Below are 57,671 nucleotides of genomic sequence, written 5' to 3' on the forward strand. Positions count from 1 at the left end.
CCAGTTCATCCAGATCAAGTTCAAGGCCAGCCTTAATTTCAACTAAAGTTACCACATCAAATCATCCGGAATTTGATAAGCGGCGTATGGATCATCTTCCGCCTGTACTTCGGCGCTTTGTCCTGTGTTATGCAGTACTATGATAGTTTCAGCTAAACGTTGCTGGATTTTTTCTGCCACTTTCACTGGGATTACATAATACTGTTCCGCAAGTTTCGCTATGGCCGCTTGGCCTTTTGTTAATTCCGCATGAATACGATTACTGACATATAAACGTTTTACAATACTGCCATCTGTGAAGTTAAAGGCGGTTTCACCTTTATGTGTGATTGTATTGAGCTCTATCAGCTGTTTAACCTGCGCCGCTAGTGCTTTCTTATCCTGTTCAGCCTTACGCTGACGATTTAATTCCTGATCACGTTGCAGTTGTTGCTGCCGGCTTTGCTCGGCGAGCACAGACGCTTCATTGACGACTGTGCCGTTTTTTCCTGCTTGCACACGTTCTTTATGTTTTTCTTTCTTAATGGCTTTTAATTTTTTCTCGTTGCCTAAACCGGCTTTGAGCAATTGTTCCTGCAGTGATTTACTCATAAAAAAGTCCTGTCGATCAGATAACGCTATTGTTTCATGTTAAAGCCACGCTGCAAAGAGCAGAAGGTCAGACTAACTGCCTTGGCTAAAAATGCGCTATGATAAGGCACTTTTATTGAATTTGTCCGGGACCTTATCTTGTTATTTCACGATCTTGCGTTAGACCCTCGTTTAGTCCGTTCTATCCAGCATCTTGGCTTTGCGAAACCAACGCCAATTCAGCAGGAGGCTGTGCCTGCCGCTATGACGGGCAAAGACTTAATGGTTTCTTCGCAAACCGGTTCAGGAAAAACTCTGGCGTATTTACTGCCAATGATGCAGCGCTTATTGCGCAGCAGACCTTTATCCAAACAAGATGCCCGGGCTTTAATTCTGGTACCCACCCGTGAGCTTGCACATCAGGTCTATGCCAAATTACGTTTATTTGTGGCCAATACACCATTAACCAGCGCTTTAATTGTCGGTGGCGAAAACTTTAATGAGCAGGAAAAAATCCTGAAACGCCAGCCCACTATCATAGTGGCGACTCCTGGACGTTTTATTGATCACCTGCAGCATAAAACATTTTTTATCCAGGGTTTGGAAATGCTGATTTTAGATGAAGCAGACCGGATGCTGGATTTGGGCTTTATGCCACAACTGAACGAAATTAATAGAGCTGCTGATCATCGTTTACGTCAAACTCTAATGTTTTCAGCCACTTTAGACCACGCTGAAGTGAATGAACTGGCGATGTCTTTGTTAAAGTCGCCACACAGAGTTTCAGTGGGTGCTTCCTATCAACAGCATGAAGATATCGAACAGCGTTGTTATTTTGCTGATCATTTGTCGCACAAAGAGGCCTTATTGGCTTATTTGTTAAAACAGGAACAAATCAGTCAGCTGATTATATTTACTGCGACCCGCGAAGACACCGATCGTCTGGCAAAACTATGTGACTCATTGGGTTATCCGGCTGTAGGTTTAAGTGGCAAGTTAACTCAGGGCCAGCGCAATACGGTCATGCAGGGCTTTTCTGCCAATAAACATCAGGTGCTTGTCACCACAGATGTCGCATCCCGAGGTCTGGATTTATTGCAGGTCAGTCATGTGGTGAACTTTGATTTACCTAAACATGCGGAAGAGTATGTGCATCGTATAGGGAGAACAGGCAGAGCGGGGGCTAAGGGGACAGCGATATCTTTAGTAGGTCCAAAAGACTGGGCCGCGTTTTGTGCCATTGAAAGCTTTTTACGCCGTCCTTTGCCTATGGAAAAAGTAGAATCTTTACCTGCTAAATTCAAAGGCGTAGATCTGCATGCACCGGTAAAAGCTGAGAAGAAAACCAAGCCTGTGGTCAGAAAAACAAAACCAAAATCAGCCGGTACCAGCACCAAGGCTAAGCCTGTCGCTAAACCTAATTTTTATCAGGCAGGCGATGATGGCATGACCCCAGTGAAGAAAAAGCTCAAATAATTTGCGGCAGTATGTTTTTTATTCGAAAAATAGTGCTACACTCGAATCGTTACTTTGTAGATTTGTTCGACAGTTTTTATTGCAAGCAATTGTTTTGGCTGAAGAATTATTTAGAGTAACTGGAACGGCCAAAACCAGAAAAACTATTTTTCTGTCGGATCAGTAATAGCTATTGACCACTTTGTCAGGTTCACTGATAATGGGGTCGTAATATGTACTAGCTCGAACACGGCCGGTAATATTTAAGTCGCCAAACAATTGGCAAATTTAGTTAAAGTAAGAGAATGTTATGTCACAATTAATTTCCGGTACCGTTAAGTGGTTCAACGAAGATAAAGGTTTTGGTTTCATCGAGCGTGAAGGCGGCAAAGACGTATTCGTACATTTCCGCGCTATCAATGGCACAGGCCGCAGAACTTTAGTTGAAGGTCAACGCGTAACTTTCGAAGTTACTGAAGGCCAAAAAGGTCCTCAGGCTGAGAACGTAACTGTTACCGGTTAATAGTTTTCTGAAAAAGAGCCAACTTTTAGTTGGCTTTTTTTATGCCTGAAATTCAGTAGCGTTGAATATATTTTATTGTTTTTATTATTTTTTTGATTCGATGCTTTGTTTTGGCCTGATTTAGAGTTCCAATGACAGCTGAGCCTGAGCTTCCAGCGCTTTTAATCCAACATGAATACCCACCAACCTCACTTTTTTACCGTGGCCTCTGTGCCAGGCTTGCTCTAATAACTGCTTTAAGCTGGCCATATCCAATTCGGGTTGTTGTTTCTCTACTGTGGTTTGCTGAAAATCAGCAAATTTTAGTTTAATACCAATTTTCTGAATATGAGCACTCGCTTCACAGCGTTCAATGCGGCGCCGAAGTTTAGGTAAAAGCTCTGACAGACTTTGTTGGCCTGCATCCAGATCGGGTAAATCTTCCGTATAAGTATGCTCAACAGCGACAGACTTTCGCGGGTAGTCGTTTTGTACATCACGGTTGTCGCGGCCAAAACTGCGTTCTATCAAGGTTTCCGCAAAACTGCCAAAGTGTTTCACCAGTGTATGCAAAGGTGCATTTTGAACATCGATGCACTTATAAAAACCCAAGGTTGCTAGTCGCTCAGCAGTTTTTTTGCCTACCCCCGGGATTTTATGCAAGGGCAGGAATTTAACGAAATCGCTGACTTTGTCTGGTGGTAAGACAAATAAGCCATCAGGCTTATTTTCATCACTGGCTATTTTGGCGAGAAATTTATTCGGAGCTACACCGGCAGAGGCTGTTAAACCTGTTTCAGCCAAAATGACCCGACGAATATCTTCAGCAATACGTGTTGCGCTGCCAGAAAATAAGGTACTGTCGCTGACATCTAAGTAGGCTTCATCCAAGGATAAAGGCTCTACTTTGTCGGTGTATCGATGAAAAATAGCCTGGATTTGTAAGCTGGCTGCTTGGTATTTTTCCATATTGCCAGGTATTAACAACAGATGAGGGCAGAGTTTTAAAGCCTGGCCAGTAGGCATGGCTGAGCGCACGCCATACACACGGGCTGGGTAGTTACAGGTGCTGATCACCCCACGTTCGGTGCGACTGCCACCTATAGCTAAAGGAATGTTGCGCCAATCTGGCCTGTCCCGCATTTCTACGGCAGCGAAAAAACAGTCCATGTCGATATGAATGATTTTTTTCATTTACAAAGCACTGTTGGTTTATACAGTTGTATAATTGACCAGTTTTCACTTTTTGTAAAGCCTGATACCGCTTATCTTTACAGTTAATCATGTTACTCCACCGACCACTCGTTAGAAAATCATCTTTAGATGTTTAGATGGCTACTTAATAGCTGCATCTTTGACAGATTCCATGTAGAATGCGCGCAGTTTTTTTGTAAATAGCCTGGCCCTTTTGGCCACCTGGGAGCAAGCATGTTAAAGCGCGAAATGAACATTGCCGATTTTGATCCGGAATTATGGCAATCCATTACCAACGAAACCCAACGTCAGGAAGATCACATTGAGCTGATCGCTTCTGAAAACTATGCCAGCCCACGTGTACTGCAGGCTCAGGGTTCTCAGTTAACCAACAAATACGCTGAAGGTTACCCGCATAAACGTTATTACGGTGGTTGTGAGTACGTGGACGTGGCTGAAGATTTAGCTATCGCCCGTGCTAAAGAATTGTTTGGTGCCGATTACGCAAACGTGCAACCGCACTCAGGCTCTCAGGCTAACTCAGCGGTATTTTTAGCTTTATTAAATGCTGGCGATACCATTTTAGGTATGAGTCTGGCACATGGTGGGCACTTAACGCACGGTGCTACAGTCAGCTCTTCTGGCAAGCTTTACAAAGCTGTGCAATATGGTCTGCACCCTGAAACAGGTGTGATTGATTACGCCCAGGCTGAAGCTTTAGCATTGGAACACAAACCTAAACTGATCATTGCTGGTTTCTCTGCCTATTCAGGCATTATCGACTGGCAGAAATTCCGTGAAATCGCTGACAAAGTGGGTGCTTACCTGATGGTAGATATGGCTCACGTTGCTGGTTTAGTGGCTGCTGGTTTGTATCCAAACCCAGTGCCAATTGCTGATGTGGTAACGACCACTACTCACAAAACTTTAGCTGGTCCTCGTGGTGGTTTAATTCTGGCCCGCAAAAACGAAGAGCTGGAAAAGAAATTCAACTCTGCCGTTTTCCCAGGTGGTCAGGGTGGTCCTTTGATGCATGTCATTGCAGCAAAAGCTGTTGCATTTAAAGAAGCGCTGCAACCAGAATTTAAAGTCTACCAGCAACAAGTGCTGAAAAACGCTGTCGCTATGTGTGATGAAATGATCAACCGCGGCTACAAAATTGTATCTGGTGGTACGCAGAACCATTTATTCCTGATGGATTTAATCGACAAAAACATCACGGGTAAAGAAGCAGATGCTTGGTTAGGTCTGGCTCATATCACAGTGAATAAAAACTCTGTTCCTAACGATCCACGTTCTCCATTTGTAACCAGTGGTTTACGCATAGGTACTCCTGCTATTACTCGTCGTGGTTTTAAAGAAGCTGAAGCCCGTTTGGTTGCAAGCCTGATCTGTGATGTGCTGGATAGCCGCGGTGACGCTGCTGTGATCGACAAAGTACGTGCCCAGGTGTCTGAAGTCTGTGGCCGTCTGCCAGTTTATGCCTGATTGCTTGCTATGACTGAACAAAGATAGAGTGTTATGATGGCCGCTTAATGCGGCCATTTTTTTCGGAGAAATTCCGTGTTTTGTCCTTTTTGTCGTGCCGACGATACCAAAGTTATAGACTCCCGCTTAGTGGCGGAAGGGTCTCAAGTAAAAAGACGACGTGAATGTGGCGCCTGCCATGAACGTTTTACCACTTTTGAAGCTGCTGAACTGGTGATGCCCCGTATTGTAAAACGCGATGGTTCTCGTGAGCCTTATAACGAGGCCAAGTTGCGCAGCGGTGTAATGCGTTCATTGGAAAAACGTCCTGTACCGACTGAGCAGATTGAATCTTTGATCAGCAAAGTGGAAAGCTTGTTACGTGCCACAGGCGAGCGCGAAGTGCCAAGCCAAATGCTGGGTACTTTGATTATGGATGAGCTGGTGAAACTGGATAAAGTGGCTTACGTGCGTTTTGCATCTGTTTACCGCTCCTTTAAAGATATCCGCGAGTTTGGCGAAGAAATTGCCCGGCTTGGAGACAATTAGGTGAGCTTTACTGAACTCGATCATCATTATATGGCGCGCGCTATAGAACTTGCTTTTGAAGGCCGCTTTACCACTGCACCTAATCCAAATGTCGGCTCCGTGATAGTGCGCGACGGCGAAGTTGTGGGCGAGGGTTATCATCGTCAGGCTGGTGGCCCGCATGCTGAGGTATTTGCCTTGCGCCAGGCTAAGCAGCTTGCTTTAGGTGCAAGCTGTTATGTCACTTTAGAGCCTTGCAGTCATTATGGCCGCACAGGTCCTTGTGCTTTGGCGCTGGTCAATGCCGGTGTAAAAAAAGTGATAGTGGCTATGCTAGACCCTAATCCTTTAGTGGCTGGTCGTGGTATTCAGATACTAAAAGACGCTGGCATTGAAGTACAGGTTGGTTTGCTTGAGGAGCAAGCCCGAGCATTAAATCCTGGTTTTTTAAGCAGGATGGAGCGGCAAAAACCTTATATCCGGCTTAAACTTGCCACCAGTCTGGATGGGCGTATCGCGCTTGCCAACGGCAAAAGCCAGTGGATAAGCTCGGCGCAGTCCCGTTCTGATGTGCAGCTAATGCGAGCACAAGCTCATGCCATTTTGTCGACTGCTACTACTGTACTTGCGGACAATGCCCGTTTAACTGTGCGCGCTGAAGGTCTTGCTATCACGACTTTGGACTGTGGCTCTGTGCGTCAACCCATTAGGGTTATTTTAGACCGCAGTCTTAAATTAACAGGCCAGGAGCTTTTGTTTTCACAAAATGGCCCCATAGTGCTGGTGCATGACAAGCAATTCAGGCCTGTATTTGAGCACCCGCAAGTACGTTTTGTAGCGCTTGATGCTGGTGAGTCAGGACTGAACTTAAACGAATTAATGCCTTTGCTAGTGGCGGAAAATATCAACGACCTGTGGGTTGAAGCTGGCGCTGTGCTGGCCGGTTCTTTGTGGCAGGCGGGCTTAGTGGATGAACTCATCGTTTATCAGGCGCCTGTACTTTTAGGTGATAAAGCCAAAGCCATGTTGCAGTTACCTGACTATAGTGAGCTGTCACAAGCTCAGCATTTTGTATGGACTTCAGTTGAGACACTGGGGCCTGATTTAAAATTAACAGCAAGGTTAAAACCATGTTTACCGGAATAATCGAAGCAACGGGTCGGGTGAGCGCTATTAAAGCGTCAGGTTTGGATTTAAAACTGACTATTGAATCCGACAGCCTGGACTTTGCTGATGTCAAACTGGGCGACAGTATTGCCAGTAATGGGGTTTGTCTGACTGTAACAGCTCTGCATGGCAACAGTTTTAATGCTGATGTTTCGGGCGAAACTGTAAAGCGTACTTTGTTTAGTCACTACAAAGTAGGGCAATTAGTGAACCTGGAAAAAGCTTTGTTAGCGACAGGGCGCTTAGGCGGTCATCTGGTCAGCGGCCATGTCGACGGCATCAGCACTGTTGAAAAAATTGAGAAGTTTGGCGAAGCCTGGCAAATCTGGATAAAAATGCCAAAAGACTTAGCGCATTACATTGCTGAAAAAGGCTCAATTACGGTAGATGGCATCAGCCTGACGGTCAATGAATTAAGTTCTAGCGCTTTTCGTTTAACCATAGTGCCTCATACGGCACGGGAAACCACTTTGATGAGCCTAAAAACTGGCAGTCAGGTGCATCTGGAAGTGGATTTAATAGCGCGTTATTTAGAACGTTTGCTGCAAGGCCGCGAAGGCGCTGGCAGTAAAGGCGTGACTATGGATTTATTGCAACAACGTGGTTTTTTATAACGCAGTAAGGCCCGGGGCCTGAGGTGAAGTATGCAACTGAATACACCAGCAGAAATTATTGAAGATATTCGTCAGGGTAAAATGGTTATTCTGATGGATGACGAAGACCGTGAAAACGAAGGCGATCTAGTGATGGCGGCCGAATACGTCACCCCTGATGCTGTTAATTTTATGGCCACCCATGGCCGTGGTTTAATTTGTTTGACGCTGACGAAAAAACGCTGTGAGCAGTTAAAGCTACCCCTGATGGTAGACAAAAACTTATCGCCATTCTCTACCGCTTTTACTTTATCTATTGAAGCAGCCGAAGGTGTGACTACGGGTATCTCTGCAGCCGATCGTGCCCGCACAGTCAAAGCGGCGGTAGCTCGTGATGCCAAGCCGACGGATATTGTTTATCCAGGCCATATTTTCCCGTTAATGGCGCAGGACGGTGGTGTATTAGTACGTGCGGGTCACACAGAGGCAGGGTGCGACTTAGCTCGGATGGCAGGTTTAGAGCCAGCAGCTGTGATTGTAGAAATTTTAAATGAAGATGGCACCATGGCGCGTCGTCCGGATTTAGAGGTTTTTGCTAAAAAACACGGCATTAAAATAGGCACCATCGCCGATCTAATTGAATACCGTAACTTGCATGAGACCACCATAGAGCAAGTGGCGAGCTGCCAGTTACCTACTGAATTTGGTGAGTTTAATCTGGTCACTTTCCGTGACACCATCGACAATCAAATTCATTTTGCCTTGGTTAAAGGTGTGGTTGAAGCAGAGCAACCGACTTTAGTCCGTGTGCATTTACACAACACCTTCAGTGATTTGTTGTTATCTGGCCGCGGCGCTAATCGCAGTTTTTCTTTGCACTGTGCTATGAAGCGTATTGCCGATGAAGGGGGCGTGTTGGTACTTTTAGGTAAAAACGAAAGTAGCGAAGAGTTGATGCAAATGGTGCAGAACTTTGAGGCTGAGGACAAGGGCGAAAAAGCCAAAACTGAGCTGTGGAAAGGTACATCCCGTAACGTTGGGGTTGGATCACAAATTCTGGCTAGTTTAGGCGTGAAAAAAATGCGTTTGCTCAGTGCACCGAAAAAATATCACGCACTTTCAGGTTTTGGCTTAGAAGTCGTCGATTACGTTTCTGAATAGGCTATGTCCTTCGTACTTGAAGCAGCAGTGTTGTTGAATTCGTGTTGTTATTGCTGAACTACAGTGAACACGAGACGGGCAGGCTAAACCCAGCCCCTACAGCATCGCCCAGCTGCGACATCACTTACTTTGGGTACTATATTGTAACGACATCACAGATCAATATTTACTAGCCGTGAAATGGCAATCTTGTGTTATCATGGCGCCCATTTTTTTGAATTCTGGTTTTTTAAAACCATTTTTTGCAGCGAAATTGCAATAAGGATCTCCAATGCAGGTGATTGAAGCCGGTTTAACCGCTAAAGGTAAGAAGTTTGCCATTGTTGTGGCCAGATTCAACAGCTTTATTGTCGAAAGTTTATTAGACGGTGCTGTAGATACTTTGAAGCGTGTTGGTGACATTGCTGATCAGGATATCACCGTGGTTCGCATTCCAGGTGCTTTTGAAATGCCATTAGCCGTACAAAAAATAGCGGCCAGCGGTAAATACGATGCGATCATTGCCTTAGGTGCGGTGATCCGTGGTGGTACACCTCATTTTGAGTATGTAGCCGGCGAATGTACCAAAGGCTTGGCTCAGGTGATGATGCAGCACAGTATTCCAGTTGCTTTTGGCGTATTGACTGTTGACAGTATAGAGCAGGCTGTTGAGCGTGCTGGTACAAAAATGGGCAATAAAGGCGCAGAAGCAGCGATGTCCTCGCTGGAAATGGTTAACGTTCTCTCTCAGTTGTAGGATTTTTGATGAAACCTAATGCACGTCGTTTGGCTCGCTCCTTGGCCGTTCAGGGAGTTTACAGCTGGCAGGTCAGTAAGAACCCTATTGGTGATATCGAACAGCAGTTATTGCTGGAACAAAATACAAAACATCTGGACGTGGGCTATTTCCAGGATATTTTGCGTGGTGTGGCGGTGAACCATCCAGTACTGGATGAAGCGGTAAAGCCGTTTCTGGATCGGCCATTTGAAGAAATAGATCTGGTTGAAAAAGCCATATTGAGAGTTTCAGCTTATGAGTTGAAATATCGTCTGGATGTGCCTTACAAGGTAGTGATTAACGAAGCCATCGAACTGGCGAAAGCCTTTGCGGCTGATGACAGCCACAAGTTTGTTAACGGCATCCTCGATAAAGCCGTCAAACGCCTGCGAACCGAATAAAAAATGGAGAGCCGGCGTAAGTCGGCTTTTTTATGGGTGAATTTGAGTTAATTCAACGTTGTTTTGCTGAGGCAGGCCGTAAACGTACGGACGTGGCCATAGGTATTGGTGACGACGGTGCTGTGTTGCAGGTGCGAGAAGGTTGTGATTTGGTGATCACCACCGACAGCATGGTCGAAGGTATCCATTTTTTCCCGGATGTCGATCCGCGTTCACTCGGCCACAAGTTAGTGGCGGTGAATGTCAGCGATTTAGCCGCTATGGGGGCAGAGCCATGCTGGTTGTCTTTAGCTTTAACTTTACCTAAAGTGGATGAAGACTGGCTGACTGCGTTTGCAGAGGGGTTGAGTGAGACTGCAGACTACTATAACTGTCAGTTAATAGGCGGAGATACCACCCGTGGTCCGTTAAGCTTAACCATGATTGCCAAAGGTTTGGTGCCTAAAGGTAAAGCAATTACCAGAGCCGGCGCCCAAAACGGCGATTATTTGTATGTCACCGGAACTCTGGGGGACGCGGCTTTGGGTTTACAGCTGGTGCAAAATAAGGTTGAGATCAGTAAAAAGCACCGTGCTCATATACTGCAACGTTTTCATTATCCAACTGCTCGTGTGGCTTTAGGTCAGGCGCTACGTAACATAGCCAGTGCAGCAATGGACATATCAGATGGACTGGCTGGTGATTTACCTCATATTTTGCGGCGTTCGAAGGTTGGTGCCGTAGTTGATGTAAGTAAACTGCCTATGTCGCAAGCTCTAAAAGATAGCTGTAGCCCAGAACAGGCAGTGCAGTACGCCTTGTCGGGTGGTGAAGACTACGAGTTGCTGTTTACAGTACCCGAAAACCGTCGTGGCTCGCTTGAAGTATTACTCTCTCCTTATGGTGTCCCCGTGACTTGCATTGGTCGTATTACCGGCGCTGTGGGTAAGCTTGACTTTAAGCAGGGCGATGCTCCTTTTTTATACCAGCATTATGGCTTTGAGCATTTCTAATGGCCTTAACACATAACACTAAGCCTAAATTTGAACTAAGAAAGTGGACTCACTTTCTCGCTTTAGGTTTTGGCTCTGGCTTGGCACCGAAAGCGCCTGGTACCTTTGGTACTTTAGCAGCGCTACCTTTTATTTATCTGCAGTCTCTGCTCAGTCCTCAGTTTGCGCTACTTTGGCTGTTGTTTGCGTTTGTACTGGGCTGCTATGTTTGTGGGCAGACGGCACGAGATATAGGCGAGCATGATCATGGCGCCATTGTTTGGGATGAAGTTGCAGGCTTCAGTCTGGCTATGTGGTGCATTCCGTTTCAATGGCACTATCTGCTGGTTGGTTTCTTACTCTTTCGCTTTTTTGATATAGTCAAACCCTGGCCGATACGTCTGCTGGATAAAAAAGTTCATGGTGGCTTTGGTATAATGATTGACGATATCTTAGCTGGATTCTTTAGCTGGCTCATTCTCTTCACGCTGGTGCAGTGGCAAGCTTTTAGTTAATATAAATTTTTCCCTGCAAAGCGGTGATCTCTGTGCGTTTCTCGCTGTTGGTTTTTTTTGCCTTTTTTTCTATAGCCTGCTTTGGTCGGGTGTCTCCAGTTTCTGTTTACGATTTTGATATCAAGCACTGGAATAGTGCAGATGGTTTATCATCGAACTCGGTACGTGCAATAAGCCAGGACTCATTTGGCTATGTATGGGTGGGGACCCTGTATGGCTTAAATCGTTTTGATGGCCATCATTTCACCCAGTTCAGTACCAAAACCAGTCGCCAGCTAGCGAGTAACTCGATTAATAAGCTGCTGCTAGACCAGCAAGGTTATATGTGGGTTGGAACTAAGGCTGGTTTATCAGGTTTTAATCCGCAAACCTTACAGTTTGATCGTTACCCTATATTGGCGGAAGTCACATCCATAGTGCAGGTGGCTCCAGAGGAAATATGGGTGGCAGCAGAAAACTTATTCAAGGTTAAGCAAGGTAAAGTAAGCCGTATTCATAGCATAAAAGAAGCTGTGATGCAGATGGAGGTGGCAGGGGATTCTGTATTCATCAGTACCAGCAAAGCTTTGTTTAAACTTAGTTTACAGGGTGAAATTGAACAAATCGCTTTGCCTGAAGAATTGCAGCAACACCCATTGTATGATTTGAGCTGGTTCAATAATACCTTGCATTTCGCCAGCGAGTCTGGCTATTTCCATCTGGATGAAAATCAGCAGGTGGCTCGCTGTGATATTCATGGTGTGGATAATTCAGCTGTTTATAAAATGTTCAAAGATAGCTCGGGGAATGACTGGATCTCTGGTTATAACAAATTGTATCACCGCCATGCCGGACAAGAGTGGCAACATATTAGTGCGGAAGAGTTGGGAAGTTCACCTTGGTTCAGCGATATCTTTGAGGACAAAGATCATAATATTTGGCTAGCCAGTTTCAGCGAGGGTCTATATCGGGCCTCACCAGGTAAAATGCGCCGTGTGGTAGGAAAGGGTCAGCAAGATATGGTGGTGCGCAGTGTGCGTTACTCAGCCAGATTAGATAGTCTTCTGGTGGCAACTCAGACCAATGTAGGGTTGTTAAAGGCTGATCAGCATTTTCTTGAGTTGGTCGATCATCAGTCGCTCGGCCAAAGTACAGTTTATGATTTTTATGACAGCAGCAACCTGTTATGGCTGGGAACTGACACCGGGTTGTTGCTATACAATTTTGACGATGGTCAAATCAGTCGGCCCTTCGAAGAGTTAATAGGAACCTCCATTCGTGTGGTTCAACCTCACTCTGAAACAGGTTTGTGGTTTGGTGGTGCCAGTGGCTTGTATCACTATAATGGCGAAGTGCTTAAAGCCGCCCCTTTTAACGCTGACCTTGAATCCGCCTTTGTTACAGTGATAGAAGATCAGGGTCAGGAGCTGTTGGTGGGCACCACCAGCGGTTTGTATGCTTATCAGCATGAAAAACTAAATAGGGTTGGTTTAGGAACACCTCTATTCGGGGCTTATATAACCAGTGTTTTGTCTCTTTCGGATCAACAACTTCTCGTTGCCACGCTGGACGATGGCTTGTTTATTAAAAGTCCAGAAGGACAATGGCAACAATACGACAGCAGCAATGGTTTACCCTTAGATCCAGTGGTCAGTTTATGGTACGACAAAGACTCAGATTATTTATGGGCCAGCAGCTTAAAGGGGCTATTCAGGTTCAGACCTCCTGCTGAGCATGATGGTGGCAAAATAGTGAACTTTGAGTTGATCTTATCACCCTATGATAGACAATTAGGTACAGCTCCGGGGCGTTGTTGCAATGGAGCTGGCCATAGTAAAGTGGCTAAATGGCAAGATCAGCTGTGGTATCCCAGTTTAAAAGGTCTGGTTGCAGTGCCTATATCTTTAACTCTGGCGTCTAACAGATCGCTTCAGCCTTTATTGCAGGAGATTAGTGGGCAAAAGTCATACAGGCTATTACCTGAGCAACATCAAGTGGTGCTCGAAACCTCGGACCGTAATATCAGTATTCGATACAGTGCACTGGAATTTATTAAAGCGAATTCGGTCGAGTTCCGCTATCAACTTCTTGGTTTTGATCAGGAATGGCAGCAGGTAGGACAGCGGCGTGAGGCTATTTATACCAACTTACCCCCTGGTAGTTACCAGTTTGTGGTTCAGGCTCGTTATGCCAGCCAAAATTGGACAGAGCAACAGCAATTAACGGTTGAGTTGGTTGTCCCCCGACTATTTACTGAAACTATAGTCTACAAAGGATTATGGGCACTATTGGTGATTCTTGCTTTGTATGGCCTGGCGTGGCTGTGGCGCCGTAACGCCATCATGCAACAACAGGAATTGACTAAGTTGGTCCGTTTACGTACCGCCGAACTGGAAAATAGTAACTCTCGTTTGAGTGAGCTGAATGAGCAGCTGTCTCAACTGACTCACAAAGATACGTTAACTGGCCTTCGAAACCGCCGCTTTATGTTCGAGCAGTTACCTAAGGACGTGGAACAGTACCAGCACAACAGAGACGCTATGCTGCAACAAGGCAAATGTATAGCGCTATTGCAACTGGACATGGATAATTTCAAAGCTATTAATGATGCCTATGGCAACAGTGCTGGAGATACTGTGCTACAACAAATCAGTGGCTTGTTATTGCGTGAAAGTCGGGGGGCCGACTATGTGGTGCGTTATGCTGGTGAGCAGTTTGTTCTGGTGTTAAGAGATGTTGAATATGCCTCAGTACGTGATTTTGCCTTACAGTTGAACCAACTGGTTGCACAGGCGAACTTTCAAATCCCGGATGGAAGAACAGTGTCTTTGACCTGTTCTATTGGTTATAGCTGTTTCCCACTTGAGCTGTTGGGAGGACAACTTATTTCTTGGGAAATCTCTTTGCAATTAGCTGAAATTGCGTTAAACAAGGTAAAAGAATCAGGTCGCAACGGCTGTGCCACTCTGGATTTTGATCCGCAAGTAGATGCTTTTGAATTTGAAGATTCGGGACATATTGATATGCAAATTGAAAAGCTGCTTGCTGATGGGCTGGCCTGGTTTGAGTTAAAAAGCTACCGCCCTTAGCCGTCGTCCTTGAAGTCGCAGCTTTGTTGTCTGCGCGCCTCGCCCCAGTCACATAGGATACTATGCTCCTGGGGTCTCAATCGCTTGTCGCCTCGCTGCAACATCAATGACTTAGGCTAAAAGCCATCGATCTTGAAGCCGCAGCTTTGTTGTCTGCGCGCCTCGCCCCAGTCACATAGGATACTATGCTCCTGGGGTCTCATTCGCTTGTCGCCTCGCTGCAACATCAATGAGTTAGGCTAATAGCCGTCGTCCTTGAAGCCGCAGCTTTGTTGCCTGCACTTTCGAGTCAATTGGAATGTGAGACGGGCGGGTACAAGACCCGCCCCTACAGCAGAAAAGAATTAGCGGCTAAGAAAAGCTTCTACTTTGGCCTCAATGCCAACACAGTCTAAACCCAGTTCAGCGTAGATCTGCTCCTGAGTACCGTGCTTGATAAAAATATCAGGCAAACCGATATTCAGCAGCTTTACAGGCAACTGTTCTGCGATACAGAATTCATTTACCGCAGAACCTGCACCACCCATCAATGCATTATCTTCGATAGTCACAAAATGGCTATGAGTCTGGCTCAGCCTTGTCAGCAGCTCTTGATCCAAAGGTTTCACAAAACGCATATCCACCAAAGTGGCGTTTAATTGTTCTGCTACTGTATGGCAAGCTTGTAACAAAGGGCCAAAAGCCAATAAGGCCACTTTTTCACCCTGACGACGAACTAAAGCTTTACCCAAAGCTAACTCAGTCATCGACGACTCTGGTGCTTGACCATTGCCGCTGCCACGGGGATAACGCACTGCTGCAGGTCCTTTGTGCTGATAGCCTGTGTACAACATCTGGCGGCATTCGTTTTCATCTGAAGGCACCATAATCAACATATTTGGAATACAGCGCATAAAGCTTAAATCGAATGATCCCTGGTGAGTTGGGCCATCAGCGCCTACAACACCAGCGCGGTCTATGGCAAACAATACATCCAGGTTCTGGATGGCAATGTCGTGAATAAGCTGATCGTAACCACGTTGCAGGAAGCTGGAGTAAATAGCTACCACAGGCTTTAAGCCTTCAATTGCCATACCTGCGGCCAAAGTGACCGCATGCTGTTCAGCAATAGCCACGTCAAAATAACGGTCAGGATAGCTTTTTGAAAATTGAACTAAATCTGAGCCTTCGCGCATGGCAGGCGTGATGCCTTGCAGCTTTGGATCAACGGCTGCCATATCGCAAATCCATTGACCAAAAATATTGGAGAACGTGGCTTTTCCGGCTTTTTTCGCAGGCTGAGATTGAGCTGCAGGGTCAAATTTACTGACCGCATGATAACCAATAGGGTCTTGCTCTGCAGGTAAATAGCCTTTGCCTTTTTTGGTCACTACATGCAGTAACTGCGGACCTTTGAGGTTGCGCATATTTCGAATAGTATCAGCCAACCCTGTCACATCATGGCCATCAATAGGCCCTATGTAGTTAAAGCCCAGTTCTTCAAAAAATGTACCAGGAGTCACCATGCCTTTAAAATGCTCTTCGGCGCGGCTGGCCAATTGGTGTAGGGGCGGAACACCACTTAAAATCTTTTTACCGCCTTCACGCAGGCTGGTGTAAAAGTTACCGGATAAGATACGGGCGAAATAACGATTCAAGGCGCCGACATTCTCAGAAATCGACATTTCATTATCGTTTAAAATCACCAGCATGTCAGGTTTGACTTCGCCTGCATGATTCAAGGCTTCAAAGGCCATGCCCGCGGTGATAGCGCCATCGCCAATCACAGCTACTACTTTGCGATTCTTCTGTTCAGCACGTGCAGCGATCGCCATACCTAATGCGGCGCTGATCGAGGTACTGGAATGCCCAACACTGAGGGTGTCATATTCACTTTCTTCCCGCCAAGGAAAAGGGTGCAAACCGTCTTTCTGGCGGATACTGTGCATTTGGTCACGCCGCCCCGTCAGGATCTTATGCGGATAGGCTTGATGGCCCACATCCCAAATCAGCCGATCAAAAGGCGTGTTGTAGACATAATGCAAAGCAACAGTCAGCTCAATAGTGCCGAGGCCTGAGGCGAAATGGCCGCTACTTTGGCTGACTGTTTTTAATAAAAAGGCTCTGAGTTCATTGCTCAGAGCGGGCAACTGATCCTGAGGTAACTGGCGTAATTCTGCAGGCCAGTTGGCTTTTTGAAGTAGAGGGAAATCGTGACTAGCTAATGTCATGAGAATGCCTGTATTAAAACTGTCGGGCAATAACGTACCGGGCCAAGGCCACTAGTTCGTCCGTTGCATAAGGAAGTTCACGCAAAGCGGCTAAAGCCTCTTCGACCAACAATTGTGCTTTGTGTTTGGCTTGTTCCAGACCAAGCAGCGCAGGATAAGTGACCTTATTCGCTTTCTGATCCGAGCCAGCGGTTTTACCCAGTAATTGGGTATCGCCTTCCACATCAAGAATGTCGTCCTGAACCTGAAAAGCTAAACCTATGGCCCTGCTATAGCGCACTAAAGCATCTAAATGTGTTGCATTATCTACTGGACTGGCCAGATAAGCAAAACGCACTGAGCATTCGATTAAAGCGCCGGTTTTCAGCTGATGCATCTGCTCTAAGGCGTCGAGCTGCATTTTTTGGTTGGTATGAGCTAAATCTATTGCTTGACCGCCGCACATACCACTGTAACCTGAGTGCAAAGCTAATTGTTGCACCATCGCCAAAATACGCTGTGGTGGAACCTGCTGATAGTTATGGCTGCTTATCAGTTCAAACGCAAAGGTCTGAAGTGCATCCCCGGCCAGAATAGCCGTAGCTTCATCAAAAGCTTTGTGGCAGGTCGCTTTACCACGGCGTAAATCATCGTTGTCCATGGCGGGCAAATCATCATGGATCAGAGAATAGCTGTGCAAGGCTTCAATAGCGCTTGCCGGGCCATCTAAATCAGCCAGAGAGGCGCCAAGCATCAGGCCGCAGCTGTAAACTAGATAAGGTCGCATCCGTTTGCCGCCGAGCAGCAAACTGTAGCCCATTGCTTGGTGCAGCCGTGGGTCGGTCAGAGTTTTTTTATCTAATTGGTGTTGCAGTACCTGTTCCAGCCGTTGCTGGTACGAGGTTAAAGAAGCTAACGTCAAATCATTCACCTTCACTTGTCACAAAAGGTTCCAGCTGGTCCTGACCTGCATTCTGGACTAACAACTGAACTTTCTGATGCGCAGTCTGTAATTGCTGCTGACTGGTACGGGAGAGTTCGATACCACGTTCAAATTGCTGCAAGGCCTGATCTAGACTTAAATCACCTTGTTCCAGCTGTTGTACTATCAGCTCCAGCTCGGCAATACTTTGCTCAAAGTGGCTGAAGTCTGTTTTCTTTTTTGTCATATTCTCGCCTGATAATAGATGTCTGACCAAGCCCGGCGCGCTATTATGAGCAATCAGAACCGCGTTGGGAAAGTATAAATTTGTTTAAGGCCTGAATTTGTAGTTAACTATCCCATACTTTTGCCGATAACTCACTATAAGCTAAGATAAAACCAGCTTAATGCTGGTACAAAACCAAATGTTTGCATTCAGTTTTCCGGGAGATACGCAGTGGATTTAGCAACCGTCATAGGATTAGTCGCCGTCATGGGCATGATGGGCTGGGCAATGTGGCTTAGTTCGAGTGGCAGCATGGGGATGTTTTATGATTTTGTCTCCATAGTTATTGTGTTTGGTGGCAGTCTTACTGCGGTGGTTATTAAATTCACTTTTACTCAGTTGGCTGATGCGATGAAAGCTATCAGTAAAGCCTTTATGTTTAAAATTGAGTCGGCAGAGGAGCTGATTGAAAAAGCAGTACAATTGGCTGATGCGGCTCGTAAAGGTGGTTTTCTGGCGTTAGAAGAAGCGGAGATCCCCAATGCCTTTATGCAAAAAGGCATCAATATGCTGGTCGACGGGCATGACGCGGATGTGGTGCGGGGAACACTGGAAAAAGATATTGAGTTAACCTACAACCGGCACAACACGGCTATTGGTGTATTTAAGCAACTAGGCGATTTAGGCCCAGCTATGGGCATGATAGGAACACTGATTGGCTTAGTAGCCATGTTATCCAACATGTCAGATCCAAAGGCCATAGGCCCAGCTATGGCAGTTGCATTGTTAACTACCATGTACGGAGCTATTCAGGCTAACTGTATTTTCTTACCCTTAGCAGAAAAAATGGCGGTACGTAATGAAGAAGAGAAAACTAATAATGAGTTGATCCTCGACGCCATTATGGGTATTCAGGATGGTCAAAACCCCAAGGTAATCGAAGGTATTTTGCGGAATTACCTGGCGTCTAAAAAACGTGAGCCAGCTGCGGCGGCGGAGTAGGGGTTGGTATGGCCAAGTGTCCTAAGTGTCCACCACCAGGTTTACCCGCTTATATGGGAACCTTTGCTGATCTGATGGCGCTTTTGATGTGCTTCTTTGTCCTCTTGTTGTCCTTCTCTGAAATGGACGTACTGAAATTTAAGCAAATAGCAGGTTCAATGCAGTTTGCATTTGGCGTGCAAAATAAAATTGAAGTCAAAGACATCCCAAAAGGCACCAGCGTGATCGCAATGGAATTTCGTCCAGGTCGTCCTGATCCAACCCCCATTGATACTATTCAACAGCAAACGGTTGAAATGACTCAGCAAATGCTTAATTTTCAGGCGGGTAAAGAGGATGAGGCGGGCGGCAGACAGGAGCAACGGGAAGATAAAACCGGTGGACAGTCTACCAGTACCGAAGAGCAACCTATGGATACGATCGCAGCCGCCGCTGAGCTACAGGAACAGACCAATGAGCTGTTGAAAAAAATTGCTGAACAACTGGAAAAGCAGATAATGGACGGTGCTATTGAACTGGAGTCTTTAGGCCAACAAATTATTATCCGTATCCGTGAGAACGGTTCTTTTCCATCTGGGTCTTCGTTTTTACAGCCCCGATTTAAACCTATCATTCAGAACATAGGCGCTTTGCTAAAAGAAGTACCAGGTGAAATTACAGTGTCGGGTCACACTGATGCTGAGCAGGTTTCAGATGAATTACACAGCAATAACTGGGACTTGTCGGCGCAGCGTGCTGTTTCAGTCGCGTCTGAAATGATTAAAGCCCCGGGTTTTGATAAAAACCGCCTGGTGGTGATGGGGCATGCTGAAACCCGTCCTTTGGTGCCTAATGATACAGAAAGCAATAGAAGACGAAACCGCAGAGTAGAGATTTCTATTATGCAGGGTAAGCCAAAGGAGTCTGAACCTATCAGTCTTGAGCCCGCAGCGCAGGGCACAGCCAATCAGTAAACCTGGTTGGTACGACCAAGGTTAACTCACTTGAACAGCTCGGGATAAACAGCGCCTTGTGTTCAGCAAAAGCCGGAGGTCAGCACGAGCAACAACGTTGCAGCTTCAGGTAAGAAGGGTATAATTCGCGCCTTTAGTTTTTAGTGAGCCTCATGTGATGGAATTTTTAGTCAAACTGCACCCGGAAATATCGATTAAAAGTAAATCGGTCCGGAAACGTCAGACCATGCTTTTGGAGCAGAATCTGAAAACTATCTTGTTGCGGTTAGACCCGGCTGTGGCTATCAAAAACAATTATGACCATTTGCTGGTGCAGGTGGAGTCCAACAGCCTTAAATTACGTCAGCAAATCATAGACCACTTGGCTTGTATTCCCGGCATAGTTCAGTTTATGCAAATGCAGTCTGGTAGTTACAGTTCACTGCACGATATTTTTGAGCAAGTCAAAGCCGTGTTTGCGTCAAAGCTTGTGGGCAAGAGTTTTTGTGTGCGAGTCAAACGCACGGGCGATCATGAATTTAGTTCGCTTGAAGCCGAGCGCTACATAGGCGGTGGGTTAAATCAGCATATCCCTTCTGCCAGAGTGCAACTAAAAAATCCTGAAGAAATAGTTCGGGTTGAGATTAAACGTGACCAACTGATTATTGTCAGTCAGGTATTTGAAGGCATGGGCGGCTTTCCATTGCCAAGCCAGACCGATGTGTTGTCGCTTATCTCAGGTGGATTTGATTCCGCAGTCGCCAGCTATTTGATGATCCGTAAGGGGCTACGTACTCATTATTTGTTTTTTAATTTGGGCGGCGCAGCCCATGAAACCGGTGTACGCCAAATGGCGTTTTATTTATGGCAAAAGTTCAGTTTGTCGCACAAGGTGAAGTTTATCAGTGTGGATTTTGCGCCAGTAGTAGAGGAAATTCTGGAGAAAGTGGACAACGGCCTGATGGGCGTTGTGCTTAAACGCCAAATGATGCGCGCCGCAGCTATAGTTGCCGAACGTATAGGTGTTCAGGCGATAGTGACGGGAGAAAGTGTAGGGCAGGTTGCCAGCCAAACCATAGCGAATTTGAGTGTGATAGATAAAGCCACTGATACGCTGGTGCTGCGACCGCTGATTTATCAGGACAAGCAAGAGATAATTGATTTAGCACGCAAAATTGGTGCTGAAGATATGGCCAAAACTATGCCTGAATACTGTGGCGTTATTTCCAACAAACCTACAATTCATGCAGAGTTGAATAAAGTTATGCTTGCTGAGCAACACCTCGATTTAGCCGCGCTTGAACAGCTGGCTTTAACTGCTCATGTACTGGATATCCGTACTGTAGAGTACCAGGCAGAACAGCAAATTAGTACAGTACTGCATGAGAACGCTATGGAGAGTAACGCCATTATTGTGGATATTCGGGCTCCGGATGAAGCTGAGTTAAAGCCTTTAAGCGGAGTGAGTCATCAGGTTCTGCACCTGCCATTTTACAAACTTGCCAGCCAGTTTAGTCAGTTGGATCAAAGTATGCAGTATTACTTATACTGTGAACGAGGCGTGATGAGCCGGCTACAAGCCTTATTGCTGGCAGAGCAAGGGCTGTCGAATGTTGGTGTTTATCGGGGCGACTTTTGAAGCAAAAGTTGATAAATCGCTTGATGGGCTGGTAGGTCTAGCCCATGTTGTTTTGCTTGCCTGAGTAAAAATCCAGTAATGTAGTTAAGCTCGGTCTGCCTGTTTTTGGCAAAATCTTGTTGCATTGATGAATAGTTGTCTGAGGTTTGCTCAATAACCAGAGCTACTCTTTGTGCTACGGCCTCTATGCTGAACTTTTGACCTGATGCCTTTGCCAGCATTACAAATTCCTCAATTAATACCCGGATAGCTGCAGCATGCTTTAGCCCGCTCAGCTCTCCATTTTTGCACTGATGCAAGCTGGTAAGAGGATTGATGACTGAGTTCACCGCTAGTTTTAGCCATAACGCTGGCCAAATATCCGCGACAACAGTAACAGGCCCTAGAGCAGCGTGCATAGCTCGCTCAACAGCTGACTGTTGTGTCATCGCTGCCTGATTTAGCGGACCCAGCACTGACTGTCCTCTGCCGCTGTGGACCACTGTGGTAGGTTCAGGTTTGTAAGCGCCATGGCTGGTGGTTAAAAACCACAATCCCTGTTTTGGTTTTAGTAAGGACTGCACCTGCTCTATAGTACCCATTCCATTGTGAGACAAGACCAACTGAGCATCATCACTCAGTACAGATACCAACTGCTGAACGGCTTCATGCACTGCATAAGCCTTTACGGGCAACAGAACATGAGTATAGGGAAGCTTTCTGGGGGCAGATAAAACAATAGGTTGAGAATTAGTACCGGACTGAAAATCGAACTGAAAAGGACCTTCTGTACGGCGATGCAACTGGACTGGATAACCGGCGTTGGTAAGATAAGCCGCCGAAAGAAGGCCTATTGCACCTTCTCCCACAACAGTCCAGAGCGGGAGATTTATTGTTTGCTGCTGCGCCATTTCTTCACGGCAAAATAGCAAAGATAAAACACTGCAACCCCAACCAGATCGGCAACCCAGTCGAGCAGCTCAGCCTGACGAAAACTGGTGAGGTAGTTTTGTAATAATTCTATAGCTACACCGTATCCAGCCATAATAATGACGGCTTGCCATAATTTTGGTTTGTAGCTCCATTGCAGCAGCGCAGTAAGGCAAAAAAACACTAAAAAGTGCAAATGTTTGTCATAACTGTTTAACTTCAAACCGCTGCTTTTAATTTCGGTCAAAAAGCCAAAGGTGGCTGCAATAAACACCAGTAAACAGATTGCATGGTAAAGATGACGCTTCACAAGATACTCTTCTTTAAAAGACCTATGAGGATTGTATCAGTTATAAGGACCTAATCTCCAGCCTGAAACAATGCTCTGCATCATATCCGTATCCTGCAATGCGACAAACGGATTCACAAGACGCATAGAACAAGGAATAGGACTCAGAGTCGCAAGCAGAGACGAGCGTTTGCATGACGGAGAGCTATGGTTTAACAAACAAAGAAGTCGAGAAGATGACAGAGATTAAATTTCTTCAAAACAGCGGCGCATAGTGACAGCCAAACCTTCGTAGTATCTATGGCTGAGCGCTGCACCATTGGAGGAACTGCCGTATATCTGTTGCGGCGAGTTCCACCCAGGTGCTTAGCGCTCCGAAACTCAGAATTAATCTCTGAAGTTCTTAAACTGGAAGGGTTGACCCAGGTTACTTGTTCTGATCAACTGCATTACCTCTTGCAGGTCATCACGCTTTTTACCTGTAACACGCAGCTCTTCTCCCTGAATGGCAACCTGTACTTTAATACTGCTGTCCTTGATCAGTTTAACTACCTTTTTGGCCATCTCTTTATCAATACCCTGCTTGATAGTGACATGGCGAGTGATGTATTTACCATGACGGTCTTCTTTTTCAATTTTGAAGCTGCTGACATCTAACTGCAGTTTGCTGGCTTTTGTGGCAAAAATGTCAAACAGCTGCATGACTTGTTGATCGGCTTCAGCTGTCAGTTCAATGTGCTCTTTGTTCAGCTCAATTTTGGCATCAACACCACGAAAATCAAAACGGGTTTCAAGTTCGCGTTTAGCGTTTTCAACCGCATTCTTTGCTTGATTCAGATCAATTTCAGAAACAATATCAAATGAAGGCATAGTTCTCTCTTTTTTCCATTGAAGATTATGTGGCTATTATAAGCTAAACAAAGCAAGGAGCGAACCTCATCTTTGTCCTATTGCAGGTTGATTAATGAGCATCTGACCTTGGGAATATCAGCTTCGCTGACAGGACTGACAAGGATTTTGTTTGTGGAGCTTTGTCAAATCCTTGTTTACTCTGCGCTGCGGTTATGGCCCAAGGCTTGCGTCTGCGGCCTTGAACCGCAATTTTACTTTTTCAATAACTGCGGATGTCTGGATTTCTATTGACTTTAAGATGGCCGCCGCTACACTGACCGCGCGTTTTTCAGGTGCCCAGAGAGTGTAAACGACATTTGAGGGTGAAACGGGAATCTGGTGAAAATCCAGAGCTGCCCCCGCAACGGTAACACAACAGAGAGCTTAGCTCTGGCTTTAATCAAACCACTGTCTTTGGATGGGAAGGGATTAAAATTACTACTAAAAATAGTCTGCTGTCAGCCCGGAGACCGGCCTGAAAAGTTTATTCACTATTCGGGACGCGGTGGGCGTCTTTGGGAGACATCATGTTTAAGAAATCTATGCTGGCGACAGTAGTCGTTGGCCTGCCTGCTTTTGTATTCGCCGATAGCTCGGATGATCCGCTGGAACATATCAGTGTGTACGCCACCCGCCAGGCTCAACCTGTGCACCAGATTTTATCTTCAGTGACCGTCATAGATCGTGAGCAAATTGAGCAAGCTCAGGTGTCTGATCTGCCTGCGTTATTGCGTCAGGTCGCTGGTGTACAAATCAGTCGCTCTGGCGGTAAAGGCCAGACCAACACTGTATTTATACGGGGTGGTGCTGCTGGTCACACCTTAGTGATGATTGACGGTGTTCGCGCTGGTTCTGCCACTTTAGGTTACGCTTCTTTAGCTGAATTATCTTTACAGCAGATTGAACAAATTGAAGTCATTAAGGGGCCTAAAGCTGCTTTATATGGCTCCGACGCTTTAGCTGGTGTGATAGCGATCACAACCCGTAAAGCAGACTATACCTCGGTACAGATGAAAACAGGTCGTTACCAAAGTCATGAAGCTGATATCGCCAGTAGCAAGCAGTTTGGTGCCTTAAAAGTCCGGGGTAATCTGGGCTGGTCAGATACTCAAGGTTTTGATGTTCGCCCTGGCACTCAGGCTGATAAAGACGGCTTTGATCAGCGTTATGGCAAGTTAGGCGCTGAATACAGCTCAGCTTTTGGTCTATGGTCAGCGGATCACAATGTGCTTAAAAGTACAGGTCAGTATGATTTTGATCCAACCTGGGGTCCTGGTGCTGATCAGGTGGAAACTAAAACCAATCAAAGCCGTTTAGGCTGGACCTTAGATGGCGAAAAATCCAGTCAGAAACTGAACCTGTCAACCAATAAAACTGAAGACTTAAATTGGGGCGACGAAAGTGCAGCAACTTTGTATGAAACCAAGCGACATGAGCTGGATTACCAATACAGTCGTCAGTTAACCAGCGAGTTTACTGCCTTAACTGGTGTAAACTGGTACCAGGAAGATGTGTCAGGCAGCGATTTAGGTTATGAAGTCGATTCCCGCGTTAACAGAGCTGTTTTTGCAGCTGTAAGCTATCTGTCAGGTTCCTGGTTGGCTGATGTGACAGGTCGTCATGACACACAAAGCCAGTATGGACATTACAACACCTACGAACTGGGATTAGGTTATCAGTTGACAAAGGAATTACTGGTTCGCGTTAGTCGCGGTAGCGCTTTTAAAGCGCCAAGCTTTAACGACCTGTATTATCCCTTCAGTGGCAACACAGCGTTAACTCCTGAAACTGCAACTTCTGATGAGCTCGGATTAAAATACAGTGCTGGTGAGCTACAGATTGAAAGTTCCATTTACCAGCAAAGTGTCAGTAACCTGATCCAGTGGGCGCCTATGGCTGATGGCAACTGGGTGCCACAAAACGTGGGTGAAGCGAAAATCAAAGGTGCAGAATTCAGCCTCAGCCAGAGCTGGCAACAATGGCAGCAGCAACTGGCTTATAGCTATACAGATGCGAAAGATCAGACCACAGATACGCCTCTGATCAAACGCTCTAAGCATACAGTGCATTGGCAGGGCGCTTATCAATGGCAGGACTGGCGTGTATTTGTCACCTCTGATTATCAGAGCGATTTCCATACAGGCGATTTTATGACGCCACAACTTGGCGGTTACACTTTGTGGGGCGCTGGTTTAAGTTACGACTTGAGTCCGCAGCTGCAGATTGCTGCTAAAGCTGACAACCTGACCAATAAAGATTATTTATATGTGCCGGGCTATGCCGCTGCAGGTGCTGAATGGTCGCTGCGTTTAAACTGGACACCTAAATTCTGATTTTTTAATTTGAATGAATAACTTAGCGCGGGTCAGAGTCACATTACACCTTAGGTTTAATTTTACTCTGACCCGCCTTGTGTTACACCTTAAGCAAACTGACAAAAGTCTGGCGAAACTTGGCGAGCTTAGGTGTGATTAAAAACTGGCAATAGGGCTGGTTGGTGTTCTGCAAATAATAACCCTGATGATACTCCTCAGCCGGATAAAAAGTAACTGCAGCTCTTACTTCCGTCACTATTGGCAGGTCAAATAATGCTCCCGCCGCTTGAATCGAAGTAAGTGCTTGCTGATGTTGTTCATCAGAATGATAAAATATTGCAGAGCGGTACTGAGTTCCTACGTCGTTACCTTGTCTATTTAATTGAGTAGGATCGTGCAGAAACCATAACACCTGCAGCAACTGCTCAAAACTGATTAAACGTGGATCAAATTCAAGCTGTACTACTTCGGCATGTCCTGTGGTCCCAGTGCAGATTTGGCGATAGTCCGGGTTTAAGGTTTGACCTCCCATATAACCACTAACAGCTTTTTCTACGCCCTTTAATTGATTAAATGCGGATTCGATACACCAAAAACAACCTGCAGCAAAAGTGGCGATTTCGGTCTGCTTCATGCGAATGCTCCATTATTGATCTTAAGCTTATGATACAGCGTAAAGTTAACACCAGTTCAAAAGAAAAATCATGATGAAAAATATTGCAGTGATAGGTGCCGGGCTGACTGGCGCAGCCGCAGCAGCAAAACTTGTTCAACAGGGCTATCAGGTTACTGTGTTTGATAAAGGTCGGGTTGCAGGCGGCCGAATGAGTAGCAAAAAAACAGAGCACGGCTATCTGGATATGGGCGCTCAGTATTTCACTGCTCGCAGCGATTTATTTAAGCAACAGGTGCAGCTTTGGCTTGAGGCTGGATGTGCGGATATCTGGGCTTGCAGAACTGCGCTTTTGTGTAATGACGAAGGCGTGACATCACTCGTCAGTTCTGCCGATGCCCAACTACGTTTTATTGGTGTGCCCTCCATGCAAAGCCCGGTAAAGAGTTTATTGCAGGCTATCCCCATAGTTACAGAATGTCGAATCGACAGGCTCAGTTATCAGCGACAATGGACTTTGTACTGTGCAAATAACCAAAGCTACAGCAATTTCGATGCGGTGCTGATTACATTGCCACCAGTTCAGGCGCAACAACTGCTGTCACAAAGCCAATTACCAGATTTGATCGCAACCAATTCTCAACTATTAGAACCTTGTTGGGCTGTGGCGGTACAAGCTGAGGCTTGTTCCATGGGGGACGCTATTTTTTGCCAACATCCCAAATTGAGGTTTATCAGCCATCAGCAGCATAAACAGGGCAGAACCTCTTGTTACATTCTGCATTTCAATGCGTCTTACAGCGCAGAACATCTGCAGGCAAGGCCTGAATTTTGGTTTGAACAAGCCATCACTATAGTGAGGGATGAATTGAATATACAGCATAGCATTGAACCTCTGGTGGCACATCGCTGGCTTTATGCCAGTCAAAGAGATCAAGCAATAGCGCCCGGCATTATGGCACTACCTGAACAAAAACTCTGGATCGGTGGGGATTGGAGTTTTGGTGGCCGCGTAGAAAATGCTTATCTGGCAGGATTAAATCTGGCTCAGGCACTGGTCGAAACTCAGCATTTGGCAGGGGAATTATCATGAGTGCTGTACTGATTATTGGCGCCAGCAGTGCAATTGGCGGTGCTTTAGCAAAACATTATTTGCAGCAAGGCGACACAGTGCTGTGGTTATCCCGTTTCGCTGCAGACGTTGATCATCCGCAGTTATACAGCATCCAAGCTCCAGATTTAGAGGGGCAGACTGACTGGGCTTTGCATCAAGACTTTCTTAGCTCTCTGGTCAACAGCTTGTTCCAGCATCAGGTCAGTCTGATTTTTAATTGCATTGGCTGGTTGCATCAAGGCGCTGACTCGAAATTGTTACCTGAAAAGAGTATCAGTCAAAGTTCTGTTGTGTTGATACGCAAAACCTTGCAGTTAAATCTGGAAGTACCGGTGTTTTATTTACAAGGACTCTGGCCTTATCTCAGCAAAACACCAGGGGTCCGCTATCTGCAGCTGAGTGCCAAAGTCGGCAGTATTAGTGACAACCAGATAGGGGGCTGGTATAGCTATCGCTCTGCCAAAGCTGCGTTAAACCAATGGATCAAAACAGCCAGTATTGAACTTAAACGTCACAATAAAACCGCAGTTCTGGTCTCGCTGCATCCCGGCACGACAGACTCAGCTTTATCTGCACCTTTTCAGCGTAATTTGCCGTCAGGGCAGTTAAAAACTCCGGCTCAGACGGCCTTATACCTTGCTGAGGTCGCACTACAACTCAAGCCAGAACAAAGTGGTTTATTGCTGAACTGGGATGGTGCTGTCGTTAGCTTTTAACTCTTGCTGTTGACCTGTGCTAAGGATAAGCTCAGTAAACAATGATCAAGCACGAGGCATCAAGAATAAGCATGGGACTTTTCAGTGGGTTGTTAGGTAACGCAGGTCACATAGATCTAGCTGAAGTTGAAGAAGAATTTAGCCAGATTTTATTAGCTGACGAAAAACTGCAACAGGCCTACAAAGTGATTCGTGACCTTATTGTATTTACCGACAAACGTTTGATTCTAGTCGATAAACAAGGTTTAACGGGTTCAAAAAAACAGTTTATGTCTATACCTTATCGCTCAATTGTACGTTTCAGTGCTGAAACCAAAGGTCATTTCGATCTGGAGTCTGATCTGCATATTTGGTTGAGCAGCGCTGATACAGCTATCACCAAAACCTTTAACAAAGACAGTTCAATTTTAGATGTACAAAAGGCATTGGCCTTGTACTGTTGTCGTTAAGCATAGGATGAACGTTTTTATGTTAGTACGGCAAGCTTTGGTACTGCTGTCGGCACTAAGTTTGGTTGCTTGCTCTTCAGTGCCTGCTCCTGTATCTACAGCAGTATTTAAAGCTGTAGAACTGCCTGCAGAACTGTCTGAAAGTTCTGGCTTACTTTGTATTGGTAATGAATTTATCAGCTTTAATGATTCTGGCGGTTTGCCTGAACTGTACAGGATCAATGCAGAAGGGAAAATACTGCAGCGGCTTAAACTGATGACAAAAAACATAGATTGGGAAGCCATTACAACAGACGGTCAATTTTTGTATCTGGCAGACATTGGCAATAATGCTGGTCAGCGATCTAGTCTATACATCCACAAAATCCCCTTGGATTGGCGTTTTTTAAAGCAACCCTATCAGCCTGTCACTTTGGAGATTAGCTTACCCCAACAAAGTGGGTTAAAGGCCCACCAGCATGATTTTGATTTTGAAGCATTGGTGTATCAACAGGGGGCTTTGTACTTATTCAGTAAAAGTTGGGCCAGCGAAAAAACAGTGCTTTACAGGCTCGACCCCCATTCGCAGCAGCAAGCTTTAGGCGTAGCTTTGCCATTGCAATCGCCTGACTTTTTAGTAACGGACGCGACTTTTGACAGTTTCACAGAGCAATGGTGGCTGGTAGGCTATACCCATCCTTTCAAAGCTATCTGGGCTTATTTGATTGGTTCAGGTTTTCAGGCGCAAATAGCCCGTTACGACGCGAGACTTCAGTTGCAGCAAGTGCAGCCACTGCCGACCCAAGGTCAGGTGGAAGGGCTCTGTATCGACGAGATGCGACAGATTTGGATCAGCGAAGAAGCCAGCCAGCAAAAGCCGGCAAGGTTGATAAAAACTGGTTTATCCACTGGCTGATAAAGGCTGCTGCCTATGATTTGCTTGCGCAGCAGCTTTTTGTTTAAAGTTGATGATGTCTTACTTTGCTGTCTTACTTCACCTGAGCTCGGAATAATGAGTGTCGAATGCACAGCATTTTGTTTTATAAATCATGAAGATAAACCAATTTGTATAAGTAGCGCAGGCCTTTAAATGGTGGTCACGAAGATTGTAGTGCTCTTCAGGTCATCTTTGATGCATCACTGGCATGAAGAGAGCGATTGACTCTGGTTACTGACGTAGAGCAGATAAAATAAAAAAACTGGCCTGAATGCGACAAGGCCAGTGTATAAACGGCTGGTTCCATGGCTTAACAGAAACCAACTTATCAGGAGAAGTACCCGGTTTTGGGCGAAGTTAAACTTTCACAGAAAAGCGCAGTTCGCTGCTGGTCTTGGCGGCAGTCGAGTCAGTCATATCTTGTGCTTCTGTGGTTTTATCTGGGTTTAATATCATTTCGCGGAATTTGGTAAAGCCTTCCTGGATCAGCGAATAAGTGCTGTCGATGTCGTCTGCTACTTTACCATTCAGTACACCCAAACCATCCAGAATGCCACGGGCATCTTCAAAACCTTTGTCTACACCTCCGCTTACTAAAGCGATAAATTTATCAAGGCGTTCTTCTTCTGACATATCCGGGTTTTGTGCGGAAAACTTTTGGTAAAAGGCGGTGGCAAAACCCACTATGCGGTCTGCTGTGGCTTGAGGTGACGTATCAACGCCACTCGCTTTAATCTTTTCTGCTGCATTAGGGCCAAATTCTGCTTCCAGCTCACTGTTAATGCCTTCTAATGCTGTTTTATACAATAACTTCATTGAGTTATCGTTATCGCCTGTGCTGAGCTTTAGCTGATTTTCCATAATAGTGGCATTCAGCTTTTGTTTGTTCATACGTGAAGCGTCATAGCCTGATAGTTTTTTCTCTTCAGTGGTTTCGCTGCTTTCTGCAATTTTGCTGGTCGCAGCCTGAGCATTTGACGAGCCGACACCGTTCACAGATGACATATTACACTCCCTTTGGGCGTTCATGAGGTTCAGTATAGTTCTGACTGATCAGGCTATCGGCGAGAGCTTTAATAACTTTAGGACTTTTTGGCAAAAAATTGCCGCGTCTTGTCTATGTCGGCGCAAAGTTGCCGCACACCTTGCAGCATCCTGCTGGTAGTTCTGTGCACTAAGTCGGAATCTGGCTGGCTAAATTGCTGATGTTTAACCGCAGGAATAGCTGACCAAGGACTCCAGTCGAGTAAAGTACGCGGCTCATTCACTGACATTGGCTGAATAATCAGCTGTGGCATACTGGCGATTACATGCTCTAAACTGACTTGCGGGTAATCACTCATCGCATTAGCAAAAGGATTTGTTGCGCCACATAGTTCTAATTGCTGCTGTGGCCAGGCATCTTGCGCCACAGTCGAGAGCGGCTGTTGCCATAATTCATAAAAGACAGTCACTTTGGTCTTTTTGCTGTAACGCTGATGCAGCTCTGCAAGGCCTAGCTCGACTAAAGTGGCTTGTTGCTCTGCCGTCGCCGTAGCGCCTGTCAGTTGACCTAAGATACGCAGCTCTTTGGCTATATCTGTCAGTTGCTTTGGGTTTGAATCTACTACATGCAGCCCAAACTGCCTTAGTTTTTGTACATCAGCTGGAGGGTTGCCGTCTGTCCAGGCCAGCACGAGATCAGGTTTTAACGCCAGAATTTTTTCCACCTGCAGTTGAGCATAATTGCCAACCCTAGGAATGCTTTTCGCCTGCAGCGGATAATCTGCATGGTCAGTAGTGCCGACTATCTTGTCACCCACGCCAAGGCTGTAAAGCTGCTCAACCAAATGAGGCGAGAGCGCAATGATACGCTGTGCTGGTTCTGCCTGAAGCTGCGAAGCCAGAAGTGCGAGGCAGCACAGCGCTGAGTTCCACAAATAACTCACCAGTCTATCCCTTTTTGTACTTGTATCCCTGAGTCAAACGCATGTTTGACGGACTGCACTTCGCTGACGGTATCCGCCATATCTATCAAAGTACGGTGAGCTGCCCGACCTGTGATCACCACGTGCTGAGTGGCAGGCCTGTTGTTTAATGCATTTACGACTCTGTCTAACTCAATATAATGGTAACTGATCATGTAGGTCAGCTCATCCAGCAATACCAATTGAATCGTCTCGTCCCGTAAAAACTGCTCGGCTTTGGCCCACACCAGCTCAGCGGCAGCTATGTCTGCTGCTCTGTCTTGAGTATCCCAGGTAAAACCTGTATTCATCACGGCAAACTCCACACCGTGTTGCTGTAATAAATTACGTTCGCCACAGTCCCAACTGCCTTTAATAAACTGCGCCACCGCTGCATTTAAACCATGGCCTACAGCTCTGGCTACAGTACCAAAACCTGCAGTCGACTTACCTTTACCATTGCCAGTGATCACTAAAAGTAAGGCTTTGTCTGTGTTAGCGGCAGCTATCCGACTATCGACCTGCTCTTTTAGTTTTTGCTGACGTTTTTTATGGTTTTGCTGCTTTAGATCTGTTTTTTGCTCAGTCATCTGGGTTCTCTTTAAATAAAATTAAATGCCAAGGCTACCAATACACTGGATTTGCCAGGGACTATGCTCGTTATAGCGGCTAATGCGGCTGACACTGCCATAGGAAACTGATACTCGTTGCAGCCATTTGCTCTGTTGTAGGTCAATATCTAATAAGAAGGCAAGTAGTACGCGGATCACACCAGCGTGGACCAGCCACAGCTCCTGTTGCTGCTGATAGCCACTATGCCGCTCAAAAGCTTGAAGTACTCTTTGCTGGAATTGCGTCAGAGATTCACCTTGAGGGGGAGTTACGCTATAGGGCGTTAGCCAGAATTGCTGTTGTTCTGGCCAGTAGCAGTTGCGTTCGTCAAAAGGAACGCCATCCCACTGACCAAAATTCATCTCTTTTAAATCAGCTTCAAGCGCTAGATCCAGTTGTAAACGCAAGGCTTGTTGTTCTGCGCTCTGGCGGCAACGCTTCAAAGGAGAGCTCAGGATATGCTGATAAGACTGTGTTGACAGCCAGTCCAGACAAGCGGGAGATTGCTGTTGTAGTGGTATGTCGGTCCAGCCATAGAGAGCTGCAGGTCCAGCGACAGGGCCATGGCGCACCAAATCAATTTGCTGCATCTGGACCTCTTTTTAAATAAAGTGGTAGACCAGCGGCAACAAAAATCACCTGATCACAAAGTTTCGCCAGTTGTTGATTCAGCCAGCCCTGCTGATCGACAAAAAGCCGATTCAGCTCGCCGACTGGAACTATCCCCATCCCCACTTCATTGCTGACCATGAATAAATTTCCCTGAAACTGACGCACTGCATCTGCAACTTGTTGACGTGCAAATGTAAAATCCTGCTCCGGGTGGTGATACAACTGGTTATTCAGCCATAAGGTCAAACAATCCACCACTAAGGTCTGGCCGGAGCCTGAGAGCTTGACTAAAGCTTCTGCCAATAACAAAGGGCATTCAAGTACAGACCAGTCTTTCCGCCTTTGCTGCTGGTGGAGTTTGATTCGCTGTGCCATCTCAGTATCAAAAGCTGTAGCTGTGGCTATATAAATTACAGAGTCTGAATCTGCAGCTAATGATTCTGCCAAACTGGATTTACCGCTGCGGGCTCCACCTAAAATCAGAGTTTTGCTCATTGTTGCCTCCATAGCATCAGCCAGATCAGGTATAAACTCAGTTCGGTAAGCTGTTGGGCTGCACCCAATAAATCTCCGGTGTAGCCTTGTAGCTGACTGCGGTAATAAAAAAACAACAGAGCAAAACACAGCAGTAGTGTCGCCAGCAAAGACAGAGCCAAAGGCCAGGGCAAAACAGATAAAAGCGGTAATACAAATAGCCAGATCCAGACCAAAGTCCGTTTTTGCAATGAAGTCGCTATGGGTTTGGTTTTACTGACAGCATCTAACTGCTGATAAGGTAAAACAAAAATCAGGCTGATTGCTGTGGCACGTGATAAACCTGCGACCAGCACTAAAGCCCAGGCGGCTTGCGTTTCCAGTGCGACCAGACTTTGCCATTTGAGTAAAAATACCGATAGCAAAGTGACTAAGCCATAAGTGCCTATTCTGCTGTCTTTCATAATCTCAAGCTTGCGCTCAAGATTTAATCCTCCGCCTAAACCATCAGCTGTATCGGCCAGGCCATCCTCATGAAAAGCACCTGTGAGCACTAATCCAGTTAGTAAAGCCATTAGAACCGCAATGGAAAAGGGCAATAATTGAGCTGTGGCGAGCAATACCAGCCCCTGCAAAATTCCCAGTAGTAATCCAACCAGACTTAAATAACGACTACTTTGGTTAAATAACTCTGAACTGTATGGTGTCGACTTGGGGACGGGAATGCGGCTGAAAAATGACAAAGCCAGACAGAATAACTGCCATTGCCTGACCAACCAATTCAGCAGACCCTGTATCACTGGACTGCTCCATCTGCGGCATTATGGGGCTCAACGACTTGAGTAACACCGGCATCAGCAAAGCTAGCCATATCATTATAAAAACTGATAGCTGCTTTGACTAAGGGCACGGCTAAAGCCGCGCCAGTGCCTTCGCCTAAACGTAAACCTAAATGAAGTAACGCTGTCGCATTGAGCGCTGTTAATACAGCCTTGTGGCCTGCTTCAGCGCCTTGATGGGCAAATAATAAATAATCCCGGCAGTTTGGAGCTATCGCGCAGGCGAATAAGGCAGCTACTGAGACGATAAAACCATCGATCAGCACAGGTTTTTGCATGGCTGCTGCACCTAAAATAGCGCCGCAAAGTTGTACTATTTCAAAGCCGCCAAATTCAGCCAGTATCGACAGCGGCTGTTTCGAATAAGGCCGTTGCAGTGCCTGTTGGATCAAAGCGCACTTTAATTCAAACTGCTGATCGCTGATCCCCGTGCCACGGCCAACACAGGTGTGAAGAGGTAAATCCGTTAAGGCCGCCAACAAGGCTGCAGCGCTACTGGTATTGGCGATACCCATCTCACCGAGCAGCAATAAATCACAGCCGGCGAGCAACTCCTGGCGCGCTGCATGGCGACCTAAGGCTAAACCCGCCTCCACCTGAGCTAGGGTCATAGCTGGGCCCTGACTGAAGTCTGCTGTACCGCAACCCAAAGATTGCTGAATTAAGCCAACAGCATCGGACAAAGGCTGCAGTAAGCCTGCATCGACCACGCGAAGCTCAATCTGATTGCTGCGGCAGAAGCAATTTGCCGCTGCGCCACCAGCTAAAAAGTTCGATACCATCTGCTGAGTCACTGCACTTGGCGCTATGCTGATCCCATGGCTATTGATACCGTGATCTGCGGCAAATATCAGCAACACGGGTTTGTCTATAGCCAGCTTGTCGCTATTTTGCGTCTTGCTTTGGAGCAGTGCCAACTGCAATGCCAGATCCTCAAGCACTCCAAGGGCGCCCAGAGGTTTGGTTTTTAAATTGATTCGCTGTTGTATAACAGATGTTGCTGTTTTATCTAAAGCGGGGATCTCAAAACTCACCACAGACTCTACTCCAGTGTAATAGGCAATTAGCCGCGTCGGTATTTAAATAACATGGATAAAAAGAACAGACTGCCAATAGCTGACGTCACTACTCCGATAGGCAGCTCTTGAGTAGGAAGCAAACTACGGGATAAGGTATCTACGCCCGCCAAAAATATTGCGCCTAACCAGACTGAACCTAAAAGTAAAGCCACGCTGGATAACCCGAACAAGGAGCGCACCAGATGAGGGATCATCAGTCCAACAAAGGCTATACCGCCACAAAAAGCCACAATAGCGGCACTGACGGCAGCACAGAGCAGCAAGATCACCAGGCGTAAAGGTTGCACATGAACGCCTAAACTACGTGCACTTTCGTCGGTTAACACCAAAGCATCCAGTTGTCGTCTGTATAATAAAGCCAGTAGTAAAGTGAGCACGACCAAGGGAAAAATCAAAGTAACCTGAGTCAGACTGGCCTGACTTAAACTGCCCATCAGCCAAAACATGACGCGGTTGGCAGCAAAAGGTTCTGATATATACAATAAAGTGGTCGTAATGGCGCTGAGCATAAAGCTTACAGCAACACCACAAAGCAGCAGGCTTTCCAGGCGTTGCCAGCGACTGCTGGCACCCAGAATCAATACCAGAAATACAGCCAGCAAAGCGCCGCAGAAGGCGAACAGCGGCGTAAGTAGTTGCCACTGTGGTAGCACTATAGTAGCTATAGTTGCACCCAATGCAGCCCCTGAAACTATGCCAAATAAATAAGGATCTGCGAGTGGATTGCGGCTGGCGTTTTGTAACAAGGCGCCACAAAGCGCTAAACCTGCGCCCGCCAGCAACGCCAATAGTAGACGTGGAAAACGCAGTTGCCAAAGTACAGTAGATTGCATCTCGTCCAGAGGTACTATGCCGAGCAGTGCGCTGATACTAATGGAGACTGAGCCAGAGGTTAATGCACAAAGACAGACCAGCAGTAACACTACTGTTGCCAGTAAAAGACGCACAGGCACTGGCAACACAGCCAATAAAGCGTGGTTCATAAGTCGTCCTTGTAACCAAAACTGACACGCGGACAAGCGCCAAAAGGGTTGAGGTCGATTAAGCAGGGAATTCTGAACACCCTGGTCAACAGGTCTTCTGTCATTACCTGTTGCGGTGTGCCGTCAGCCACTAATTGACCTTGGTTCAGCAGTAATACCCGGTCGCAGTATCGTGAAGCCAGATTTAAATCATGAATACTGGCAAGCACTGTAATCTTCAGCGCTTTGGCGATACGCAGTACCTGATGCTGATAATACAGATCCAGATGGTTAGTAGGCTCGTCCAGCAGTAACAACAAGGGGCTTTGCATCACAGCACGTGCCAACAGTACCCTTTGTTGTTCTCCCCCGGATAAATGAGCAAAAGAGTAAGCTTCTTTATGTGCCAAGCCGACCAGTTCCAGACTTTGCCTGAGTTGTTGCATGTCCTGCTTTGTATTGGTGTGCCACAGGGCTTTATGTGGGATCAGCCCCATCAGCACCACATCGGCTACTGTCAGATCAAACAAAGGACCGGAGATCTGACTGACCAGTGCCACTTTGGCGGCGAGTTCTGACTGACCGAAGCTTTGTAGGGGGTGATTTTGCAATTTAATCTGGCCGGAAGAAGGCTGATATTCTTTTTGCAGCAGTCGCAGCAGACTGGTTTTACCTGCGCCATTGGGGCCAAGCAAACCGACAAACTGACCTGTTTGAATTGCAAAATTCAGCCCAGTTAAAATCTGTTGCTGATCAATATGTAACTGCACCTGCAAAAATTCGACAACCGGGGTTTGGCCCACTGCAAAGCTCCATTGATAAGCGGGCAGGAACCAGGAAAGGCAGTAAAACAACTGCAGAATTCCGGCACAGTGTAAGCCCGCACTGTGTGTTGCACAGACCATAGATCTTGCAACGCCTGAGGTTTGTAAAGGCAGGACATCTGACTTGCTGGTTTCTGATCGTCTCAGAGCCGCTTACAGTTGCGGGTACAGTACAGGATTTACACCTGTTTCCCTCTTCGGTTCTATGCAATAGTCAGTCACTTTTGCAGAACACCTTCAACAAAACCAGCGCAGTGTAGCAGAGGGCAGGGCCGGACGTCAGTAGAAATGTCCGGTGGTCTCCTGGCCTTTTACAGATAGATGAGGGATTATTCCGCAATAATAGTTTTTGTCAGCTCAGCGCCATCTGCTTGTTTTATTAAAAAGACAACAGCTTGGCCTTTATTTTTATTCATCAATTTTTTAGCGTCATCGGCAGGACAACCCGGAATAGCACAGTCGGCAATTTTCAGGATTTGGTCGCCAACCAATACCCCAGCTTTTTCTGCTGCTCCGCCTGGAACCAGCTTTTTCACTTTAGCACTGGCCAGGGTAGGGTTAAAAAAGCCTCCTTCGACAGCAATATTCAGCGCCAGGCCAATTTTTCCTTTTTCAGTCGCCAGAACTGAACCAGACCAAGCAGAGAACAAAACCCCTAAGCACCATAGCGCTGCTCTTTTATTCATGATGACAATTCCTTTTCTGCAGGTTTACTAGTGAAACCCAATGTTTACATCAATGACCATAAAATGAATGCAGCAGCTTCACAAGAGCAATAAGGAAAAAAATCGCTAGGGCCGACCTTTGGCTTCTGGTAAAGCGGTTTTGGCCGTGTAATAGTAGAGTCGTCTGATCGAACCAATGGGATCTTTGATGTTCAAAAGGTTAATGTTTTGCATAGCGCTCTGCCCTTGCTTCACTGAAGCTTGTGTTTTGCGTATGGCCGCGGAAACTAATTTTCCACCTTATCAGGTATTAAAAGATCAAAACTGGCAGGGGCAGACAGTGGAACTGGCACAAATGCTGGCCACTGAAGTTGGTTGTGAATTACATATAGTCAACATTCCCTGGTTACGTGCTTTGGCTCAAATCAAATCGGGTGGCTTGGATCTGGTCAGTCACTTGTCATATAGCGAGGCCAGAAAAAAAGACTTTGCTTTTATTGGTCCTCATCATAATGAATCCATGTGGTTGATTGGTAATCCTGCCACATTACCCAAAGTTACAGAGTTAAAAGATCTAACTGAGACGGTCGATTTGGGGCGTATTGCGGAATTGATTGGTGCTTATTACGGCGAGGAATTTTCGCGGTTAAAGCAAAATGCTTTTTTTGCCCGGCAACTGGTGAGTATCAGCAGTATTCAGGACAAGCTGGCGCTTCTGGAAGCAGGTCGGGTTAATGCCATATTGGAGGACGATTCAGTGCTGCAATATTGGCAAAGCAATGGATATAAAAATGCAAATAAATACCAGCCTTTAGTGTTGGTATACCAAAGTCCAGTGTATTTTGGCTTCAGCAAAACTACACTGTCCAGACCTATGTTAGTCAAGCTGCAAAACGCCTGGCTGAAGTTATTTGAGCAAGGAGACATCACAAAAGTAGCTCAGCGTTATCAGGTAAAAACTGCTGAGTTACTGCCTCCATCTTCTAAGTTGTAAACCTGAGCAGCAGCACAGCCACAGCGCTTGCCAGCAGACAATACAACGCCATAGGAAATAGAGTAAAGCGCATAATTTGTCCTTCCTGCCCTGTTAGTTTGACAACAGATGCGGCAGCAACCACATTGACCACACACAGCATATTTCCAGCGTTAGCCCCAAGCATTTGCAGCGCCAATACCCAGTGCAGTGGCAGGCCAGACTCAGTAGCCAACTGTTGTTGCATACTGGCAAACATCAGGTTGGAAAAAGTAGCAGAACCCGCGATAAATGAACCCAAAGCTCCGACCCAAGGGGCAAACCAAAACCAAAGATGGGAAAGATGCTCGCTGGCGATGGCAGCCAGATAGAGTGGCATAGCTGGTAAGTCAGCACTGTTTAGGTCTGAATGTAAAAATAGTCGTACCATAGGCACAGCGCTTGCCAGCGTAATAGCTGCTGGCCATATTCTGCTTAAGCTCTCTGCCGTAGCTTTACCTAGTAAACGGCGACGCTGACGTTGCCAGGGCAGCAGTATTAGCAGGGTTAAGACAAACAAAGTTCCCGGCAGATACAAAGGTTGCATGGTCGCAGACAAGGTAGAACCAAAAATACCTGACCACTTAAACTCCACTGACTGCAGAGCTGCTTTAAAAGGCAAAAGCTCCAATCGGCTAAGGATCAATAACGTGGCCAGCAGCAGATAAGCCCCCCAGGCTTTGAACACATGGAGTTTGTTTAATTCTGTGCTCTGATCTGGAGCTAAATCTGTGTTCTCTGGCTGGCAGCGCCAAACCTGAGCTGGCACTGCCACACCAAAGCGCACCAGTAAAGTCAGTAGTACTAAGCCTGATAAGGCGCCTAATAACGATGGAAACTCGGGACCAAGGTAGCGGGCCACCAAAAAGGCAGGCACGCTATAGCAAAGTCCGGATAAAAAGGCCAGGGGGGCTATGGCTAAACCCGAGCGCCAACTTGGGGTATCACTGAAAAAACGGCAGAGCAGCAGGCACATTATTACAGGTATCAGACTGGCGCAAAGTAAATCTATACCAGCCGCCATCACAGCGCTTTGTTGGATCAGATCCGGCGATACGCCGGGTAAACCATTGGTCAGTCCAACCAATACCGGAGTACCGATGGCACCAAAAGACACTGGTACTGAATCTGCTATTAAGGTCAGCACCACGGCAGCAAGTGGCTTGAAACCCAGCGCTATCAACAAAGGTGCGGCTATCGCTGCCGGAGTGCCAAAACCTGCAGCGCCTTCTAAAAATGCCACCAGCAACCAGCCAACAAAAAGTAATTGAATACGCTGGTCCGCAGAGATGCTGATAAAGCCACGACGGATCATCAAAAAGCTGCCATTATTCTCAAGAAGGTTCAACAGCAATAAAGCACCAAACACTACCCAGAGTACAGTTGCGGCAATCACCAATCCCTCCGCTACACTGGCTGCTATGGTTAGGGGGGGGACTGACCAGACAGTGGCAGTGATCAGCGCTGTACCGAGTAAACACAATGGCATGGCTTTACGGGCGGGCCAGCGTAAAATCACCAGAAACACAAACACACTAAGCACTGGGAAAAGTGCAGAAAACAACAGCCGGTAATCCATTTGCCTGAGTCCTTGCTTTCTAATTTTGTCTGTAGCTAAGTTAGCTGATATTTAGTTGCCTAAACCAGATCCAGAACAAAAACAAATGAATAAATTGCAGAAGAAAAGTCAATTGAAGCGGTTCACAGCAGTGAAATCATAGCCTCTGCAGCTTGTACAGTGCTGCAGAGGCTATGATGAGGAGGATTAATGCGGTTGTTCTGGCTTAGCCGGTCTCTCTGAGTCCAGTTGCTCTAACTGCTTACTGATAGTTTGTGGTGAGCCGGTATTACGTGCCAACGCCATATAAGCGACAGGGACCACATAAATAGTCAGTAAAGTTGCTATGCCGACACCCGCGAAGATCACCATACCTATCACCATCCGGCTTTCTGAGCCAGGACCTGAAGTGACAATCAGTGGAATAGCACTGAATACAGTCGTAAAAGCGGTCATCACTATCGGACGTAAACGTAAAGCTGAAGCGCGTTTAATCGCCTCTTCAAATTCCACGCCAGCATCCCGCAGCTGATTGGCAAACTCAACGATAAGAATGCCGTTTTTCGCCACTAAACCTATCAGCATAACTAAGCCTATCTGGCTGTAAATGTTCAGCGTCATACCGGAAAAATACAGCCCGGCCAAAGCTCCAACTAAACCCAAGGGCACGGTTAGCATGATGATCAAAGGATGAACAAAACTCTCAAACTGAGCAGCCAGAACCAGATAAGTGATCAGCAGCGCCAGTGCAAAAACAAGCACAGTCGATTCGCCGCTTTCCTGGAAAAGCAGCGATTCGCCTTTGTAATCTATACCCACTGTGCCTTCGATATTGTCTTTGACTGTTGTTTCCAAAAACTCCAAAGCTTCACCCAGACTGTAACCTGGTGCCAGATTGGCAGTGATAGTGATACTGCGCATTCTGTTATATCTGTTCAGGCTGGAGGTGGTTGCGGCTTCTTTTAAGCTAACCAGATTGTCCAATGGCACCAGTTTGCCAGACTCAGTTGAGCGCACATAGACATTGCTGATGCTACCCGGTTGAGCAAAGTCTTTATCTTCACCTTCCAGTATTACATCATATTCTTTACCACGGTCGAGGAATGTAGTGACTCTGCGTCCACCCAGCATAGCCTCCAGTGCCTGACCTACAGCACCAACCGAAATGCCTAAATCGGCGGCTCTTTCGCTGTTAATTTCTACCAGAACCTGCGGCACCGTTTCTTTATAGTCATGATCCAGCATCAGCAGGTTTGGGTTCTCTGCAGCTTTGGCCATGACGATGTCGCGCCACTCAACCAGTTCCTGATAGGTATTGCCCTGAATGACAAATTGTACCGGTCGACCACCGCCACGCCCGCCACCTAAACCGCTACGCATAAAGGTAAAAGCTTTTACATCAGGTAATTCATTCAGCTTACCACTGACCTCCTGCATCAATTCAGGGGTTCTTCTTTTGCCGTTGCTCCAGTTTTCTGTGCCTATGATGGCCACGCCTCCGGAATTGCCCCAGCCAGGCACCCGGATCAATAAGCGGTTAAATTCGCCCGTTTCGTAGTAGGGCAGCAGAATATCTTCAATCAGCCTCATATTACGGCTGTTGTTGGCATAGCTTGCTCCCTCAGCTCCACTCATATTGACAAAAAAAGTACCTCTGTCTTCCTGTGGTGCCAGCTCCGAAGGAATGAGCTTCAATAGCATCAGCGTAGCTACAAAGCTAAGCCCTAACACCGCCAGTGTTGGCCAGCGATAACTCATCACGCCGTTGAGCTGATGTCTATACCCGGTTTCCAGCTTAGCAAAACCTTTATGCATAGCCGCGCTGAAACGGGATTCGCGTTTTTTGTGCGTCAGTAATTTACTGGCCAGCATAGGGGATAGCGTTAAAGCGGTAATGCCAGAGAAGACCACTGCAGCCGCTACAGCCAAAGCAAACTCGGTAAAGAGTTTGCCAAGCTCACCTTGCATAAACACCAGAGGTACAAACACAGAAATCAGTACCAAGGTTGTAGCCACTACAGCAAAACCGACCTCTCTGGCGCCACGGTAGGAGGCTAATAGCGGATGTTCACCTTCTTCAATGCGTCGATAAATATTTTCCAGCACCACAATGGAATCATCTACAACTAAACCTATAGCCAGTACCATAGCCAGCAGGGTTAATAAGTTAATCGAAAAGTCGAGCGCATAAAGCACGGTAATAGCAGCAACCAGAGCTACAGGTACTGTGACTGCCGGAATAAAGGTGGCGCGTAAATTGCCAAGAAACAGGAAAATAACCAGCACTACCATTCCCATGGCGATGCCCAAAGTGTTGTACACCTCTTTGATCGACTCAGCGATAAACAGGGACGAGTCGTAGCCTGGTTCTATCGTCGTGCCTGCAGGCAAAGTCGCTTTTACTTTTTCCATTTCGGCGCGGGCATTTTTCACTACATCCAGCGTATTGGCTTTTGACTGTTTAATAATGCCAATACCCAGCAAGTTTTTACCGTCACCACGGAATTCATTTTCCTCGTCTTCCGAGCTCAAGATAACTTGTGCCACCTCGCCTAAACGCACCAAGTAGTTGTCTTCACCCCGTTTTATGGCTAAGCGATTGAAATCTTCCTGAGTTTTGTAGGTACGTACCACCCGAACCGTAAAGTTACGATCTTCAGATTTGATATTTCCCGCAGGCAATTCAACGTTCTCAGCCCGCAGCACAGTTTCAATATCCTGCACTGTGACTCCGCGGGCGGCCATCGCATCTTTATCTAACCAGAGCCTCATGGCATAGCGACGTTCGCCGCCAATCTGAATACGAGCTACGCCATCGACCACAGAAAAACGTTCCACTATGTAGCGGTCGGCATAATCGGACAACTCAAGGTTGGTCATGGTTTCGCTATTCAGCACGAACCAGGCAATGGTGTCATCATCTCCGTCTGCTTTAAAAACCTCAGGCGGAAAGGCCTGGTCTGGCAAGTTATCTAAAATACGCGAAACCCGCTCACGCACATCGTTGGCTGCGGCGTCTATGTCACGATTAACATTAAACTCTATAGTGACATTAGAGCGGCCATCACGACTGTTAGAACTGATGTTTTTGATGCCCTCAATGCCGGAGATCCGATCTTCAATAGGTTGAGTGATTTTGGTTTCTACGATCTCGGCGGACGCACCAGGATAATCTGTACTTACTGTGACTATAGGCGCATCAATATCAGGAAACTCACGCAGCGGCAGCATAGTGAAGCATACAATACCGAAAATAAGTAAGATCAGATTAACTACGGTGGCAAAAACCGGTCTTTTAACCGAAACATCTGAAAGCCACATGCTTATTGCCCCACTTTGGTGATCAATGAACCAGAACGAATTTTGGTCGTACCTTCAATCACCACTTCATCACCTGCGTTCAGGCCGGAGATAATCTCCACCAGGCCCGACATACGTTGACCAAGCTGAACTTCGGTTTGTATCGCATTATTGTCTTTGTTGACGACAAAGACATAATGTTTGTTTTGCAATGGCACTATGGCCTTTTCAGAAATTTGCAGCGCCTGCACTTCATCTAAAATCACGCTGACATTTAGCAGCATACCAGGACGTAATTCCAGTTGACCATTAGGCACTAAAGCATGGACCTTCACGGAACGTGTAATGGGGTCTAACCTGGTATCTATGGCTTTGATCTCTCCTTTAAATACTTGACCAGGATAAGCCACACTGCTGGCGTTTACCGCCATACCGGCTTTTAGCTGTGCCAGATAATACTCGGCGACGCTGAATTCAAGGCGGATCAGATTTAAATCGTCCAGCGTGGTCAGTACAGTGCCCGCTGTTAAATAAGCGCCTTCACTGACCTGACGTAACCCCAGAACCCCAGCAAAAGGCGCTCTTATTGTCATTTCATTTAAACGTGCCTTGACTGCATCCAATTGAGCTTGAGTCGTTTTAACCCTGGTCTGTTGTTCGTCCAACAAGGATTGCGCTGTGGCTTGAGTTCTTGCCAGATTTTTTACTCTGTCTAACTGACGTTTCTGGTCAAGCAAAGTTGCGGATAGCTCTGCAACCCGGGCACGTTCTTCGACATCGTTTAACTGTGCTATTAAGTGATCTTTCTCGACTCGCTGGCCCTCACGAATATGCAGCTCAGTCAGATAGTCACTGGTATTGGTTACAATGTGCACTGACTGATTGGCAAGCGCTGTTCCAAGACTGCTGACCTGACGAACTAAAGATGACAGACTGACCACCTGAGTGTTGACTAAAGTGGCTGAATTTTTCGCCTTTTGTTCTTCTTCAGGAGATTGATTTTGAGAAAAAAGATAGGCAACAAAGGCAGACATTCCAATCAATAAAACCCATATCAGGCGCGAATTTTTTTGCGTCACGGTAACTCCAGTCTGGTACTCTTTAAGTAGTGGGCCTTATTGTAGGGAATAATAGTCAGCACAGTGCACTGATTATCGCAATGACTCAGGTGTTGGTCGTATCGGAGGAGTGAATGTCGGAACAAAAATGTGAGTTTTGTCACAATATGCGTTTTTACATGGTCTGGGTAGTGCTGATGATTGCCTTTTATTTTTGGTACATGGATTAATGGATAAATTACAGTACAGAGCTGCGACCGCTAAGGGCGGCGTAAAAACCTTGCTGGGCAGTGCTCTGGCCTTGCTGTTGTGGTTACTATTATTGTTGCTGATCCCCACTATGCTGCATAACACGGCTTGGGCGCTACTGCTGATTTGTTGTTTGCTGGGGCTGTTTGCCGGTTATGCCAAACTGACCGAACCCTTGTACGTGGTTGAGTTAGATCAACAAGGTTTTTCTTATCTGCATCACAAAGGGCGCTGGTTTATTCCCTGGCAGGGTTTTGCTTTTACCTCAGTAGCCGAACTTGCGGGTGAGGAGTTGGCTTATATAGGAGTAAAACTTCAGGATTACGACCCGTTTTTACAACAGCTTCAGCCGCGTTTAGCAGTCAATTTGATGGTGGAACAGCGCCATCTTCTTATTGCTGCTTTAGGTCGCAATTGTCCCACTGGCACTTGCCCTTCTGATTTGCTGATTGAAGTAGGAGAATTCAGGACTGCCAACTGTAGCTACAGAGGCGCTATTGCAATGTTTGGCCGACGCATGGAATTATTGCGCCAATTAACGGGTTTCGATCTTTTTATTCCAATCACTTCTATAGGCGCAGAACCTGCTGATTTTTGCCGCAAAGTGAATCAAATCCGGTTACAATGTTTAAACAATACAGTGACCTAGACACTTGATGCGTGTCTGTATCATAATGATACGACGAAATATAAGTTAAAAATGGTATTACAGTTATGAATAATTATGAAAAAGCATTTTTAGTCAGTGGACGTAACACTCTGATCCACAAACAGAAAAAAGTTGATTTAGTTATTGTTAATGACTCTGGTGATCCGGTCATTGTTTCAACTCGCCACGGTGTAAAAATATTTGAAGAAGAAGTACCATCCAGCAAAGCTGAAGCCAAAGCGCGTTATCTGGAGTTGGTCGATATTGCCAGTTCTGACGTATTTAGTGAGAACAAAACATTGTTGTTTGTTCAAGCCTTGAATAATAAAGAATACAAGGTGGACTACAGCAAAGTGGGTACTGACTTGTTCATCCGTATTCACCAAGAGAATTATATTTAGATCTATTTGTACAAATCCTGCTTTTGGGCAATTAAACAACCTCTTGCCTGATGAATGTGTCGTGGAAGCGGCTTGGTATAAAAAAGTGGTAATTGCTTGTGACAGTAAATGTTTTAGCGTGTCAATTTAGCCTAAAAGACGATCTAGTCTTTATTCACATACCCGTTTCCCAGACGAATCTCACTGCTGACCTGTTAAAAGAACAATTACAACAAGCTGGCTATGGACGTTGTTTATTATTACAGGAACAGGTCAAAAATCTTTTGCTGGAATATCTGCAAGTCCAGCAGAAGATAAAACAGAACCTGCAAGCCGAAGGTCATGTACTAAAATACAAAGTTGCAGAGCGTGTCCATGCGAAGTTAAAAGTCGAAATCAGCAGTGATGCAATGCTCGCTATTGCAGAAATTACTGCTGCTTATGGCGGCAATCCTATTTCAGCGAACGAAGTGGTTAAAGCAGGCCAAGAAGCCGGCATAGTGTTTGGTTTTAAGAAAGAACAAATTCTTCATTTAGTGGCTCAGGCCAGCAGGGCAGAACCAGGTAGTAAACTTAGTGCAGAAATAGCCGAAGGTAAACTATCTAGCCCTGGTCGTGACTCAATATTTGAGCTACTGATCCGTGACATGTCCAACCGCAATAAACAGCCCATAGCCCGCTCTGAGGGCAGAGTTGATTTACGTGACTTTGGCGCTATTGCCTCTGTGAAAGCGGGTGAAGTATTGATGCATCGCTTGCCGCCAAGCAAGGGTAAAGAGGGGATGACGGTCACAGGAACCCGTTTATCTGCTGAAGATGGTGAACAATTACCTTGGGGTACTGCTGAAGGAGCCGTCATTTCAGAGGATAATCCTGATCTGCTCATTGCCAGCCGCGATGGTATGCCACGTTTGCTTGAGGCCGCTGTTGCTGTTGACGAAGTCTTTATGATTAATAAGGTCGATGCAGGCTCAGGTCATATTATTTTCAAAGGTGCTGTTGTAATCAATGGAGATGTGGGCCAGTCGATGAAAGTCATAGCTGGTGGCAATGTCTTCGTCAAAGGCTTATTCGAAGGCGAGCTCATTGAATCCGGTGGCGATATCATCATAACAGGTGCAATTATTGGCCATCAGATCGGCGAAGTGGGTGCAGATACAGTACTCAGTACACAAGTTCGGGCTAAAGGTAATGTGCAATGTAATTTGGCGCAGTATGCCAATATAAAATGTGGCAATCGTTTGACCGTGACCAAACAATTACTTCATTGTCAGGTAGAAGCTGATTCGGTATTGGCTGGAACTGAAGATAAAGCCAATGGGAAAATTGTCGGTGGTCGTTATTATCTGGGTAATGGATTACGTTGCGGTAATCTTGGGGCGCCCTCTGGTAGTTTATTGCAAATTGTGCTGAACAAGCAGATGGATCCACTGGTTGAGAAACAGAATGTGTTGCGTGCCAGTTTAGTAGGTATAAAAGCTGAAATGGAGCTGGTGAAACAACATGTGGAGCAGCTCAAACAAATGGAGAAATCACCTGCGGTTCAAGAGCAAATGGCTGCCATGGTGGCTGAGTTTGATGAACATCGCAGTATAGCTTCGGCTTTTATTGCTGACATTAAACAGCTCGAAGAGCAGAGGCGGCAGTTATTACTATCAGTTTCTATTGAAGTCACTCAGCAACTTTTTGCCGGGGTAGAGTGCAGTTTTGGCAATGAGTTACTAAGAACAAAAAAAGAGTACGGTGCTTCCCGTATTCGCTTATCTGAACAAGGTGTGTTGATCGAAGTGCCATAGGCACTTAGCACCACCTTATACCAGTGATTTTAGTTTTTCTGCCAAACTGGCCTGCCTTTTGCTTTATTTTTGTTACGTACTGCTGGCGTCAATTTTTTGCAGCGAAGGGTGCTTTGTAGAGGTGCTATCGCTGCATGTGGTGGAAGAAAGACAATGCTCCAAATACAACGATGCTTTATTTTATTTTTGCTCAGCGCTGCTTTGCTCGGATGTGGCGGCGGTGGTGGTAGTGACTCCAATACGGGTGGGACAGCCGCCAGTGTGAACGCGGGTCTTGATCAAAGTGTTGACGAGACCAATACCTTTACTTTGAGAGCATTGGCTGACCCTGCAGGAGGCTCTTTCGCTTGGCGGCAGTTATCCGGCGCAGAAATAGCGGGGATGCCTTCAACTTCTGCTTCCGTCACTCTGACTGCTCCAGCAGTGAAAACTGATAGCAATTTAGTGTTTCAGGTAACCTATACCACGCCCTCAGGGCAAAACCTCACCGATGAAACCCAAGTGCGGGTGATTGCTAAAAATCAGTCTCCTGTTGCAGTACTGCAAATCACTCAACCAAGCATACTCCCTGTTGCGCAGGGCTTCACCGCTGTGATTAGTGCCACAGACTCTTATGATTTGGATGCTGATGGCAGTATTGTCAGTTATGCCTGGGTTCAAACCTCGGGTCCTGCAGTCAGTCTGATAGGTGCAACAACATCCACTGCCAGTTTTGTGGCACCTTTGGTGGCTACTCAACAAGATGTAGAACTTACACTCACTATTACCGATGACGAAGGAGCTACAGGCCAAAGCAGTATTAAAGTTCCTGTTCGTGCAAGTATCCAGCAAATTATAGCCGACGCCGGACAGGATCAAAAAGTTCGGGAGTTTGCGGAGGTCTTTTTAGACGGCAGAGGTTCCAAAACTGTCTCTGGGAGTTTTAGTTGTCGCTGGAGTCAGCTCAAAGGCCAGACGCTGGTGCTGAAAACCCCCGCGTCCTGTCAGGCGTCTTTTATCGCCCCTGATATTTCTGGAACCAGTCAGTTGGAACTCCAACTGACAGTGACGGACAGTAATAATCAAAGCGCCACAGATACTGTGCTAATCACTGTCAGTAATGCCGTTTTGGGCGATTTACCCGATACGGGAGTGAACCAGTGCTATGACAACTCTGGGGAGATCCCTTGTGGTAGTGCCGCATTCCCCCGTCAGGACGGTGATGGCGGTCGTGATAGCGTAGTGCAATACCTGCGAAAAATTGGTAAAGGCGAGAAAGCTTTTGATTTTACAAAGTTAGATCAGTTTGGCGACGAAGTGCCAGACTCATCCAACGATTTCGCCTGCATCAGGGATAATGTAACAGGCTTGATTTGGGAGCTAAAAGAACCCGTGATCTCAGCACCGCCAGCGAGCACGTTAAGAGCGGCCAATAATAGATATAGTTTTGTTAACGCAGACCCGGGCAATGGCGGTGAAAGTGGTGAGGCAGCGCCAGCTTTGAGTAGCTGCCCGAGCGAAGCTGATTGTGGTTTAGGCGCCTACATCGAAGAGGTGAATGAAACCGTCTATTGCGGTGGAGCCAACTGGCGTTTGCCAACGACAGAAGAGTTGATGTCGATCGCTGATTTTGGCCGTCTTGGCGAAGCGCACTTGTTAGACCCTGCATTCTTTCGCTTTGAGCCAGATGTAGCGATTCAGGATAATTTGTTCTACTGGACCAGACAAACCAGCGCTGAAGGCGGTGGTGGCATTAGCGCCTGGGTGTTTGACATCCGCAATGGCAATGACAATACAGTGCCCAAGCTGGAAACTCAGTTGGGATTTGTACGTTTGGTCCGCTCGCCATAAGGGATTTCTATGTCTAAAAATCTAATGTTAGTTATGATGGTTGCTTTACCTGTTCAGGCAGCTCAGGTTTGTTTTAGTAACATAGAGACGACTAAAGCCCTGACTAGTTTTCAACTCAATGCCGATGGAACAGTACTGGATACCACCACTAAGCTGTTGTGGTCACGCTGTTTGGTGGGGCAAAGCTGGGATAGAGCCAGCAGTCGATGTACTGGCACTGCGCAACAAATGGACTGGTCAGAGGCTTTGCTCGAAGCTGAGCGCAGTGTACTTGCGGGTTACGGTACCTGGCGTTTACCCAATGCTAAAGAAGTACTGACACTGGTTGAACGCAGCTGTGTCGATCCTGCGATAAACCTGACTGCATTTCCTTCCAGTAATAGTGAGAATATGTGGACAAGCACTACTATGATTACGCAGCCAGAGCGGGCATGGGCCATTGCTATGTATAATGGAAAAAACAATACGAAAGAAAAAATAACCCGTTTATATGTAAGATTAGTGCGTTTTAGCGACGAATAGCTGTTGGTCTTTTCGATGAAAGACCAGCCTATTGCGTTACGTCCTGATGATCTGCTGATCTTTTTCGCCTAAGCTAACCTCAATTGCTGTAGACCTTGTTTTGAATGAGAGTAGATATTTTGCGTTTTATCCTGATCCTGTTCGTGATGGTCTGCAGTTGGCCGGTCTTTTCGAACGAATGCAATATGGCATTTCGTCACGGTATTTTGATTTCACCTGATCAAATTCGAATTCAAACCATCAACCGGACTGTATTTCAAATTAATCATAATCAGGACTTATTTATCCGGGGCGAGTGGATAACATTAAACCCTACAGAGCAGGAACTGGTGCGCCAGTATGCTCAGGGTTTGCGCAAATTTGTACCTGAACTGGTTAGCATAGCTGTAGACAGTGTGGAGCTTGGTTTAACTGCCATTGAGAACATGCTGGCTGGTATTGGCAGCAGTTCACAGCAACAAGAATGGCAGGCGTTGATCCGCGAAACAACTTATCAGCTGACCTCACGATTTGTCCGGAGCGGCGACCATTTTTATCTGGCACCGCAAAGTCTGAACGAGTTGGATGCATTTTTACATGGTGAGTTAAAAAACCAATTAAGAGATCTTGCTAAATATACAGTAGGAGCTGTGTGGGATGCGCTTCGTGATGCGCTGCGCCAAAGCGAAGATAACTTTGAACGCACTGAAAGCCAAAATTGGCAACCAGCCGATGAATTACTGGCAAAAATTAATGCAGGCCTGGATTTAAAAGCGGACGAGCTGGAGCAAAAATCAGTGTTATTTTGCCAGCGCCTGACTGAACTTGATCATATCGAAACCCAGCTACAACAGCGTGTACCGCAACTGCTGGCTTACGATGTGGTCACTATGAAGTAAGCTGTTTTAATCTATATAGTCTAAAAGTATCTCAATCAAAGGCTTCTCTGTGAAACACTGGTCATGCTTAGCTCTAGCCGCAGTAGGTATTGCCGTGGCCTTTTATTCCCTGTCATCACTCACTTTAAAAGTTATCCTATATAGCCTATGCGCTCTGGTGTTGGCATAGTGCTGATCACCACTATTGAGTGTCGACAAGACAAAGTGACAAAAATAATTGAGTACTGGAAGTAGGGGTGTTTGACTTCTTTAAGTCATTGAAATTTATATGTATATTAATTAACTCGCACTATAGAAGAGCCTGGCAACGTGCCTCGCTCACTTAGTCAGAGGTTAATTATGAATAGTCCTGAAGTTGAGTTTTTATGCAAAGTCATTTTGTTGGTAGTGGATTACCTTAAATCAAAACCTCTTAAAACAACACAATCTTTGGATAAAGAACTGCGGCATGATCACTTTGGTTATGCAATGCTAAGCAAGATTCTTGTGATGCTATGATTTATCTGTATGCTGTTTTCTGAACAAAGCTGCTAGCTTAGATTGATAATGGGGCGGGTTTTTATCCTGCCCCAGGCCTTTGCCGTTAAATTTCGACAGAAAATAGCAGTCTTGTGCTCATCCATGTAGAATGCGCGCTTATAAGCTTGACCAGTACATATCTGTAGGAATTTTGATGAGAAAGACAATAGCGTTAACCCACCCTAAACTGCAACCAGCTCGTTTAGTGGATTCGATTAAGTACGATATTAAAAAGTATCTGAACAGAGAGCGTCGCAAGACCCTGCCTGCTGGTATGGACTACTGGACCTTCGATTGTCGTTTTGGTGCCTCAGTGGATGTTGCTGAAAAGATTTTTACCTCTGAAATCAATAAACACATCGATGCTGCTGTAGCACAAGAGCTGGAGAGCTTCTATGTAGAAATTCTTGCTCGCGCCTGCAAACATAAGCCACGTGAACTTGGCTTTGACATCGACGAAGCTGACGAAGGTTAATAGTAAAGATGCTTGTCGCAGCAGATAAGCATTTGACTTTTTAATCTAAAGCGACCTGTGTCGCCTAAAATTACAGAAAAACTGCGTAAAATTCATTCAATCACAAAGAATTGTCTCTTCTACCGCTAAAATACTGTATATTCTGCCCTCATTTTTTACTGTAGCTATTCTACAGAGGAACTCTTATGCAATTTTCATCTTTAGATCTAGCCCCGGATTTACTCCGCGCCCTTGTAGAATGTGGCTACAGTGATATGACTCCGGTCCAGGAACAGGCCATAGTGCCTGCGCGTCGTGGTAAGGATTTGCAGGTTACGGCGCAAACAGGCACAGGTAAAACTGCTGCCTTTGCTATTCCGGTATTGCAACGCATGCTGGATAAGCCAAAACAGACAGCATCACAACGTCCACGCGCCTTGATCCTGACACCAACCCGCGAATTAGCTGAACAAATCGCTGAAGCTATTACTGCTTATGCGAAGTTCGTCGCTATCAGCGTGACTGCATTGTACGGTGGCGTGAAAATGGGGGGGCAGGCCAACAAATTAAAAGCGGGCGTGGATATTCTGATCAGTACACCAGGCCGTTTGATAGAGCATATGGCTCTTGGCAATGTGATCTTAAGTGATGTTGAATTTGTGGTGCTGGATGAAGCCGACCGTATGCTGGATATGGGTTTTGTTACAGACGTAACCAAGCTGATGCAAATGACGGCGACTAATCGCCAAACCATGCTGTTTTCGGCAACCACTTCACAAGCGGTGAATGAACTGTCGCATAAAATTCTGAAAAATCATCAGCAAATCCGTGTGGCGAAAACCAACAGTACAGCGGATACAGTCCACCATGTGGTCTATCCGGTCGAAGAAAGTCGCAAAATCGAATTATTTGAGCAATTGCTGGCAGAAAAAAACTGGTTCCAGGTCTTGGTTTTTACCAGTACTAAAGAACAGGCAGACCGTTTGTTAGCCGGATTGCAACAGCGAAAAATTGAAGCTGCAGTCTGCCATGGCGATAAAAGCCAGGGCGCTCGACGCCGTGCTATCGCTGATTTTAAATCCGCTAAGTTACAGGTATTAATTGCGACCGAAGTGGCTGCCCGTGGTCTGGATATTCAAGGTCTGGATTATGTAGTCAACTTTAATCTGCCGTATTTGCCGGAAGATTATGTCCACCGTATAGGACGTACCGGCCGTGCTGGTGCTGAAGGTCAGGCAATTTCATTTGTCAGTCGTGAAGAAGAACAAACTTTAGAACGTATTCAAAAGCTGATTGGCAGCACTATCCAACGTGTGATTACCCCAGGCTTTGAAGTCAGCAACCGCCAATCGCTGTTAAAAAGTATTTCACGCAAAGTATTGTCAGGCCGTTCAAACAAAGCCAGTGCAACTCAGATCGATCTGGATAGTGCCAATAAGGTGAAACCAAAAGCCAAGCCTAAAGCTAAAGCTCGTACCGCTAAATAATCTTGTGTTGTTAAACCAGTCAAAGCCGCTGTGCTTTGACTGGCTCTTGCCACCTACATATAAGCCTTAGCAAAAGCTTCTTTTGACTGCCGGATATAAGCGCGTGCCTTTTGTGCGTGTTGCTCCCAGGCTGCTTTATCTTTACCGTCAGTAAAGGGGTTTTGAGCCGGCGCTACTGAACGCTCAAACTTGTCGTAAAAAGTAATAGCCGACGAGGTGATCTGGTTAAAGCGTTCTTTAAATTCCTGCATACCTTCGAGCTGTTCGGACGTTTTCAACATGTACTGGATCAGCTGCGTGTTGTTGTTCGCTGCCAGATAACCCTGGGCTTTATGGGTGACATTTTCGCCCACTTCGTTGATCACCAGAGCGCGAATGGATTCCTCTTTGCTCATCACGCGGCTGTAATTTTCCTGAGTACGAGCCAGACCCGCATGCAGAATATAATCCCGCAAATGTTTGTCCAAATCTTTGCGGAAGACTTCGACCATTTTTAACATATTTTGCAAATCGTTTTCCAAGGCGGAAACCTGTACCAGCTCTTTTTCCAGTTCGCTTAAAAACTTTTCGGCCTGCTCGTAAATTTTTAAACCATTCTCTTCGGCAAACTTCCGATCCTTGCGGTTTAAATCGGCATTTTCATAGTTAGATTTATCAAAAGCTACAGCCAAAAATGACTTGAAAGGCTCCGCAAAAGCTGAATACAAGCCACCGCTGACCACTGTTAAAGTGGCTGTAGTTAAATCACCAAAAGGTTTTACCATGGAGTTTAACCTTGCTTGCTGCAGCGGGGACGCCACTCTTTTGGTGTCAGCTAAGATAGTGCGGAAAGAGGAATAGGCCATAGGGTTGGACATTTTATTGCGCTCAGAACTGGCCAGCGCAAAAGTAATGGTTGAATAAATGGCATTGGCGTATTCCAGATACTGGCGCTGACTCTCTAATTGCGCCGCATAGTTTTTACCTATAGTGCGGAACGACTCACTTTGCAGCTCATAGTTTTTATTGGTTTGTAGCTTATCTAAAATACCGGTGATAATTCTTTGCTCGTTTTTTTGTAGCGCTGTATCGAGTAAAATTCTGTCCAGTGTGACATCATCCAGTGCAACACCACCATGTAAAGTTTCAATATCCAATCGCAGATATTTGCGACCCGGATCGTCAATAGATATACGATGTGCCATGTAGTTTTCAGTGCCAGGCGGTGCTTCAACCAGGCCAACCTGTTGCCACTGTGCATCTAAAGCGACAGAAGAAGAAGTTAAAATATTGATACGGTAACTGGTAAAAGCCGATTGAGGTTTTACCCAAAACTCCAGTAAACCTAATTCTGATACTGGGTAGCGGCTAACTAAAGAACTGCTGCCATCCTGACAAAACAAGCTACTGGCGCCAGTTCTTGCCATTTCAGAACTACGCTGGCAACCGGCCAGAATATTCCATTGGTGTGCGTCTTGTTCAAAGTCGCTGGAAAATACCAGTTCACCGGGTTTAGCCAGAGCAAAACCACTGAATAAACAAAGCAAAGCAACAGACAAACTACGCATACAATCCTCAGATGGTGTTTAATTGGTACAGAAAAGTTATCTACAGTCTCTGGCAAGACTGGCAGAACCAAGCTGTATGGTAGCTGAATTTGTTTGGCAAAAAAATATTGTAAATTTTTTCGAAATCAAGAGTTTCTACAACTAACAATGTCAATCTTACCCGGATGCTCAAGTCCTGCACTTGGTGGCTGCCCAGGCGTGTTGCGCAGCAGAGGGGGCAGAAATGGCATAGAGACAAGTCAGCAGTAGTGCTACTGTAGAGACGATCAGATTTATTATTCAAAGCTCTGAGCTATTCAGCTAACAAAAAAGCCCGGAGGGCACCGGGCTTAGTTATGTATTTGCTTTATCAACTTAAAGCGCAGCTTTAAGTTCGGCTGCAGTCTGGTAATTTTGTGCTATGGCTTTATCTAGCAGCAATTGGCCCTGTACTTTGTCGCCTTGCAACATTTTACGCACGCCAGACCAGGTTTGCACTTGCGGGTCGTTGTTGCTCAACAAATAGTTTTCCCATTGAAGAGAAAATGCTGCCAGTTGGCGTTGAGCATCCAGACTACCGTTTTTCGCTGCCATACTCCACCAGTAGTAGCCGCTGTGTAACTGTGACAATGTGATCACAGGTTCTACAAACACAGTCTTACCTGGGTCTCCCCATAGTCTGTAGTGGCCATGCCGGGCATCTTCATCCAGTTCTTTGCCCACTAACAAGGCTGAGGCTTTTGGCAACTGCATTTTATCGGCAGAGACTACTGCTGTGACAATGCCTTTTTCATCTGTATGTACTTCAGCACTGCCATAGAAACCTTCGATTTTGGTTTTGAATGACGATTTACGGCTAAAAAATTGCTCTGGTAACTCAGTGCTTACCTCAAATGGTAAATTTTTGTCGATATTTACATGGTAGTTGGCATTGGTTGCCAGTAAATCCATAATAGTTCCCAGCATGTATTGGTGTTGAGGCGAGCCAGCCACAGCATATTCAACCAGTTTATGCTCTCGCATAAATTGGCTGACTCTGTGTTTGGACAGTGGCCCTAAGCTGTAGTGCAAGACCACTTTGCCTTGATGCTTTTGACCTGTTGCAGCGTATTTCCAGGACTTTACCGCTTTCACTGAACTTTTATTAAAAGTTTTTTCCGGAAAAGAACCCAGAACTTCCACTGCCGACACATTGCCTTGCTCATCTATAACAAATCTCAATACGTTGTAACCAAAGATGCCTTTGACTGCAGCACTTTTGGGATAGAGGGGGGCTTTACGGCTAACGACTTCAGGAAAGTCGAACTTGTCTGTTCGCTCTTCTTTGATTTCTTTGACCTGCACCTGAGCCAATAAAAGATGAGATTGTTCATCAGCTTGTTGTAATTCTGTTACTGACAACTGCTTTGAAAGCGAACTGATGACTGGAGTAGCTCTGCTATCACCCAGTTCGGCTGCCAGCTGAAAATAAGCCAGTGCTTTGACTGGATCTGCGGCTGTACCTTCTCCATTGTGAAACATTACGGCAAGATTAAAGGCTGCAAGTTCGTTGCCAAGTGGCAGTAGCTCGGTAAATTCAGCGGTCGCTTTAGCGTAGTCTTTTTCTTCGTAGTACTTTAAGGCATCCAGTAAGTCTGCCTGTACCCAACAGCTGAAAAGCATGCTGGCTGCTACTAGTGATTTGCGCATTGTATCGTCCCTGTAATCAATGATTTGGTGAATACAAGGTTAACATCTGCACTATTGAAAAAACAAGACTTAGTTCAGACTAGCCACCAGCCTTCACTCTAAGGCTGGTGGTTTTATAAGCTATTAGCCAAAGTGGTTAAAGCAAAGTTTATTGCCATCTAAATCACGCACATAGGCGCCATAAAACATGTTCTCAATTCGTTGTCCCGGAGCTCCCTCACAGCTGGCACCCAGTGCTATGGCCTTGTGGTACAACTCATCTACTTTTTCTTTAGTGCCGGGCGCTATGGAAAGCATGGTGCCATTGCCTGGCGTCGCAGCCTCTTTGTTGTAGGGGATACAAAGCGCCAGCATTGGACTTTGCATATTCTTGCCGACAAATACAATGCGATCCATCTTGATCAGCGTTTTAGCGCCTTGCTCTTTTAACAGCTCCAGATAAAAAGCGACAGATTTATCCAGATCATTTGAACCTAAAGTGGCATAACTAAACATAAAATCATCCTGTTGTTGGGAAATCATGCATCAATACGTTCGTGCGGGCTAAATGGTTGTATTGAAATGATTACGGAGCAAAAAAATGGCCCATCACAGGGCCATTTTGAACGATTGAGATCCTGGATTAACCCGCTTTTACGCTGTCTACCCAGTTTTGTACGCGCTTTTCCAGCACTTGCAATGGCAAGGCTCCACCACCTAATACAGTGTCGTGGAAGCCACGGATATCAAACTTGTCACCTAACTGCTCTTTGGCTTTAGCTCGGATTTCCAGAATTTTTAACATACCAATTTTGTAGGCTGTGGCCTGGCCTGGCCATACTAAATACCGACGTACTTCTGAGGTGACTGCACCTTCAGCTACAGGAGTTTTTTCTTTGAAGTACTCAATACCTTGTTGTTCAGTCCAGCCTTTGCTGTGCATACCTGTATCAACCACTAAACGCACCGCACGCCACATTTCTGTGATTAAGCGGCCGAAGTCGGAGTAGTCATTCTGGTAGGCACCCATTTCTTTGGCCAGCAATTCAGAGTACAAACCCCAACCTTCAATGTAAGCGGTAAAACCAGCCTGTGTGCGGAAGGTTGGAACTGAAGTCAGTTCCTGCGCAATAGAAATTTGCATATGGTGGCCAGGACTGCCTTCATGGTAGGCAATAGCTTCCATTTCATTTTTAGGCATTTGTTTCATATCAGACAAATGCGCGTAGTAAATACCAGGGCGTTTGCCATCCGGTGTACCAGGATAATAATGTTGAGCTGCACCTGGTTGTTCACGGAAG

Annotated in this window: 56 protein-coding genes and 2 riboswitches (2 of these 58 cut by a window edge); of the genes, 29 read left to right on the forward strand and 27 right to left on the reverse strand. The window is 46.1% G+C overall.

Annotated features, from left to right (window positions below):
- On the reverse strand, positions 1-55 hold the beginning of the coding sequence (gene arfB / locus EMM73_RS11555; RefSeq protein WP_127686586.1) for an alternative ribosome rescue aminoacyl-tRNA hydrolase ArfB. Its footprint begins 374 nt before the window's first position; only the first 55 of its 429 coding nucleotides appear in the window; the start codon lies at positions 53-55; its stop codon lies off the left edge, out of view.
- Positions 49-591 carry a DUF2058 domain-containing protein gene (locus EMM73_RS11560; protein WP_127686587.1) on the reverse strand — a complete coding sequence of 181 codons (543 nt, stop codon included), beginning with the start codon at positions 589-591 and terminating at the stop codon, positions 49-51. Before EMM73_RS11560 ends, arfB begins: the two co-directional genes overlap by 7 nt.
- 138 nt (positions 592-729) lie before the next feature.
- On the opposite strand from EMM73_RS11560, the gene EMM73_RS11565 reads away from it, so the two are divergent.
- Complete coding sequence (locus EMM73_RS11565; protein ID WP_127686588.1) at positions 730-2,046, forward strand: DEAD/DEAH box helicase; 1,317 nt, start codon at positions 730-732, stop codon at positions 2,044-2,046.
- 289 nt (positions 2,047-2,335) lie between these two features.
- A complete protein-coding gene (locus EMM73_RS11570) occupies positions 2,336-2,548 on the forward strand; it encodes a cold-shock protein (RefSeq protein ID WP_008898286.1) in 213 nt (70 codons plus the stop codon).
- 120 nt (positions 2,549-2,668) lie between these two features.
- Here EMM73_RS11570 and dinB read toward each other — a convergent pair whose 3' ends face one another.
- Positions 2,669-3,721: a DNA polymerase IV gene (dinB, locus tag EMM73_RS11575; protein WP_127686589.1), complete on the reverse strand. Its 1,053-nt coding sequence runs from the start codon at positions 3,719-3,721 to the stop codon at positions 2,669-2,671.
- A 234-nt stretch (positions 3,722-3,955) separates the two neighbouring features.
- Between dinB and glyA the strand changes: the two genes are divergently transcribed.
- The 10 genes from glyA to EMM73_RS11625 all read left to right on the forward strand — a co-directional run bounded on the left by glyA (position 3,956) and on the right by EMM73_RS11625 (position 14,349).
- On the forward strand, positions 3,956-5,209 hold the full coding sequence (gene glyA, locus EMM73_RS11580) for a serine hydroxymethyltransferase (RefSeq protein WP_127686590.1): 1,254 nt from the start codon (positions 3,956-3,958) through the stop codon (positions 5,207-5,209).
- Positions 5,210-5,284: 75 nt separating this feature from the next.
- On the forward strand, positions 5,285-5,737 hold the full coding sequence (gene nrdR / locus EMM73_RS11585; RefSeq protein WP_127686591.1) for a transcriptional regulator NrdR: 453 nt from the start codon (positions 5,285-5,287) through the stop codon (positions 5,735-5,737).
- Positions 5,738-6,862, forward strand: a complete 1,125-nt coding sequence (gene ribD, locus EMM73_RS11590; protein WP_127686592.1) for a bifunctional diaminohydroxyphosphoribosylaminopyrimidine deaminase/5-amino-6-(5-phosphoribosylamino)uracil reductase RibD — start codon at positions 5,738-5,740, stop codon at positions 6,860-6,862.
- Positions 6,847-7,497 carry a riboflavin synthase gene (locus EMM73_RS11595; RefSeq protein ID WP_127686593.1) on the forward strand — a complete coding sequence of 217 codons (651 nt, stop codon included), beginning with the start codon at positions 6,847-6,849 and terminating at the stop codon, positions 7,495-7,497. Before ribD ends, EMM73_RS11595 begins: the two co-directional genes overlap by 16 nt.
- A gap of 30 nt (positions 7,498-7,527) precedes the next feature.
- Positions 7,528-8,637 (forward strand): bifunctional 3,4-dihydroxy-2-butanone-4-phosphate synthase/GTP cyclohydrolase II, encoded by a 1,110-nt coding sequence (ribBA, locus tag EMM73_RS11600; RefSeq protein ID WP_127686594.1) that lies wholly within the window; start codon positions 7,528-7,530, stop codon positions 8,635-8,637.
- Positions 8,638-8,908: 271 nt separating this feature from the next.
- Positions 8,909-9,373 carry a 6,7-dimethyl-8-ribityllumazine synthase gene (gene ribH, locus EMM73_RS11605; RefSeq protein WP_127686595.1) on the forward strand — a complete coding sequence of 155 codons (465 nt, stop codon included), beginning with the start codon at positions 8,909-8,911 and terminating at the stop codon, positions 9,371-9,373.
- An 8-nt stretch (positions 9,374-9,381) separates the two neighbouring features.
- Positions 9,382-9,795, forward strand: a complete 414-nt coding sequence (nusB, locus tag EMM73_RS11610; protein ID WP_008898294.1) for a transcription antitermination factor NusB — start codon at positions 9,382-9,384, stop codon at positions 9,793-9,795.
- A gap of 32 nt (positions 9,796-9,827) precedes the next feature.
- The gene (gene thiL / locus EMM73_RS11615) at positions 9,828-10,787 is read left to right on the forward strand and encodes a thiamine-phosphate kinase (protein WP_127686596.1); all 960 of its coding nucleotides are present in this window, start codon (positions 9,828-9,830) and stop codon (positions 10,785-10,787) included.
- Positions 10,787-11,281 carry a phosphatidylglycerophosphatase A family protein gene (locus tag EMM73_RS11620; protein ID WP_127686597.1) on the forward strand — a complete coding sequence of 165 codons (495 nt, stop codon included), beginning with the start codon at positions 10,787-10,789 and terminating at the stop codon, positions 11,279-11,281. Before thiL ends, EMM73_RS11620 begins: the two co-directional genes overlap by 1 nt.
- A 32-nt stretch (positions 11,282-11,313) precedes the next feature.
- The gene (locus EMM73_RS11625; protein WP_261373389.1) at positions 11,314-14,349 is read left to right on the forward strand and encodes a ligand-binding sensor domain-containing diguanylate cyclase; all 3,036 of its coding nucleotides are present in this window, start codon (positions 11,314-11,316) and stop codon (positions 14,347-14,349) included.
- A 344-nt stretch (positions 14,350-14,693) separates the two neighbouring features.
- Here EMM73_RS11625 and dxs read toward each other — a convergent pair whose 3' ends face one another.
- From dxs to EMM73_RS11640, 3 genes are read right to left on the reverse strand one after another with little or no spacing between them, the layout of a single operon-like run.
- On the reverse strand, positions 14,694-16,559 hold the full coding sequence (gene dxs, locus EMM73_RS11630; protein ID WP_127686599.1) for a 1-deoxy-D-xylulose-5-phosphate synthase: 1,866 nt from the start codon (positions 16,557-16,559) through the stop codon (positions 14,694-14,696).
- Between the two features lie 13 nt (positions 16,560-16,572).
- Entirely contained in the window at positions 16,573-17,460 is an 888-nt protein-coding gene (ispA, locus tag EMM73_RS11635) for a (2E,6E)-farnesyl diphosphate synthase (protein ID WP_127686600.1), read from the reverse strand.
- A 1-nt stretch (position 17,461) separates the two neighbouring features.
- Positions 17,462-17,707: an exodeoxyribonuclease VII small subunit gene (locus EMM73_RS11640; protein ID WP_127686601.1), complete on the reverse strand. Its 246-nt coding sequence runs from the start codon at positions 17,705-17,707 to the stop codon at positions 17,462-17,464.
- A gap of 210 nt (positions 17,708-17,917) precedes the next feature.
- Between EMM73_RS11640 and pomA the strand changes: the two genes are divergently transcribed.
- The 3 genes from pomA (at position 17,918) to thiI (ending at position 21,259) form a co-directional block, all read left to right on the forward strand.
- Entirely contained in the window at positions 17,918-18,688 is a 771-nt protein-coding gene (pomA, locus tag EMM73_RS11645; RefSeq protein WP_127686602.1) for a flagellar motor protein PomA, read from the forward strand.
- A gap of 8 nt (positions 18,689-18,696) precedes the next feature.
- The gene (locus EMM73_RS11650; protein WP_127686603.1) at positions 18,697-19,641 is read left to right on the forward strand and encodes a flagellar motor protein MotB; all 945 of its coding nucleotides are present in this window, start codon (positions 18,697-18,699) and stop codon (positions 19,639-19,641) included.
- 157 nt (positions 19,642-19,798) lie between these two features.
- Positions 19,799-21,259 (forward strand): tRNA uracil 4-sulfurtransferase ThiI, encoded by a 1,461-nt coding sequence (gene thiI, locus EMM73_RS11655; RefSeq protein WP_222422652.1) that lies wholly within the window; start codon positions 19,799-19,801, stop codon positions 21,257-21,259.
- On the opposite strand, the gene EMM73_RS11660 is transcribed toward thiI, so the two are convergent.
- The 3 genes from EMM73_RS11660 to EMM73_RS11670 all read right to left on the reverse strand — a co-directional run bounded on the left by EMM73_RS11660 (position 21,241) and on the right by EMM73_RS11670 (position 23,327).
- Positions 21,241-22,149, reverse strand: coding sequence for a ketopantoate reductase family protein (locus EMM73_RS11660; RefSeq protein ID WP_127686605.1), 909 nt, complete (start codon positions 22,147-22,149; stop codon positions 21,241-21,243). The two genes, thiI and EMM73_RS11660, sit on opposite strands and share 19 nt — an antisense overlap.
- Positions 22,128-22,478 (reverse strand): VanZ family protein, encoded by a 351-nt coding sequence (locus EMM73_RS11665; RefSeq protein ID WP_127686606.1) that lies wholly within the window; start codon positions 22,476-22,478, stop codon positions 22,128-22,130. Before EMM73_RS11665 ends, EMM73_RS11660 begins: the two co-directional genes overlap by 22 nt.
- A 366-nt stretch (positions 22,479-22,844) precedes the next feature.
- Complete coding sequence (locus EMM73_RS11670) at positions 22,845-23,327, reverse strand: YajQ family cyclic di-GMP-binding protein (RefSeq protein ID WP_127686607.1); 483 nt, start codon at positions 23,325-23,327, stop codon at positions 22,845-22,847.
- A gap of 295 nt (positions 23,328-23,622) precedes the next feature.
- Positions 23,623-23,841, forward strand: a riboswitch (cobalamin riboswitch).
- Between the two features lie 34 nt (positions 23,842-23,875).
- Here EMM73_RS11670 and EMM73_RS11675 point away from each other — a divergent pair.
- The gene (locus tag EMM73_RS11675; RefSeq protein WP_127686608.1) at positions 23,876-25,681 is read left to right on the forward strand and encodes a TonB-dependent receptor domain-containing protein; all 1,806 of its coding nucleotides are present in this window, start codon (positions 23,876-23,878) and stop codon (positions 25,679-25,681) included.
- 82 nt (positions 25,682-25,763) lie between these two features.
- On the opposite strand, the gene msrA is transcribed toward EMM73_RS11675, so the two are convergent.
- Positions 25,764-26,297 carry a peptide-methionine (S)-S-oxide reductase MsrA gene (msrA, locus tag EMM73_RS11680; RefSeq protein WP_127686609.1) on the reverse strand — a complete coding sequence of 178 codons (534 nt, stop codon included), beginning with the start codon at positions 26,295-26,297 and terminating at the stop codon, positions 25,764-25,766.
- Between the two features lie 70 nt (positions 26,298-26,367).
- Here msrA and EMM73_RS11685 point away from each other — a divergent pair, with 70 nt between their 5' ends.
- The 4 genes from EMM73_RS11685 (at position 26,368) to EMM73_RS11700 (ending at position 29,450) form a co-directional block, all read left to right on the forward strand.
- The gene (locus EMM73_RS11685) at positions 26,368-27,369 is read left to right on the forward strand and encodes an NAD(P)/FAD-dependent oxidoreductase (RefSeq protein ID WP_127686610.1); all 1,002 of its coding nucleotides are present in this window, start codon (positions 26,368-26,370) and stop codon (positions 27,367-27,369) included.
- Positions 27,366-28,106 carry an SDR family NAD(P)-dependent oxidoreductase gene (locus EMM73_RS11690; RefSeq protein ID WP_261373390.1) on the forward strand — a complete coding sequence of 247 codons (741 nt, stop codon included), beginning with the start codon at positions 27,366-27,368 and terminating at the stop codon, positions 28,104-28,106. Before EMM73_RS11685 ends, EMM73_RS11690 begins: the two co-directional genes overlap by 4 nt.
- Before the next feature lie 71 nt (positions 28,107-28,177).
- A complete protein-coding gene (locus tag EMM73_RS11695) occupies positions 28,178-28,555 on the forward strand; it encodes a PH domain-containing protein (protein ID WP_127686611.1) in 378 nt (125 codons plus the stop codon).
- Between the two features lie 19 nt (positions 28,556-28,574).
- Positions 28,575-29,450 carry a hypothetical protein gene (locus EMM73_RS11700; RefSeq protein WP_127686612.1) on the forward strand — a complete coding sequence of 292 codons (876 nt, stop codon included), beginning with the start codon at positions 28,575-28,577 and terminating at the stop codon, positions 29,448-29,450.
- A gap of 378 nt (positions 29,451-29,828) precedes the next feature.
- On the opposite strand, the gene EMM73_RS11705 is transcribed toward EMM73_RS11700, so the two are convergent.
- The 10 genes from EMM73_RS11705 to EMM73_RS11750 form a co-directional block, all read right to left on the reverse strand.
- Positions 29,829-30,476, reverse strand: coding sequence for a DUF5610 domain-containing protein (locus EMM73_RS11705; protein WP_127686613.1), 648 nt, complete (start codon positions 30,474-30,476; stop codon positions 29,829-29,831).
- Between the two features lie 77 nt (positions 30,477-30,553).
- On the reverse strand, positions 30,554-31,399 hold the full coding sequence (locus EMM73_RS11710; protein ID WP_127686614.1) for a cobalamin-binding protein: 846 nt from the start codon (positions 31,397-31,399) through the stop codon (positions 30,554-30,556).
- Positions 31,396-32,007: a cob(I)yrinic acid a,c-diamide adenosyltransferase gene (cobO, locus tag EMM73_RS11715; RefSeq protein ID WP_127686615.1), complete on the reverse strand. Its 612-nt coding sequence runs from the start codon at positions 32,005-32,007 to the stop codon at positions 31,396-31,398. The genes EMM73_RS11710 and cobO overlap by 4 nt, the downstream gene beginning before the upstream one ends.
- Positions 32,008-32,028: 21 nt before the next feature.
- Positions 32,029-32,619, reverse strand: coding sequence for a histidine phosphatase family protein (locus EMM73_RS11720; protein ID WP_127686616.1), 591 nt, complete (start codon positions 32,617-32,619; stop codon positions 32,029-32,031).
- A complete protein-coding gene (gene cobU, locus EMM73_RS11725; RefSeq protein WP_127686617.1) occupies positions 32,606-33,136 on the reverse strand; it encodes a bifunctional adenosylcobinamide kinase/adenosylcobinamide-phosphate guanylyltransferase in 531 nt (176 codons plus the stop codon). The genes EMM73_RS11720 and cobU overlap by 14 nt, the downstream gene beginning before the upstream one ends.
- Positions 33,133-33,915 carry an adenosylcobinamide-GDP ribazoletransferase gene (locus tag EMM73_RS11730; protein WP_222422653.1) on the reverse strand — a complete coding sequence of 261 codons (783 nt, stop codon included), beginning with the start codon at positions 33,913-33,915 and terminating at the stop codon, positions 33,133-33,135. The genes cobU and EMM73_RS11730 overlap by 4 nt, the downstream gene beginning before the upstream one ends.
- Complete coding sequence (cobT, locus tag EMM73_RS11735; protein WP_261373391.1) at positions 33,912-34,991, reverse strand: nicotinate-nucleotide--dimethylbenzimidazole phosphoribosyltransferase; 1,080 nt, start codon at positions 34,989-34,991, stop codon at positions 33,912-33,914. The genes EMM73_RS11730 and cobT overlap by 4 nt, the downstream gene beginning before the upstream one ends.
- Before the next feature lie 26 nt (positions 34,992-35,017).
- On the reverse strand, positions 35,018-36,016 hold the full coding sequence (locus tag EMM73_RS11740; protein ID WP_127686618.1) for a FecCD family ABC transporter permease: 999 nt from the start codon (positions 36,014-36,016) through the stop codon (positions 35,018-35,020).
- Positions 36,013-36,798: an ABC transporter ATP-binding protein gene (locus EMM73_RS11745; protein WP_261373392.1), complete on the reverse strand. Its 786-nt coding sequence runs from the start codon at positions 36,796-36,798 to the stop codon at positions 36,013-36,015. The genes EMM73_RS11740 and EMM73_RS11745 overlap by 4 nt, the downstream gene beginning before the upstream one ends.
- A gap of 113 nt (positions 36,799-36,911) precedes the next feature.
- Positions 36,912-37,073, reverse strand: a riboswitch (cobalamin riboswitch).
- 75 nt (positions 37,074-37,148) lie between these two features.
- Positions 37,149-37,505 (reverse strand): PDZ domain-containing protein, encoded by a 357-nt coding sequence (locus EMM73_RS11750; RefSeq protein WP_127686620.1) that lies wholly within the window; start codon positions 37,503-37,505, stop codon positions 37,149-37,151.
- Between the two features lie 187 nt (positions 37,506-37,692).
- On the opposite strand from EMM73_RS11750, the gene EMM73_RS11755 reads away from it, so the two are divergent.
- Positions 37,693-38,478: a substrate-binding periplasmic protein gene (locus tag EMM73_RS11755; protein WP_261373393.1), complete on the forward strand. Its 786-nt coding sequence runs from the start codon at positions 37,693-37,695 to the stop codon at positions 38,476-38,478.
- Here the strand turns inward: EMM73_RS11755 and EMM73_RS11760 are convergent.
- From EMM73_RS11760 to EMM73_RS11770, 3 genes are all read right to left on the reverse strand, one after another.
- Positions 38,468-40,075, reverse strand: a complete 1,608-nt coding sequence (locus EMM73_RS11760; protein ID WP_127686622.1) for an L-lactate permease — start codon at positions 40,073-40,075, stop codon at positions 38,468-38,470. The two genes, EMM73_RS11755 and EMM73_RS11760, sit on opposite strands and share 11 nt — an antisense overlap.
- Positions 40,076-40,261: 186 nt before the next feature.
- A complete protein-coding gene (locus EMM73_RS11765) occupies positions 40,262-43,375 on the reverse strand; it encodes an efflux RND transporter permease subunit (protein ID WP_127686623.1) in 3,114 nt (1,037 codons plus the stop codon).
- A 2-nt stretch (positions 43,376-43,377) separates the two neighbouring features.
- Positions 43,378-44,433: an efflux RND transporter periplasmic adaptor subunit gene (locus EMM73_RS11770; RefSeq protein ID WP_127686624.1), complete on the reverse strand. Its 1,056-nt coding sequence runs from the start codon at positions 44,431-44,433 to the stop codon at positions 43,378-43,380.
- Positions 44,434-44,641: 208 nt separating this feature from the next.
- Between EMM73_RS11770 and EMM73_RS11775 the strand changes: the two genes are divergently transcribed.
- The 8 genes from EMM73_RS11775 (at position 44,642) to EMM73_RS11810 (ending at position 53,176) form a co-directional block, all read left to right on the forward strand.
- The gene (locus EMM73_RS11775) at positions 44,642-45,310 is read left to right on the forward strand and encodes a DUF2982 domain-containing protein (protein ID WP_127686625.1); all 669 of its coding nucleotides are present in this window, start codon (positions 44,642-44,644) and stop codon (positions 45,308-45,310) included.
- 65 nt (positions 45,311-45,375) lie between these two features.
- On the forward strand, positions 45,376-45,711 hold the full coding sequence (locus EMM73_RS11780; protein ID WP_127686626.1) for a hypothetical protein: 336 nt from the start codon (positions 45,376-45,378) through the stop codon (positions 45,709-45,711).
- A gap of 98 nt (positions 45,712-45,809) precedes the next feature.
- Positions 45,810-47,486 (forward strand): DUF342 domain-containing protein, encoded by a 1,677-nt coding sequence (locus tag EMM73_RS11785; RefSeq protein WP_127686627.1) that lies wholly within the window; start codon positions 45,810-45,812, stop codon positions 47,484-47,486.
- A gap of 153 nt (positions 47,487-47,639) precedes the next feature.
- Positions 47,640-49,316 (forward strand): Lcl C-terminal domain-containing protein, encoded by a 1,677-nt coding sequence (locus EMM73_RS11790; RefSeq protein WP_127686628.1) that lies wholly within the window; start codon positions 47,640-47,642, stop codon positions 49,314-49,316.
- Positions 49,317-49,325: 9 nt separating this feature from the next.
- Positions 49,326-49,838 (forward strand): Lcl C-terminal domain-containing protein, encoded by a 513-nt coding sequence (locus tag EMM73_RS11795; RefSeq protein WP_127686629.1) that lies wholly within the window; start codon positions 49,326-49,328, stop codon positions 49,836-49,838.
- Positions 49,839-50,023: 185 nt separating this feature from the next.
- Positions 50,024-50,716 (forward strand): DUF2884 family protein, encoded by a 693-nt coding sequence (locus tag EMM73_RS11800; protein WP_127686630.1) that lies wholly within the window; start codon positions 50,024-50,026, stop codon positions 50,714-50,716.
- Between the two features lie 673 nt (positions 50,717-51,389).
- Positions 51,390-51,710: a DUF6172 family protein gene (locus EMM73_RS11805; protein WP_127686631.1), complete on the forward strand. Its 321-nt coding sequence runs from the start codon at positions 51,390-51,392 to the stop codon at positions 51,708-51,710.
- Positions 51,711-51,895: 185 nt separating this feature from the next.
- Positions 51,896-53,176 carry a DEAD/DEAH box helicase gene (locus EMM73_RS11810; RefSeq protein ID WP_127686632.1) on the forward strand — a complete coding sequence of 427 codons (1,281 nt, stop codon included), beginning with the start codon at positions 51,896-51,898 and terminating at the stop codon, positions 53,174-53,176.
- A 53-nt stretch (positions 53,177-53,229) separates the two neighbouring features.
- Here the strand turns inward: EMM73_RS11810 and bdpA are convergent, their stop codons facing one another.
- From bdpA to EMM73_RS11830, 4 genes are all read right to left on the reverse strand, one after another.
- Complete coding sequence (gene bdpA / locus EMM73_RS11815) at positions 53,230-54,723, reverse strand: BAR domain-like protein A BdpA (protein WP_127686633.1); 1,494 nt, start codon at positions 54,721-54,723, stop codon at positions 53,230-53,232.
- 354 nt (positions 54,724-55,077) lie between these two features.
- Positions 55,078-56,391 carry a TonB family protein gene (locus EMM73_RS11820; RefSeq protein WP_127686634.1) on the reverse strand — a complete coding sequence of 438 codons (1,314 nt, stop codon included), beginning with the start codon at positions 56,389-56,391 and terminating at the stop codon, positions 55,078-55,080.
- Between the two features lie 123 nt (positions 56,392-56,514).
- Complete coding sequence (locus EMM73_RS11825; RefSeq protein ID WP_127686635.1) at positions 56,515-56,886, reverse strand: VOC family protein; 372 nt, start codon at positions 56,884-56,886, stop codon at positions 56,515-56,517.
- 127 nt (positions 56,887-57,013) lie between these two features.
- Positions 57,014-57,671: the final stretch of a DUF885 domain-containing protein gene (locus EMM73_RS11830; RefSeq protein WP_127686636.1), read on the reverse strand. Its footprint extends 1,214 nt past the window's final position; 658 of the gene's 1,872 nt are visible here — the last part of the coding sequence; its start codon lies off the right edge, out of view; it ends in the stop codon at positions 57,014-57,016.

Origin of the sequence: Rheinheimera sediminis (assembly GCF_004005375.1) — a bacterium.
Lineage (GTDB): Bacteria > Pseudomonadota > Gammaproteobacteria > Enterobacterales > Alteromonadaceae > Pararheinheimera.

What these genes read in the sequence shown, in the direction of transcription:
- EMM73_RS11560 (WP_127686587.1), bottom strand. Translation starts at nt 591, where the DNA reads ATGAGTAAATCACTGCAGGAACAATTGCTCAAAGCCGGTTTAGGCAAC.
- EMM73_RS11570 (WP_008898286.1), top strand. Translation starts at nt 2,336, where the DNA reads ATGTCACAATTAATTTCCGGTACCGTTAAGTGGTTCAACGAAGATAAA.
- dinB (WP_127686589.1), bottom strand. Translation starts at nt 3,721, where the DNA reads ATGAAAAAAATCATTCATATCGACATGGACTGTTTTTTCGCTGCCGTA.
- glyA (WP_127686590.1), top strand. Translation starts at nt 3,956, where the DNA reads ATGTTAAAGCGCGAAATGAACATTGCCGATTTTGATCCGGAATTATGG.
- EMM73_RS11595 (WP_127686593.1), top strand. Translation starts at nt 6,847, where the DNA reads ATGTTTACCGGAATAATCGAAGCAACGGGTCGGGTGAGCGCTATTAAA.
- ribBA (WP_127686594.1), top strand. Translation starts at nt 7,528, where the DNA reads ATGCAACTGAATACACCAGCAGAAATTATTGAAGATATTCGTCAGGGT.
- ribH (WP_127686595.1), top strand. Translation starts at nt 8,909, where the DNA reads ATGCAGGTGATTGAAGCCGGTTTAACCGCTAAAGGTAAGAAGTTTGCC.
- nusB (WP_008898294.1), top strand. Translation starts at nt 9,382, where the DNA reads ATGAAACCTAATGCACGTCGTTTGGCTCGCTCCTTGGCCGTTCAGGGA.
- thiL (WP_127686596.1), top strand. Translation starts at nt 9,828, where the DNA reads ATGGGTGAATTTGAGTTAATTCAACGTTGTTTTGCTGAGGCAGGCCGT.
- EMM73_RS11620 (WP_127686597.1), top strand. Translation starts at nt 10,787, where the DNA reads ATGGCCTTAACACATAACACTAAGCCTAAATTTGAACTAAGAAAGTGG.
- dxs (WP_127686599.1), bottom strand. Translation starts at nt 16,559, where the DNA reads ATGACATTAGCTAGTCACGATTTCCCTCTACTTCAAAAAGCCAACTGG.
- EMM73_RS11640 (WP_127686601.1), bottom strand. Translation starts at nt 17,707, where the DNA reads ATGACAAAAAAGAAAACAGACTTCAGCCACTTTGAGCAAAGTATTGCC.
- EMM73_RS11650 (WP_127686603.1), top strand. Translation starts at nt 18,697, where the DNA reads ATGGCCAAGTGTCCTAAGTGTCCACCACCAGGTTTACCCGCTTATATG.
- thiI (WP_222422652.1), top strand. Translation starts at nt 19,799, where the DNA reads ATGGAATTTTTAGTCAAACTGCACCCGGAAATATCGATTAAAAGTAAA.
- EMM73_RS11660 (WP_127686605.1), bottom strand. Translation starts at nt 22,149, where the DNA reads ATGGCGCAGCAGCAAACAATAAATCTCCCGCTCTGGACTGTTGTGGGA.
- EMM73_RS11670 (WP_127686607.1), bottom strand. Translation starts at nt 23,327, where the DNA reads ATGCCTTCATTTGATATTGTTTCTGAAATTGATCTGAATCAAGCAAAG.
- EMM73_RS11675 (WP_127686608.1), top strand. Translation starts at nt 23,876, where the DNA reads ATGTTTAAGAAATCTATGCTGGCGACAGTAGTCGTTGGCCTGCCTGCT.
- msrA (WP_127686609.1), bottom strand. Translation starts at nt 26,297, where the DNA reads ATGAAGCAGACCGAAATCGCCACTTTTGCTGCAGGTTGTTTTTGGTGT.
- EMM73_RS11685 (WP_127686610.1), top strand. Translation starts at nt 26,368, where the DNA reads ATGATGAAAAATATTGCAGTGATAGGTGCCGGGCTGACTGGCGCAGCC.
- EMM73_RS11690 (WP_261373390.1), top strand. Translation starts at nt 27,366, where the DNA reads ATGAGTGCTGTACTGATTATTGGCGCCAGCAGTGCAATTGGCGGTGCT.
- EMM73_RS11695 (WP_127686611.1), top strand. Translation starts at nt 28,178, where the DNA reads ATGGGACTTTTCAGTGGGTTGTTAGGTAACGCAGGTCACATAGATCTA.
- EMM73_RS11700 (WP_127686612.1), top strand. Translation starts at nt 28,575, where the DNA reads ATGTTAGTACGGCAAGCTTTGGTACTGCTGTCGGCACTAAGTTTGGTT.
- EMM73_RS11705 (WP_127686613.1), bottom strand. Translation starts at nt 30,476, where the DNA reads ATGTCATCTGTGAACGGTGTCGGCTCGTCAAATGCTCAGGCTGCGACC.
- cobO (WP_127686615.1), bottom strand. Translation starts at nt 32,007, where the DNA reads ATGACTGAGCAAAAAACAGATCTAAAGCAGCAAAACCATAAAAAACGT.
- EMM73_RS11720 (WP_127686616.1), bottom strand. Translation starts at nt 32,619, where the DNA reads ATGCAGCAAATTGATTTGGTGCGCCATGGCCCTGTCGCTGGACCTGCA.
- cobU (WP_127686617.1), bottom strand. Translation starts at nt 33,136, where the DNA reads ATGAGCAAAACTCTGATTTTAGGTGGAGCCCGCAGCGGTAAATCCAGT.
- EMM73_RS11740 (WP_127686618.1), bottom strand. Translation starts at nt 36,016, where the DNA reads ATGAACCACGCTTTATTGGCTGTGTTGCCAGTGCCTGTGCGTCTTTTA.
- EMM73_RS11750 (WP_127686620.1), bottom strand. Translation starts at nt 37,505, where the DNA reads ATGAATAAAAGAGCAGCGCTATGGTGCTTAGGGGTTTTGTTCTCTGCT.
- EMM73_RS11755 (WP_261373393.1), top strand. Translation starts at nt 37,693, where the DNA reads ATGTTCAAAAGGTTAATGTTTTGCATAGCGCTCTGCCCTTGCTTCACT.
- EMM73_RS11760 (WP_127686622.1), bottom strand. Translation starts at nt 40,075, where the DNA reads ATGGATTACCGGCTGTTGTTTTCTGCACTTTTCCCAGTGCTTAGTGTG.
- EMM73_RS11765 (WP_127686623.1), bottom strand. Translation starts at nt 43,375, where the DNA reads ATGTGGCTTTCAGATGTTTCGGTTAAAAGACCGGTTTTTGCCACCGTA.
- EMM73_RS11775 (WP_127686625.1), top strand. Translation starts at nt 44,642, where the DNA reads ATGGATAAATTACAGTACAGAGCTGCGACCGCTAAGGGCGGCGTAAAA.
- EMM73_RS11780 (WP_127686626.1), top strand. Translation starts at nt 45,376, where the DNA reads ATGAATAATTATGAAAAAGCATTTTTAGTCAGTGGACGTAACACTCTG.
- EMM73_RS11790 (WP_127686628.1), top strand. Translation starts at nt 47,640, where the DNA reads ATGCTCCAAATACAACGATGCTTTATTTTATTTTTGCTCAGCGCTGCT.
- EMM73_RS11795 (WP_127686629.1), top strand. Translation starts at nt 49,326, where the DNA reads ATGTCTAAAAATCTAATGTTAGTTATGATGGTTGCTTTACCTGTTCAG.
- EMM73_RS11800 (WP_127686630.1), top strand. Translation starts at nt 50,024, where the DNA reads ATGGCATTTCGTCACGGTATTTTGATTTCACCTGATCAAATTCGAATT.
- EMM73_RS11805 (WP_127686631.1), top strand. Translation starts at nt 51,390, where the DNA reads ATGAGAAAGACAATAGCGTTAACCCACCCTAAACTGCAACCAGCTCGT.
- EMM73_RS11810 (WP_127686632.1), top strand. Translation starts at nt 51,896, where the DNA reads ATGCAATTTTCATCTTTAGATCTAGCCCCGGATTTACTCCGCGCCCTT.
- bdpA (WP_127686633.1), bottom strand. Translation starts at nt 54,723, where the DNA reads ATGCGTAGTTTGTCTGTTGCTTTGCTTTGTTTATTCAGTGGTTTTGCT.
- EMM73_RS11820 (WP_127686634.1), bottom strand. Translation starts at nt 56,391, where the DNA reads ATGCGCAAATCACTAGTAGCAGCCAGCATGCTTTTCAGCTGTTGGGTA.
- EMM73_RS11825 (WP_127686635.1), bottom strand. Translation starts at nt 56,886, where the DNA reads ATGTTTAGTTATGCCACTTTAGGTTCAAATGATCTGGATAAATCTGTC.